Source organism: Variovorax sp. P4_B11, assembly GCF_056402355.1.
Genome location: NZ_JBFUHO010000032.1, coordinates 1 through 55,606, shown reverse-complemented (window position 1 = coordinate 55,606; position 55,606 = coordinate 1). Strand labels below are relative to the sequence as shown.

The following is a 55,606-nucleotide window of genomic DNA, read 5'->3' as shown; positions in this document are numbered from 1 at the left end:
AAGTAGTCCTGAAAGTCCATCTCAAGCCTCCATGACCTTGCGCCAGTAGGCGTACATGCCCCGAATCAGGGTCTCGGTGACCATGTGGTCCGTGTCGCCGACTTCGCGCCCGCCCAGTTCGGCGAGCGTGCGGTGGAACGGCTTCTGCTCGAAGCCCTTCTGAGACAGCTCGATGACTTCCCCGTCATCGGCCGACACGAAGCCCGCCGGACCGAAGAGGTTGGCCTGGCGCAGCCGCCGCTGCGTCATCGCGTCGTCGTCGTCCTCGAAGCCGAAGTGCGTCCAGACGAAATCGAAAGCCCCAGGCCCGCTGGGTTGAATGTGCCGCGTCGAGACGCTGTTGACCTGCTGCTGCAGGATCACGCTGGGGAACAGCGTCATCATCACCGCCGTCGGGCCGCCCCACCAGGGCTCGGGAACGATGTCGAGGAATCGGTCGTCGTGGAGCTGCATGCTCTCCTTGAAGCTCGAGACCTGGGTGACCTGATCGGCCTTGCCGCTCGAGCCCCGGGTCGAGATCATGGCGGCGTGCCGATGGTGCCGGTCCATCTTCAGTGCCGACTTGTTGTCGGCGCGCCAGAGCCCGAAGGTCACGAACCAGGTGTGCAGCAGGCCCGGGTGGTACGGGTCCTTGATGTTCTCCTGCATCAGCTTCCAGTTGCCGGGGATGCGCTGGCGGTTGTAGCCGAGGATCTTCAGCTTGCGGCCGTTGAACAGCCGATCGAAGCAGGCCCCGATTTCCGGGCCCATGAAGTCCTCCAGCGACTCGACATCGGGATCGAAGGACGCGAACACCACGCCACCGCGCGTCGCGACCTTCAGCGTGTTGAGGCCGTGGTCCGCCGGCTTGAAGTCGGCCGGCATCCCGCCGTTGATCTTGCCGTCCTGCTTGACGCCGCGGCGGAAGGGCACGCCCTGCAGATCGCCCTTGAGCGTGTAGTTCCACTGGTGGTAGGGGCAGGTGAATCCGCCGTCCTTCCGATTGCCGTGCCGCTCGCGGCAGAACTGCATGCCGCGGTGCGCGCACACGTTCTCGACGACGTTGATCGCGCCCTCGGCATCGCGGACCATGATGACGGAGCGCTCGCCGACCACCGTGCGCTTGAAGTCGCCGGCGTTCGGGATCTCGGCTTCCAGTCCCACGTAGCACCAGTGCCCGCGATAGAAGAAGCGTTCGAGTTCCCGGCGATGCTGATCGGCCTCCGTGTAGGCCATGAAGGGTATGCGGCTCGTGCCTTGGTCTTCCCAATGGATCTGCCGGGGAAAGACTGCTGTTGCGTCATCCATTCTTGTCTCCTGAGTCGTGGTGCCGGACGACCTGCGTCGTGCGGTTCCGGGATGATCGCCGCTGCGACGCCATGGTTCAATAGAATATGAAAAATAGTGCCTATTGATTTCACGAATGTGAGGCGAACATGGAACTCAAGGACATCGACCTCAATCTCCTGGTCGTCTTCCATCAATTGCTGGTCGATCGGCGGGTGTCGAAGGTTGCGACCAGCCTCGGGCTTTCGCAGCCGGGCGTCAGCAATGCCCTGGCGCGCCTGCGCAAGCTCACCGGCGACCCGCTGTTCTTCCGAACCCCCAAGGGCATGGAGCCGACCCCTTTCGCAGCGCAGCTCGCCGAGCCGACGGCGCGCGCGCTGCAGGTCATCCATGCGGCGATCAACCAGCGGGCCACGTTCGACCCCGCGACCTCGAAGCGCGCCTTCACGGTCGGGATGACCGACATCGGGGAGATCTATTTCCTGCCCAAGCTGATGAAGGAACTGGCACGCGTCGCGCCCGGCGTTTCGCTCAGCACCGTTCGCAACACGGCCGTCAACCTGCAGGACGAGATGGAAGCCGGCCATGTCAGCCTGGCGATCGGGTTGTTGCCGCAGCTCAAGGCCGGCTACTTCCAGCGCCGGCTGTTCAGGCAGCACTACGTCTGCATGTTCAGGCGCGGCCATGCGCTCGACAAGAAGCAGATTTCCTTGAACGAATTCTCGGCGGCCGATCACGTGGTGGTGGTCTCGGCGGGGACCGGCCATGGCCAGGCGGATGAACTGCTCGATCGCAGGAAGATCGTGCGCAAGATCGTCCTGACCGTTCCGCACTACGTGGCCGTCGGACATATCCTGCATGACTCGGACCTCGTGGCGACCGTTCCCGAGCGGCTGGCGCAAGCCTTGGCCGGGCCTTTCGGCTTGTCCTATGTGCGTCACCCCGCCAAGCTGCCCGAGATTGCGATCAACCTGTTCTGGCATGGCCGCTATCAGAAAGACCCGGCCATCGCATGGCTGCGCGCCTTGATCATCCGGCTGCATGGGGAAGCCGCGGCCGCGCGCGACAGGCTGCCGGCCTCGAGCACGGCGATGAAGTAGCGAAGGGCGCGCAGGTCCATGGGGGTTCATGCTGCTGCGCCGGACGCCGGCCCGTCAGTAAACTCGCCCGATGATCCAAGCGGCCCACCCCCTCCTGCTCGGTTGCATCGCCGACGACTTCACCGGCGCCACCGACCTGGCCAACAACCTGGTGCGCGCGGGCATGCGCGTGGTCCAGACCATCGGCGTGCCCGAGGGGCCGCTGGGCGCCGAGGTCGACGCGGTGGTGGTGGCGCTGAAGTCGCGCACCATCCCGCCGGCCGAAGCGGTGGCGCAATCGCTGGCGGCGCTGCATTGGCTGCAGGCGCAGGGTGCAAGGCAGATCTACTTCAAGTACTGCTCCACCTTCGACAGCACGCCTGCAGGCAACATCGGCCCGGTGACCGAGGCGCTGATGGACGCATTGCACTGCGACTTCACCATCGCCACGCCGGCCTTCCCCGACAACAAGCGCACCGTGTTCAAGGGCTACCTGTTCGTGGGCGAGGTGCTGCTCAACGAAAGCGGCATGCAGAACCATCCGCTGACGCCGATGACCGATGCCAACCTGGTGCGGGTGCTGCAGTCGCAGAGCCGGCGCAAGGTGGGCCTGATCGACCACGTGGCGGTGGCGCAGGGCGCCCAGGCGATCCGCGACCGCATCGTGCAGTTGCGCGGTGAAGGCGTGGGCATCGCGATCGTCGACGCGGTCTCCAACGACGACCTGCTGCGCCTCGGCCCGGCCTTGGCCGGCATGCCGCTGCTGACCGCCGGCTCGGGCGTCGCCATCGGCCTGCCGGCGAATTTCGGCATCGCGCCGTCGTCGACCGCCAGCGCACTGCCGGCGGCGGGCGGCCTGCGGGCCGTGGTGTCCGGCAGCTGCTCGCTGGCGACCAACGGCCAGGTGGCGGCGTTCATCGCTTCCGGCCGGCCGGCGCTGGCGCTCGATCCGCTGCGGCTCGCGGCCGGCGGCGATGTCGTCGGGCAGGCGCTGGCCTGGGCCGAGCCCCTGTTGCGCGACGGGCCGGTGCTGGTCTATTCCACGGCCGAGCCGTCGGCCGTGAAGGCGGTGCAGGGCCGGCTCGGCGTCGAGGAGGCCGGCGCGATGGTCGAGCGCGCGATCGCCGCGATTGCGCGTGGCCTGGTGGAGCGCGGCGTGCGCCAGCTGGTGGTCGCGGGCGGCGAGACCTCCGGCGCCTGCGTGCAGGCGCTCGGCATCGCGCAGCTGCAGATCGGCGGACAGATCGACCCCGGCGTGCCGTGGTGCCATGCGGCCAGCGTGGCGGCCGGCGGCGCGGGCCTGCACATTGCCCTGAAGTCCGGCAATTTCGGCGGCGACGACTTCTTCACCAAGGCCTTCGGGCAGCTGCAATGAACGAGCATCGCGCCCGCGAGGAAATCTGCCGCGTCGGCCGCAGCCTGTTCGAGCGCGGCTACGTGCACGCCACGGCCGGCAACATCAGCGTGCGGCTCGACGACGGCTTCCTGATCACGCCCACCGATGCCTGTCTCGGCCTCCTCGATCCGGCGAAGCTGGCACGGCTCGACAGCGGCCTGCGCCAGATCCAGGGCGACCGCGCCAGCAAGACCATCGCGCTGCATGCCCGCATCTATGGCGCGGCGAGCAGCTTCGATGCCGGCACGCGCTGCGTGATCCACACCCACAGCACCCACTGCGTGGCGCTCACGCTGCGCGAGACCGGCGCCGAACTGCTGCCGGCCTTGACCCCGTATTTCGTGATGAAGGTGGGGCGGGTGCCGGTGATCCGCTATCACCGCCCGGGCGCGCCCGAAGCGGCGGCGCAGGTGGCCGAGGTCATCGGGCGCTATGGCGCCGCCGGCACGCCGATCCGCGCGGTGATGCTCGAGCGCCTGGGGCCCAACGTCTGGCACGACTCGCCGGCCGCGGCAATGGCGGTGCTGGAGGAACTGGAAGAAACGGCCAGGCTCTGGCTGCTTGCGAACGGGCGCGCGGATCCGCCCGATGTGCTCGGCGAGGCCGAGATCAACGAGCTGCGACGCAACTTCGGCGCTCGTTGGTAGCCGCACCTCAGCGTCGCGCATGGGAGCGCCGCCGACGCCGACGAGGCAGCAGACGACTTGCGGCTGCGGCTTGAGCAGGGCGGTGCCGTGACAGCGCAATGCGAACGGCGCGAGGCAGGTGAGTTACCGCTCGCATCTTGCTGTGGAAAAGATCGCAGGCGACGCACCAACATGGCGTGCTGCAGTGCATGGCCCAACGCTCGCCAAGCGTGCCGCTACCAATGAGGAAAGGACATTGTGCACTGCACCAAAATACGAAAGTCAAGTCGCTGTTGTCCCCTTGGCCGGTGCATGACTCTGTGGATAACCGACTGAGCAACTCGTCGGAGCCGCGTCCTGCTTGGCTTTCATTGCGGTGCTCACGGAACGAGCAGTCCCGCCCGCGGTTCAAGTTTTTGTAGTCGCCGCCATCTGCTTGCGACGCCTTCGATGCTTCGACGACCAGGGCGTGGTTGTGAAGCGCCTCGCGGGCAGCTTCAGCGCTGGGCCAGGAACTCCTGTATCGCCTTGATCGTCGGTGCGGGAGCTTCCTCCATCAACCAGTGGCCGGAGCCCGGCACGACCAGCTCGGTCACGTTGCTTGCCGCATTGCGCATCACCGCCGCTTCATTTCCGCCGAAGGACTTCTCGCCCCCGATGGCCAGCACAGGCATCGTGAGCTTGGTCTTCACAGATTCGGTGTTGTCCTCGACATCCTTGCGGATGGACTGGAACTGGGCGAACGCGGCGCGCATCGCGCCCGGGCGAGCGTAGAGCTTGGCGTAGTACACCCGCGTACCTTCGTCCACCTTGCCGGGGTCGGCCGCAAAATCGTTCCAGAAGCGGTCCAGGTAGGTTCTCTCGCGGCCTTGCACCAGTCGCAGCATGTCCTTGCCGCCGAGGTCGAAGTGCCACAGCGCCGGCAGACGAACAATCTGGTCCCAGGGCGCAACGCCGGGCACGGGCGCGTCCATCACCACCAGCCTGGTGGTCTTGTCGGGATAGCGCGCTGCGTAGGCGTAGGCCACCATGGTGCCGATGTCATGGCCGACGATGTCGGCCTTGTCGATGCCCAGCTTGTCCAGCACGGCGCGGATGTCGGCCGCCTGGGTCCGCTTGTCGTAGCCGCTTTCGGGCTTGGAGGACAGGCCCATGCCCCGCAGGTCCGGCACCACCACGCGATGGTCCTTGGCCAGCGCTATGGCCAGCGGCGTCCACATGTCGCCGGTATCCCCGAAACCATGGATGAGCACCACGGCCGGACCGCTGCCACCCACGCGCACATGCAGACTGGCGCCGTCGGTCTGGATCTGCTGGGCCCTGAAGCCGGGCGGGTAGGGCTTGGGCTGGGCCTGCGCGGGCAGCACGGCAGCCAAGGCGATCAGGCCGGCACCGATCGCGCTCTTGAGAGGGTTGAACAACACAGGCTCCTTGGCGATCAGGTGCGGGTGATGGAGGCACCGCCATCGACCAGCGATGCCGTGCCGGTGACAAAGGACGAGTCGTCCGAGGCGAGGTACAGGACCGAGCGTGCCAGCTCCTCGGGCTTGGCGACCCGCTTGAGCGCATGCAACTGGGTCACGAAGGCCTGCGACTCGAGCGTGTTGTTCATCCCGCGGTACATGTCGGTGTCGACCGCGCCGGGCAGCACCGCGTTGACGCGCACGCCCTGCGGACCGAACTCGGCGGCCAGGGCTTGGGTCAGGCCGATCAGGCCGGACTTGCTCGCGGCATAGGCGGCGACGCCGGGAAAGGCGAAGGTGTGTCCGACGAAGGTGGAGGTGAAGATCACCGAGCCGCCGCCATTCTTGAGCATCTGGCCGATCTGGTGCTTGGCACCAAGGAAGGCTCCGGTCAGGTTGATGGCCAGGGCGTCGGTCCAGCCGGCCTCGGACACGCCGGTGCTGGGGCCTCCTTCGCCCAGGGTGCCGGCGTTGTTGAATGCGATGTCCAGGCGGCCGAAGCGATTCACGGCCAGCGCGACGAATGTCTTGGCGTAATCCTCCGAGCGCACGTCGCCGGCCAAGGCGACGGCTTGACCGTCCGCCGCGAGAATCTGGGCGACCAACTGGTCGAGTTCGGCCTGGCGGCGAGCCCCGACGACGACCTTGGCACCTTCGGCGGCGAACAGAAGCGCGGTGGCGTGGCCGATGCCCGAGCTGGCCCCGGTGATCAGGGCAACCTTGCCTTCGAGTCGCTTATTCATGATGGGATCTCCTTTGAAACCTTGAACGTTGGGTTGAATGAATCGGATCGTCCCAGTTTGGCGGTCGGGGAGCCGTTCTAGAAGAGGGCAGTTGACGGAACTGCCCTCCGGGATTGGCGAACAATCGGGCCTTGCCGGCATACTCGGGCAGCTTGCGCCCAGGACCGGCCCGGCAAGTTCAGTGGTCCGCCCCTGCCTATCGGCCCATCAGGGAGAGGAGAAACCGACGTGCTCAAACTGGACGGCATCGCGACCTTCGTCGCCGTGGCGGAGGCCGGCTCCCTCGTCGCCGCCGCGCGCCGACTGCACCTCTCGAAGTCCGTCGTCAGCGAGCGTCTGGCGGATCTGGAACAAGGCCTGGGTGCGACGCTCTTTCACCGCACGACCCGCAAACTCAGCCTCACCGAAGATGGTTCGGCCTTTCTGGAGAAGGCGGCGCGCATCGTGCGCGAGGTCGACGAGGCCGCGGCGGAAATGGCCGAGCGACGCGGGAAGCTGACCGGGCCCATGCGCATCTCGGCACCGGTCACCTTCGGGCGCATGCACCTCGGGCCGGCGCTCTACCCTTTCCTCTCCCAGCATCCGGCGATCTCGCTCACGCTGGAACTGGACGACCGCCGAGTCGATGCGTTCGCCGACGGTTTCGACGCCGTGGTTCGGCATGGGGTGATCGAAGACTCCCGGCTGGTGGCCTGGCAGTTGGCGCGCAGCCAGCGCGTGGTGGTGGCATCGCCCGCCTACCTCGCCAGTCACGGTAGCCCGCGCTCGCTGGACGACCTGGCCGGGCATCACGCCATCTACTACCTGAACCGAGGCATTGCGGACTGGCGCTTCCTGGACGCCGAGGACAGTGGCGCGGTGCGGCCCGTGGCTGCCCTTCGAGTGAACAACGGAGACATCATGCGGGACGCCGCACTGGCCGGCCTTGGGCTGGCCCTTTTGCCGACCTTCATTGTCTGGCAGGCATTGCAGTCGGGCCAGTTGGTCGAAGTGGACGTGGGCCGCGTGGTGGGGCCTGAATCCATCTACGTGGCACACCCCGAAGGACGCAGGGCCTCGGCAAAGCTGCGAGCCCTGGTCGAGTGGCTACGCAAGCGCTTCGGCGATCCTCCGTATTGGGAGCGGGCGGCCTGACAGCTGATTGCGGGCGAGATGGGCATGGCCGGGACTCAAGCCTGCTGCGTGCGCGCTCGCCGCGACATTGATGCAAGTCAAACTTCGGCGCGGTCTCCTTCTGGACAATAGATTCATTTAATATGCACCTTTAAACAGGCAACGGAAGCGACCATGACCCAGACCTCCAACGGCGGCAAGATCGACGTCCGCGGCACTTCAAGGAGAACACCCATGAAATCCACCGGAAGGCTGTGGCGCTGGCTCGGTCTCATCTTCGTCCTGTCGTTCGGGGCGCTTGGCTACCTCGGATGGCAAATCTATCTGACGGCACCGCCCATCCCCATGGCCGTCACCACCGTCGACGGAGAAGTGCTCTTCACCGGCGAGCAGATTCAATACGGCCAGCAGGCCTGGATGTCTGCCGGTGGCCAGCAACTGGGCACGGTCTGGGGCCATGGCAGCTACGTGGCACCGGACTGGTCGGCCGATTGGCTGCACCGCGAAGCAACGGCGTTGCTGGACATCCGCAACGCCGAGCAGAGCAAGGCGACGCCCGTGCTGACGGACGCCGACAAGGCAACCGTCGCTGTCCGTGTGCGCGACGAGATGCGTCGCAACACGTACGACGACTCTACCCGCGTGGTCAAGGTCAGCAACGAGCGCGCGAAGGCCGTCCGCGAGGTTGCGAGACACTTCGACGACCTCTTCGGCACCGAGCCGTCGCTCGCCAAGCTGCGCGACCAGTACGCGATGACCGACGGCACGCTGCCCGAGAAGGCCGACCGTCAGGCGCTGACCGCGTTCTTCTTCTGGACTTCCTGGGCGGCTGCCACCAACCGCCCGGGAGAAACCGAGCTCTCGTACACCAGCAACTGGCCGCACGAGCCGCTCGTGGGCAACACGCTGTCGACGTCGGCCGCAATGTGGTCGATGGTCAGCATCATCCTGCTCCTGGCCGGCATCGCCGCGATGCTGTGGCTGCACCGGGGCGAGGCCCCTGAAAACGATGCCAGGGTGCCTGCGGCCGACCCGCTGCTGGGCGCCAAGGCCACACCATCGATGAAGGCGACGCGCAAGTACTTCTTCACCGTCATCGGTCTCATGCTGCTGCAAATCGGCATGGGTGCCGTCACCGCGCACTACGCGGTCGAGGGGCAGTCGTTCTTCGGCCTGCCGCTGGCTCACATCCTGCCGTACACCATCAGCCGCACCATCCATACGCAGATCGGCGTGTTCTGGATTGCGACGGCGTGGCTGGCCACTGGCCTGTACGTGGCCCCGTTGCTGTCCGGGCGCGAGCCGAAGTTCCAGAAGCTCGGCGTCGACGCGCTGTTTTACGCGCTGCTCGTCGTGGTTCTGGGCTCGACCCTCACCGGCTGGCTCGGCACCCTGCAGCACCGCGGCGTCGACTTCAGCTTCTGGCTGGGCAACCAGGGCCTCGAGTTCACGAGCATGGGCCGCGTCTGGCAGATTCTGTTGTTCGTCGGCCTGCTGTTCTGGGTCTTCCTGCTCGGGCGGGCGCTGTGGCCGGCACTGAAGAAGCCTTCGGAGATCCGTGGCCTCATCGTCATGGTGTTCCTGTCGGCGACCTGCATCGGCGGCTTCTACGCCACGTCCTTGACGTGGGGACAGCACACGCACTACTCGATGATCGAGTACTGGCGCTGGTGGCTCGTGCACCTGTGGGTCGAAGGCTTCTTCGAAGTGTTCGCCACCGCGGTCGTCGCGCTCATCTTCACGAAACTGGGCCTGGTCCGGGCGGCTTCGGCCAACCGCGCCATCATCGCCGAGACCATCGTGTTCCTGTTCGGGGGCATCCTGGGTACGCTGCACCACCTGTACTGGACCGGTACACCGACCTCGGTCATCGCTGTCGGCTCGGTGTTCTCGGCGCTCGAGGTCGTGCCGCTGACGCTGATCGGCCTGGAAGCGCTCCAGACCTACCGCAGGGCGAAGAACGTCGCTTGGCTGGGTGCCTACAAGTGGGTCATCATGTCCTTCGTCGCCGTGGGCTTCTGGAACACGGTCGGCGCCGGCCTGCTGGGCTTTGCAATCAACCCGCCGGCTTCGCTGTACTACGTCCAGGGCCTGAACATGACTGCGGCTCACGGCCACGCAGCCCTGTTCGGCGTCTACGGGATGCTGGGCATCGGCCTGATGCTGTTCTGCCTGCGCGGCCTTTACGACCGGGCGCTCCATGCCGACAAGTTCCTGAAGCCTGCCTTCTGGAGCCTGAACATCGGCCTGGCGATGATGGTGTTCCTGTCGCTGTTGCCCGCCGGCATCTACCAGGCCTGGGCCAGCATCTCCAAGGGTCTGTGGTTCGCCCGCTCGGCGGCAATCATCCACTCGCCGGTGATGGAGACGCTCGTGTGGCTGCGTGTGCCCGGCGACATCGTGTTCGCCGCCGGTAGCGTGTTTCTCGCCCTCTATGCATGGCGCCTGCTGAAGCCTGCGGCTTCTGTCAAGGTGCCTGCGGGAGCCATGCCCGCCGCGGCCAAGCCATGAACGAAGAACCGACCCCGGGCGCCGATGCGCCGTATCCCTATTCCGGACCTCCCGAGCTGAGAGCGCCCATCGAGGCGGCTTTGCGGCAAGTGGTCGACCCGGAGGTCGCCCTGACCATCGTGGATGTCGGCCTGGTCTATGGCGTCGCGGTGACGGCCAAGCAGGTGCACGTCCTGATGACGATGACCTCGGCGGCATGTCCAGTCACGGATGTCATCCTGACCGACGTCGAAAATGAGCTGGATCGCGTGGTGCCTCCAGACTTCAAGATTCTGGTCGAGCTCGTTTGGGAACCGCCCTGGAACACCGACCGCATGAGCTTGCGGGCGAAGGCCTTCATGGGCTGGTAAGCCCATCCAGCTGGCCATGCGCAATCCATCGGACGTTCGAACGCCAGTGTGGGTGCTGGGTCTGCGCGTGGTGTTCCTGCTTGGCGTGGCGGCGTCGCTGGTGACGAGCATCATCGGCGGTCTGCTGCGCGCCGGCGTTGCCGTGCCGGTCCCCGGCGACAGTGCATGGCCAGGGCAAGCAGTTCTTGCACACGCATTCCTGATGGTTTGCGGTTTCATGGGAACAGTCATCGGGATCGAACGGGCAGTTGCCGTCAAGGAGCGCTTCGCGTTCGTCGCGCCGGGCGCCTCCGCATTGGCCGGACTCGCCATGCTGGCCGGCCTGCCCAGTTCGGCTGCCTGGCTTGCCGTTGTCGCGGCCATCGTGTTCGTTGTCGTGAATGTCGTTGTCGTCGAACGCCAACGCGGACCGCACACGGCGCTTTTGCTGACCGGCGCAGTCGCCTGGTTGGTGGGCAATCTGCTCCAGGCACTCGGCAGCCAGTCGGCCGCGGTCATCCCCTGGTGGTTCTCGTTCCTTGTGCTGACAGTTGCGGCCGAACGGCTCGAGATGACTCGCCTCATGCGTCGCCGCCGCGGTGCCGCGCCGGCGCTCCACGCCTGCCTTGGCGTCATGTTGCTCGGTGCGGCGACCTTCCCGCTGTCGCCAGTCTGGGGTGGCGTCGCGTACGGGCTGTCGCTCCTATGCCTTGCCCTTTGGTTGATTGCCTTCGACATTGCCCGTCGTACCGTCGCAGCCCATGGATTGAGCCGCTACATGGCTGTCTGCTTGCTGCTGGGCTACGTGTGGCTGGGCGTTGCCGGTGCCGCTTGGGTCGCGACATCGTTCGGACTGCCGGTCAGGGATGTGGCGCTTCACGCGCTCGGGCTTGGTTTCATCTTCTCGATGATGCTGGGGCATGCGCCCGTCATCCTGCCCGCGCTGGCTCGCGTCAAGCTTCTCTTCGGCTGGTTCTTCTACATCCCCCTGTTCTTTCTTCACGCGTCGCTTGCCGTTCGACTCTGTCTCGGGCCGGTGGCCTTCAGCATGCTGAGCTGGGGCGCCGCCGGCAACGCAGGGGCCATCGCGCTGTTCGCACTCACGATGGTGGGCTCGGCGCGTGCCTGGCGCATGAAGCACCCATCCAAGAAATAGAATGCAGTCCCTGCAGTCATCGAAGAGCCCCGGTGCCGCAGCCGCGACGCTTCGCGCTGTGGGCGCTTGGGAGAAGGCGCCCGTCGCTCCCGCAGTCAGCCTTATTACACTGGTACGGATGAACCGCCCCCCTCCATCGCACCACGGGCGAGACCTCCTCACTTCCTATTTCTGGCGTGGCGATGCCCTCCGCAGTCGCAGCGTGAGCGATGTGGTGCTGTCCGGCACGGTCGACGTGCCCGTGCCCCCCGCACGCCTGATCGCGGATTGGGACAGGGAGATATCGTCGCGCCTGGTCCTGGAACCTGGAGACGTCGAGGCCTTGCCGTTGGCACGGGCGCGAGCGCGCTGGCCGGACTACCGGCACTGCGTGCAGGCGGTGTCCGACTGGACGCGCGAGCTCGGCCTGCATGAGGTGCTTGCCTCCTCCGATGTCGCCCTCATGGCCTGCCGCGGCGCGCGGTACCACCACGACGGTGCGCAATACGGCGGTGCGGCGTTCTGCAATCTCTTCCTGAGCGAGGACAGGGGCCTGGATTTGCATTTTCCGTCCACGGATCAGCGAATCCCGCTGGCCCGCGGGACGGTCGTGATATTCGATACGGGCCAGCCGCACGCCGTCATTCGACACCGCAGCAGCGGCTTCGATGCGGCCGATTTCTCGCCCGGCCAGGATTGCACTCAACTGTTCCTGACCTGGGAGCTTCCCATCGAAGACGCCCATGTCGGGCGCGCACTTCGGGTCGCCTTCGACATCGACCCTTCGACCGCGTCGCAGCTGGACGAAGAGCAAGTCCGGCTGAACGGCGAGCCGGCCATTGTCTGTCCGCAATCCGGCCGCTGGTGCCGGGCCCCAGGCACAGATCAGGACTTCGCCGGCAGCGCGCCGGCGCCCCCCAGCGCCTTCGACACCGCCACCAGGCCCAGTGCCAGGCGGCTCGTGCTCTCGGTGTAGTCGCGCTGCGCCTGCAGCCAGGTGCGCTGGGCATCGAGCTGCACGAGGAAGTCGGTCAGGCCGTGGTCGTAGCGCACCCGGGCCAGCTGCAGTGCGTCGCGGCTGCTGCGCTCGCGCTCGGCCAGCTGCACGTTGCGCAGCCGCTCGGCCGAATAGGCGCTCAATGCATCGTCGATCTCGTGCCAGGCCTTCAGCACGGTCTGCTGGTAGGCGACGGCGGCCTCCTGCTGCTGCAGCTCGCGCAGGGTCACGGTGGCGCGCCGGCGCCCGCCATCGAAGACCGGCAGTTGCAGGCTGGGCCCGACGAACCATTGGCGGCTGCCCCAGTCGCCGAAGGTGCTGGCGTTGACGGACTCGAAGCCGAAGCTGGCGCCGATCGTGATGCGCGGGTAGAGGTCCGCCACGGCGACGCCGATGTTCGCAGTGGCTGCATGCAGCTGCGCCTGGGCGAGCTGGATGTCGGGGCGGCGCAGCGCCAGCTCGGAGGGCAGGCCCAGCGAGAGGTCGGGCAATGCGCGTTCGGCCGCATCGGGCCGGTCCGCAAGCTGCGCCTGCAGCGCGCCGGGCCGCTCGCCGAGCAGCAGCGTGATCTGATTCACGGCCGCCGCCTCCTGTGCCAGCAGCTGGGGCAGGCGGGCGCGCAGATCGGCCGCCTGGGCCCGCTGCCGCGTGACGTCGAGATCGGTCGTGAGGCCGCCGTCGGCGCGCGCCTTGACCAGCTCCAGCGTTTCTTCCGCAGCGGCGATGTCGGCGCGTGCGATGCGGATCTGGCGCTGCACCGCCCGCAGCGCGAAGTAATGGCGCGCCAGCTCGGCCTGCACGCTGAGCTGCACCTGCGCCAGCAGTGCCTGCGAGGCCGCGACGTTGGCGTCGGCGGCCTCGATCGAGCGCCGCACGCGGCCCCACAGGTCGATCTCCCAGGTGGCGTCGAAGCCGGCCTCGTACAGATCGTGCGGATCGCTCAGCGTCTGGATCAGCTGCCTGCGGTTCAGCGGGTTCAGGGCATCGATCAGCCGCGTGGGATCGCCGTCCTCGCTCTGCCGCGCGCGCCGCGCGCCGGCCCGGGCGCCGACCTGCGGAAGCTGATGCGACTGCTCGACCCGCAGTTGCGTGCGGCTCTGCGCGAAGCGCAGTGCCGCGGTCTGCAGGTCGGGGCTGGCGGCCAGCGCCTGCGCCTCCAGCGCGTCGAGCACCGGGTCGCCGAACACGCTCCAGTCGGCCGGCGCCGCTGCGCTTGAACGCTCGCGTTCCTGCGGCGGGATCAGCGCCGGCGAGCCGCCGTGCCAGTCCGAGAAGCTCGCCGGCGCCGCCGGCGTTTCGGGCTTGAAGTCGGGTCCCACCGCGCAGCCGGCCAGCGCCAGCGCGGCCAGCCAGGCCAGGCGATGCAGGGGGCGAAGGGTGGATTTCATGTCGGTGTCCTTTCCAGTCAGTTGAGGACGGAGCAAAAACTGCTGCGCAGTTTGTGGGTCTGATCCGCAAGTTTTCACGAGAGCCGATGACGGAACAGCCAGGCGGCCAGCGGCAGCGTGATGGCCGCGATGATGAAGAGCGGAATGAGGTTGTGCCAGACCGTGAGCAGCCCCACGCCTTCGAGGTACACACGCTGCACCAGGTCGATCGCAAAGCGCAGCGGGTTGGCCAGCGTCGCGATCTGCAGCACGCGCGGCATGTTGCTCACCGGCGTGGTCAGGCCCGACAGCAGCATCATCGGCATGATCAGCACGAAGGTGTAGAGCATGGCCTGCTGCATGTTGGCCGACACCGCCGAGATCGACAGCCCGACGCCGACGCTCGCGATGGTGAAGAACGACAGCCCGATATAGAGCGTGACGAAGGAGCCCGCCATCGGCACCCGGAACCACAGCAGCGTGATGAGCAGCACGAGGGTGGACTGCACGAGCCCGATCATCACCGGCGGAATGGCCTTGCCGATCATGATCTCGGTGGGGGACAGCGGCGTGACGAGCAACTGATCGAAGGTGCCTTGCTCGCGCTCGCGCGCCACGGAGAGTGCGGTCAGCAGCAGGGTCTGGATCATGCTGAGCGCGGCGATCATGCCGGGCATGAAGTTCCAGCGGGTTTCGAGGTTGGGGTTGAACCAGGCGCGCGATTCGATCGCGACCGGCGCCTGGCGCCCGCCGTGCCGCCGGCGCCATTCGTCGTTGAAGCTGGCCACGACCGAAGCGACGAAGCCCGCCGCCGAGCCCGCGGTGTTGGAGTTGCGCGCATCGATGACGACCTGGATCGGCGCGGCCTCGCCCGCGTTGAGCTGCTGCGCGAACCGCGGTCCGATCTGAATCACGACCAGCGCATCCTGCGCGTTGACGATGGGCGCGATCTGGTCGGGCGATGTGAGCGTCGCCGCGCGGCGGAAGACGCCGGTGCCGTCGAGCCTGGCGATCAGCGCGGTCGAGGCGCCGCTGTGGCTCTGGTCGAGCAGCGCGTAGTCGACGCGGCTCAGGTCGTAGGTGGCGGCATAGCCGAACAGCAGGCTCTGCATCAGCGCCGGCACGACCAGGATGACGCGGCTGGACGGGTCCTTGAGGATCGCCAGCAGCTCCTTGCGGCAGAGGTGGGCGACGCGCCGCACGAAGTCGATGAATGAACCGTTCATGATCCTCAATCCAGCTTCTTGCGCGTGACGAAGCGTGCGACGCCGAGCAGCACCACCGCGTAGGCGATCAGGATCGCGCAGTTCCTGAAGATCAGCGACCACACGTTGCCCGCGAGGAACAGCGTACGGACCAGCTCCATGAAGTAGGTCGCCGGCAGCGCGTGGCCCACGATCCGGATGACGGTCGGCACGTTGCGCAGGTCGAAGAGAAAGCCCGACAGCATCAGCGACGGCAGGAAGCTCGAGATCAGCGCCACCTGGCTGGCGAGGAACTGGTTGCGCGTGACGGAGGAAATGACCAGGCCGACGGCCACCGCGACCAGCTGATAGAGCATCGCGCTGACGACGATCGCGATCAGCGAACCGTGCATCGGCACCTCGAACAGGAAGCGCGCGGCGACCAGGCACAGCAGCAGGCCGACCATGCCGATGCCGAAGTAGGGAATGATCTTCGCCAGCAGGATTTCCACCGGCCGCACGGGCGTGACGAACAGCGCCTCCAGCGTGCCGCGCTCCCATTCGCGCGCCATCACGAGCGCGGTGAGGAAGGCGCCGACCAGCGTCATGATGAGGACGATCAGCCCCGGCACGAGGTACCAGGTGCTGGTGTTGGCGGCGTTGAACCACAGCCGCTGCTCGATGGTGACGGCGCCGACGCCGGGCGCCGCGACAGCGCCGCGGTCGGCCAGCCGCAGCGCGTTCTGCGCCAGGGCGCCGCTCGCATAGCGCAGCACGATGCCGGCCTTGTTCGCATCGGCGCCGTGCACGATCACCTGGATGCTGGCGTCGCCGGCCGCGAGCCGGCGGGAGAAGTCGCCGGGCACGCGCACGATGCCGTCGACCTTGCGCTGCTGCATCAGCGCCTCGGCTTCATGCATCGAGCCCAGCATGACCGGCGAGATGTACGGCGTGAGCTGGAGCCCGGAGACGGCCTGCACGGCGGTGGGCGAGCTGTCTTCGAGCACGACGGCCATCGGCGCGTTCCTGACGTCGAGCGAGAGCCCATAGCCGAAGATCAGGATCAGGATGATCGGCAGCAGGATGCCGATCGCGAGGCTGCTCGGGTCGCGCACCAGCTGCCGCGTCTCCTTGCGCGTGAGCGCGATCAGCCGTTGCCAGAAGCGGCCGTGGCCGGCGGAAGGCCGGGCGGGCGCGGTCATGGGGAAGCCCTCGCGGCGTCGCGGGCCTGCGTCACGATGTCGATGAAGGCCTCCTCCATGCTGAGCCGGCTGTCCGGCGCGCTGCCCGCCTGCACGCGCACCTGCTGCGGGGTGCCGATGGCCAGCAGCTTGCCGGCGTCCTGGATCACGATGCGGTCGCAATACTCCGCCTCTTCCATGAAGTGCGTGGTGATGATCACCGTCACGCCGGCCTCGGCCAGCGCCGTGATGCGGCGCCAGAATTCGCGCCGCGCCAGCGGATCGGTGCCGCTCGTGGGTTCGTCGAGAAAAAGGATCTCCGGCTCGTGCAGCAGGCCGGTCGCCATCGCGAGGCGCTGCTTGAAGCCGCCGGGCAGCTGGCCGCTGGTCGCATGCGCCTGGCCGAGCAGGTCGAACTGCTGCAGCACCGTCTGCATGCGATCGCGAAGCCGCTGTCCGCGCAGGCCGTAGGCCCCGCCGAAGAACTGGAGGTTCTCGGCGACGGTGAGGTTGCCGTAGAGCGCGAACTTCTGCGAGACGTAGCCGATCCGCCCGCGTGCCTGGGCGCGCGCGGTGCGCAGGTTCATGCCGGCCACCTGCAGGAAGCCGCTGCTGGCTGGAAGCAGCCCGCACAGCATGCGAAAGGTGGTGGTCTTGCCGGCGCCGTTGGGGCCGAGCAAGCCGAAGATCTCTCCACGCCGCACATCGAAGCTGGTGCTCGCGACGGCGGTGAAGTCGCCGAACCGGCGCACCAGGTCCTTCACCTGGATGACGATCTCCTGCGTGCCGGCGGCGGGCGGAGGCGCCCGCGCGGGCGTGTGTACGGTCGACGCGGTTGCGGTCTTTTGCCGTGCACGCAGCAGCACCATGAAGCCGTCCTCCAGGCGTGCGGGCACCGGCTCTGCCGGCGCACCGTCGAGCAGGGCCCCCACGGCGGCGGCATCGGCGTCGGGCCGGCGGATGAAGCGCACTTCACCACCTTGCGGCACGGCATCGATGATCGATGCGGGCGCATCGATCAGGCGGGCCTGCAAGGTGCGCGGCGCCGTGCCGCGAGGCGGTGTCGTCACGAAGCAGAGGCCCTTCGCATGGTCGCGCAGCTGTGCCGGTGCGCCTTGTGCGATCAGCTTGCCGCCGTGCAGCACGAAGACCTGCGCGCAGCGTTCGGCCTCGTCGAGGTAGGCGGTGCTGACGATCACGGACAAGTGCTCCTCGTCGACCAGCTGCCGCACGATCTCCCAGAGCTCGCGCCGCGACAGCGGGTCGACGCCGACCGTGGGCTCGTCGAGCAGCAGCAGTTCGGGCGAGCGCACCAGCGTGCAGGCCAGCCCCAGCTTCTGCTTCATGCCGCCCGAGAGCTTGCCGGCCAGCCGCGAGGTGAAGCGGCCCAGGTCGGTCATGGCCATCAGCCGCGCATAGCGTTGGCGCCGGGTCGCCTTGTCGACGCCATGCAGGTCGGCGTAGAGGTCGAGGTTCTCCTGCACGCTGAGGTCCTCGTAGAGGCCGAAGCGCTGCGGCATGTAGCTGATGCGGTCCTGCACCGCCTGCGGACGGCTCGCCACGTCGATGCCGAGCACCTCGAGATGCCCCTGGTCGGCGTGCATCAGGCCGGCCGCGAGCCGCAGCAGCGTGGTCTTGCCCGAGCCGTCCGGCCCGACCAGCGCCGCCAGCGTGCCGGCCGGAATCTCGAGGGACACATCGTCGAGCGCGAGCGTGCCCTCGGCGGAGCCTTTCGGGGCGAAGCGCTTGTGCAGGCCTCGTCCGACCAGCGCCGGCGCCGAGGAAGACATCAGCGTGCGCTCCCGGGGTCGCCCGCGTCGCCATCGAGCGCCAGCCGAACCGTCACCGGCATGCCGAGCCGCAGCCGGTCGCCGGGGTCGTCGGCCAGTACGCGGATCTCGTAGACCAGGCTGCTGCGCAGCTGCTCGGTCTGCACGGTCTTGGGCGTGAACTCGGCCACCGAGGAGATGTAGCCGACCTTGCCCGCGAGCGGCTCGCCCGGGTGGCTGTCGGTCGAGAGCGTGGCGGCCATGCCGGGCCTGACGCGGCCGAGGTCGGATTCGGCGACATAGGCCCGCACCCACTTGGGATCGGTGATCGCCAGCGTGAACACCGGGCGCTGCGGCGAAGCCATGTCGCCAGGCTCCAGCAGCCGCGCCCGGACCACCGCGTCGATCGGCGCGATGAGCCGGGCTTCCTGCAGCTGGTGGCGGAGCACGGCGAGCGCCGCCGTCGCGACGTCGAGCTGCGCCTGGGCCTGGGCGATGTCTTCCTTGCGCGGACCGGCGACCACCAGCTGCTGAGCCTTGCGGGCGTTGTCGAGCTGGGCCTCGGCCACTTTGCGGCGCGCCTGTGCGGCGTCGAGGTCTTGCTGGCTCACCGCGCGGCCGGCGGTGGTCTGGCGGATCCCCTGCAGCCGCTCGAGCTGCTGGCGGGCCAGCTCGGCATCGGCCTGGGCGGCGGCGACCTGGGCCCGCGACTGCGCCACTTCCTCGGGCCGGCTGCCGGCCTTGAGCCGCTGCAGCGCCTGTGCCTGGCCGGCGATCTGGGCCTCGGCCTGTGCCGCCTGCAGCTGCAGGGCGCGGGTGTCGAGTTCGCCGAGCACCTGGCCGGTCTTCACCCGGTTGCCTTCCTGGACCTCGAGCCTGGCGATGCGATCGTTGCCGTTGAAGGCCAGCGACACCTGGCGCAGGTCGACATTGCCGTAGAGCACCAGCTGGTGCGCATCGGCGGGCTGGCGGTTCAGGTACCAGGCCGCGAAGGCAGCCGCCGCGGCGAGGACGATGGCGCCGGCAAGGAGGGGCTTCTTGTTCATGGGTTGCTCTCGCGCGCCGATGACGGCGCAGGATTGTGCGGGTGAGTGGTGGAATGATATCAAATTGAAATTCAAATTCAAACTATGGCCGGAGGGATATCGGAGGCATTCTCGTGGCGTCGGTGGTTTGCGCTTGCCGGCCGTCCTGGCAGGCCTGCGCGACCCTGGAGAGGGGGGCCTGGCGCTCAGCCTTCCACGGGGGCAGGCACCGGGACGCTCGAGAACGTGCCGTCCAGCATGTCCAGGCTGCAATCCAGCATCGTGGGCGAGACCTCGCGCTCGAGCACGTCGAACATGCCCTCGACGAAATCCATGAGCCGGTCGGAGGCGGCGATCGCGCTGTCGACCTGGCCTTCGGCCACGGCCTCGATGACCGCGACATGGCCGTCCACGGTGTCGTCGAGGTTGACGCCTCGCCCCGTCTGGGTGTGATAGATCCAGCCCAGCCGTCGAAAAATGGTGTGCAGCGGCCGCAGCGTGCTCTCGACGAAGGGCTCGCCGGCGGCGGCAAGAAAGAGCTGATCGATCCGCCGGTCGACCCGATTGAACTGATCCAGATTGATCTGGTCCCGGTGCTCGAGCAGATGGCGTTTCAGGTGGAGCATCTGATTGCGCTGCGATGCGCCCGATCGCTCGGTCGCCAGGCGGATCACGAACCGCTCCATGTCGCGGCGCAGCCGCAGCAGCACCCGGTCACGCGTCAGGTCGACCGGCGCGATCCTGAGGCCGTGCCGCGGCGCAACGACGACCAGCGTGTCGGCGGCCAGCCGGTTGACGGCCTGCAACACCGGCGTGCGTCCGAAGCCGACCAGCTTTTGAAGGTCGTGGGTGGCGAGGAAGCGCCCCGGGCGCAACTCGCAGCAGACCAACAGTTCCTCGATGCGCTCATAGGCCTGATCGGACAGATTCACCGGACTGCGCGGGCGCTGCGCATCCGTTGCCAGGGCGTCGGATGCGACCACGCGCGGTCGGGGGCGGAGAGACGATGCCATGCTGAACCTTCAAATGCAGTGGGACGAGGGCGCCTGGCCGGCGATTGTCACTGAACACACTCAGATATTTGAGTGCCATCTCAGGCATTTTGCTCCGTTATCCAGGGAACGAGTCCTGGTTCATGGCGCGCTCGGCCGAAAAATGTACTAGGGGAAAACCTGCAGAACTTTGGTGAAATATCACGATATTCTTCCGCATCGCTTTCATTTCCGGCGCACAGTTCATGACGCATCCATTGTTCGATCTCTCCGGTCGCACCGCCCTGGTCACCGGCTCGTCGCGCGGTCTGGGCCTCGCCATCGCCGAGGCGCTGGCACAAGCTGGCGCCAGGCTGGTTCTCAACGGCGTGGATCGGGATCGCCTGCAGCGCAGCGCCGATGCACTGCGCGCCAAGGGTCATGACGTCGTCGCGGTGGCGTTCGATGTCACCGACGAAGCGGCGGTCTGCGAGGCCTTCGCCCGGCTCGATGCGGCGGACACCGCGGTCGACATCCTGGTCAACAACGCCGGCATCCAGCTGCGCAAGCCGCTGGTCGACCTGACGCTCGCCGAGTGGGACAGCGTGTTGCGGACCAACCTGACGAGCGCCTTCCTGGTCGGGCGCGAAGCGGCCCGCCGGATGATCGCGCGCAAGCGCGGCGGCAAGATCATCAATATCGGCTCCCTGACGAGCGAGGCGGCGCGCGCCACCGTGGCGCCCTACACCGCAGCCAAGGGCGGCATCAAGATGCTGACCCGCGCCATGGCCGCCGAGTGGGCCGAGCACGGCATCCAGGCCAATGCGATCGGACCCGGCTACATGGCGACCGAGATGAATACCGCGCTGATCGAGAACCCGAGTTTCGATGCCTGGGTCAAGGGGCGCACGCCGGCCCGGCGCTGGGGCCGGCCCGACGAACTGGGCGGCACCGCGGTGTACCTCGCCTCGGCCGCGTCCGACTACGTGAACGGACAGATCGTCTACGTCGACGGCGGCATGTTGGCCGTGCTCTGACACCTCTCACCTCCAGGAGACAAACCATGCAGCAGCTCCGCGCGGCACTGACCGCCTCCCTTCTCGCGCTCGCCGCATCGCATGCCGGATGGGCGGCCGCCGCGGCCGACTATCCGAACCATCCGATCGAAATGGTCGTGCCCTCTTCGGCCGGCGGCGGCACAGACGTCATGGCGCGGCTCTTCGCCGAGACGGCCAAGAAGTACATGGCCCAGCCGATCGTCGTGAGCAACAAGCCCGGGGCGAGCGGCGGCATCGGCATGACGGAAGTGCAGCGTTCGGCGCCCGACGGCTACAAGGTGGGCGTGCTGATCTCCGAGCTGGCGATCATTCCCCATCTCGGGATGACCAAGGTCACGACGAACGACTTCATTGCGCTGGGTCGCCTCAACGGCGACCCGGGCCTGATCGCCGTGCGCACCGAATCGCCGTACCAGTCGATCGACGACCTGCTGGCCGCCGCGCGAAAGGCGCCGGGCAGTGTGACCATGGGCAATGCGGGCAGCGGCACCATCTGGCACCTGGCGGCCGCCGCGGTCGAGGAAAAGACGGGCACGAAGTTCAATCACGTGCCCTACCAGGGCGCGGCGCCCAGCGTGATGGCCCTGGTCGGCGGGCACGTCGACGCGATCGCCGTGAGCCCGGCCGAGATCGGCTCCTTCGTTGCGGCCGGCAAGGTCCGCGTGCTGATCTCGATGGCAGACCGCCGCCTCCCGCCACCCTACGACAAGGTGCCGACCTTCACCGAAAAAGGCACCGACCTGGTGGTCGGTACCTGGCGCGGCCTGGGCGTGCCGCTCGACACGCCGCCCGACGTGGTCCAGACGCTGCGCGAGGTCACGCGCAAGACCGCCGAGGACCCGGCTTTCCGCGATGCGCTCGTGAAGGCCAACCTCCAGCCCGCCTACATGGACGGCGAGCAGTTCAAGGCCTTCATGGCCAGCCAGTCGAGCTACTTCAAGAAGCTGCTGGCCGGTCTCAACATCCAGAAGTGAGAAGGCGCTCGGCATGGCAACCCTCATCACCGACGTCAAGGTCATCCTGACCGCCCCCGAGGGCATCAACCTCGTGGTGGTGAAGATCGATACCAACCAGCCCGGCCTGCACGGCCTCGGCTGCGCCACCTTCGCCTATCGCCACCTGGCGGTGCAGTGCCTGGTCGAGCAGTACCTGCGGCCGCTGCTCATCGGCCGCGATGCCACGGCGATCGAGGAGCTGTGGCAGCTGATGCACCAGAACGCCTACTGGCGCAACGGGCCGATCGAGAACAACGCCATCTCCGGCGTCGACATGGCGCTGTGGGACATCAAGGGCAAGATGGCCGGGATGCCGCTCTACCAGCTGTTCGGCGGCAAGGTCCGCGAGGGTGTGCCGATCTACCGCCATGCCGACGGCCGCGACCTCGGCGAGCTGTGCGACAACATCCTCAAGTACCAGGCGCAGGGCATCACCCACGTGCGCTGCCAGAGCGGCGGCTACGGCGGCGGCGCCTTCGGGGCCGCGCCCGGGAGCGCGCCCGGCGGGGCACCGCTGGGCGTGTACCTCGACAGCCGGAAATACATGCGCGACACGCTCAAGCTGTTCGAAGGCATTCGCGGCAAGCTCGGCTTCGACATCTCGCTGTGCCACGACGTGCACGAGCGCCTGCAGCCGGTCGACGCGATCCGCTTCGCGCGCGACATGGAGCAGTTCGACCTGTTCTTCCTCGAGGACGCGATCCCGCTCGAAGACGGCAAGTGGCTGCGCCAGCTGCGCGGCAAGACCACCATCCCCTTGGCGCAGGGCGAGCTCTTCAACAATCCCTTCGAGTGGAAGTTCCTGATTGCAGAGCGGCTGATCGACTTCATCCGGGTGCACCTGAGCCAGATCGGCGGCATCACGCCGGGCCGCAAGCTGCAGATCTTCGCCGAGCAGTTCGGCGTCCGCACGGCGTGGCACGGGCCTGGCGACATGTCACCGCTCGCGCACGCGGCCAACATCCATATCGACCTCGCGGCGCGCAATTTCGGCGTCCAGGAGTGGTCCGGGACCGAGCCGCCCAACTTCGTGATCCAGGCGCTGAAAGGACCCCGTGAGGCGCTGCTCGACGTGTTCCCGGGCCTGCCGGAGTTCCGGCAGGGCTATGTGTATGCGAACGACAAGCCCGGCCTGGGCGTCGACATCGACGAGGAGGCCGCACGCCGATTTCCCTGCGAGAACAGCGTGACGACCTGGACCCAGACGCGGCGGGTCGACGGCACCCTGCAGACCCCTTGAGACCTGCCCCATGAAGATCACACGCCTCACGACCTACCGCGTTGCACCGCGCTGGATGTTCCTGAAGATCGAGACCGACGAAGGCATCAGCGGCTGGGGCGAGCCGGTGATCGAGGGCCGCGCGCTCACCGTGGAAGCCGCGGTACGCGAATTCGGCGAGACCCTGATCGGCCGCGATCCCGCGCGCATCAACGACCTGTGGCAGACCATGTACCGCGGCAACTTCTACCGCGGCGGACCGATCCTCATGAGCGCGATCGCCGGCATCGACCAGGCGCTGTGGGACATCAAGGGCAAGGCGCTCGGCGTGCCGGTCTACGATCTTCTCGGCGGCAAGGTGCGCGACCGCATGAAGGTCTACAGCTGGGTCGGCGGCGACCGGCCGGCGCAGATCGTCGAGGACATGGAGCGCCTGCTCGAAGGCGGCATCGACACCTTCAAGCTCAACGGCTGCGAGGAGATGGCGCTGCTCGACACGCCACGCGCCATCGACGCCGCGGTGGCCAAGGTGGCCGGCGTGCACGAGGCGCTCGGCACCCGCGTGAGCTTCGGCCTCGACTTCCACGGCCGCGTGTCGGCGCCGATGGCCAAGCCGCTGCTGCGCGCACTCGAGCCCTTCCGGCCGTTGTTCGTCGAGGAGCCGGTGCTGGCCGAGCAGGCCGAGCACTACGCGCGGCTGGCCGCGAGCACCTCGATCCCGCTGGCCGCGGGCGAGCGCATGTACTCGCGCTTCGAGTTCAAGCGGGTGCTCGAGGCGGGCGGCATCTCGATCCTGCAGCCCGACCTGTCGCACGCCGGCGGCATCACCGAATGCCACAAGATCGCATCGATGGCCGAGGCCTACGACGTCGGCTTCGCGCCGCACTGCCCGCTCGGGCCGGTGGCATTGGCCGCCTGCCTGCAGGTCGATTTCGTCGCCTACAACGCGGTGCTGCAGGAGCAGAGCATGGGCATCCACTACAACCGCGGCGCCGAGCTGCTGGACTACGTGCTCAACAAGGACGACTTCCGCATCGACGCCGGCTACATCCATGCGCTGCCCAAGCCCGGCCTCGGCGTCGAGGTCGACGAAGAGCGCGTGATCCACATGAGCCGCAACCCGCCCGACTGGCACAACCCGGTGTGGCGGCATGCGGACGGCAGCGTGGCCGAGTGGTAGCCGCTTCGGCGCCCCACAGACATCGAATCACCCCAAGACGGAGACATCCCATGAACACCCAGCACACGTCCCTTCGCACATCGCTTCGCGGCAGCCGGCGCATCGCCCTGGTGGCCCTGGCCGCCCTCGCCGTGGCCTCCGGCTGCGCCGTCGCCGAGGTCAAGGCCAAGCTCGGGCAGGCCATGCCCGACAGCCACCCGCAGTCGGTGGCGATGAAGAAGTTCGCCGAACTGGCGAACACCTACACCAAGGGCAACGTCAAGATCCAGACCTACTCGAGCGGCGTGCTCGGCAGCGACGAGAAGGAACTGCAGGCGGTGCAGGCCGGCACCCAGGAGTTCTACATCGGCACCCTGGCGCCGCTGTCCACCCGCGTGAAGGAAGTGCAGATCTGGGACCTGCCCTTCATGTTCCAGAACGAGCGCGAGGTCTATGCGCTGCTCGACGGCCCGTCGTCGAAGAAGATCTTCGAGAAGATCGAGCCCTCGGGCCTGGTCGGCCTGACCTGGACCGGCATGGGCTTTCGCAATCTCTCCAACAGCAAGCACAGCGTCACCAAGCTGGAGGACGTGAGCGGTCTCAAGGTCCGCGTCATGGCCAACCCGGTGGCGCTCGACACCTGGAAGACGATCGGCGCCAACGCGGTGCCGATGGCTTTCGCCGAAGTATTCCCGGCGCTCGAGATCAAGGCGCTCGACGGCCAGGAGAACCCGCTGCTGCACATGTACGCGAACAAGATGCAGGAAGTGCAGAAGTACATCTCCGTCACCAACCACGTCTACACCCCGTCGGCGCTGGTGGTGTCCAGGAAGTTCTGGGACACCCTCACTCCCGCCGACAAGGCCGGCATCCAGCAGGCCGCCGTCGAGGCCGGCCTCTACCAGCGCAAGCTGCTCGACGAGGGCAACGCCGACGTGATCGCCAAGTTCAAGGCCGACGGCGTCACGGTCAACACCATGAGCCCGGCCGAGCTGGCGCGCATCCAGGACAAGGTCAAGCCCGTGGTGACCAAGTTCTCGCCCCTCATCGGCGACGACTTCGTGAAGGGCTTCTACGACGAGATCGCCAAGGTGCGTTCGGCCGGCAAGTGAGCCGGCAAGGTGGCGGGCGGCCCGGGCGAGGCCGGCCGCCGCCGCCGATTCGTTCAACCTGGAGGCCGTTGTGGCAACAATGTTCAAGCGTCTGGCCGACGCGCTCACGCGCGCGCTCGAAATCGTGATGGTCGCCTGCATGGTGGTCATGCTGGTGATGGTGTTCGGCAACGTGTTGCTGCGGCTGTTCTTCAACACCGGCATCGACCTGTCGGAAGAAATACCGCGCTACGCCTTTGTCTGGATGACCTTCCTCGGCGCCATCGTCGGCATGCGCCGGCGCGCGCACCTGGGGGTCGACATGCTGGTGCAGGCGCTGCCTGCGCTCGGACGACGGGTCTGCTGGGGCATCAGCCAGGCGATCATGCTGGTGTGCTGCGTCTACATCGTCTACGGCACCTGGCTGCAGCACGACATCCTGGCCGGCACCTCGTCGCCGGTGGCGCAGCTCAGCACGCTGTGGGTGTTCGGCGTGAGCTACCTCACGGGCGGCGCGATCGGCCTCATCTGCCTGGTGAACCTGCTGCGCCTGGTCGCCGGCAAGGTCGGCGACGACGAACTGATCGACGTCCATGAGGAGGGGATGGCCGAGGCCCTCGAGGCCGAGCACGAGATGGAACAGCAACAAGCACGCGGAGGCGCCCGGCCATGACCATCTTCGTCTTCATCTCCTCGCTGCTCGGCCTCATGGCGCTGGGCATGCCGGTGGCCTTCGCGCTGATCGGCTGCGGCCTCAGCATGATGTTCTACCTGGGTGTCACCGACCCGCAGATCGTGGTCCAGAACATGTGGGACGGCGCCAACAGCTTCCCGCTGCTGGCGGTGCCCTTCTTCATGCTGGCCGGCGAGTTCATGAACGCGGGCGGCATGACACGGCGGATCATCATGATGGCCATGTCCTGGGTGGGGCACATCCGGGGCGGCCTCGGCTACGTGGCGGTGGTCGCCGCGGTCATCATGGCTTCGCTCTCGGGTTCGGCGGTGGCCGACACGGCGGCGCTGGCCTCGGTGCTGATCCCCATGATGCGCAACGCCGGCTACGACGTGAACCGCTCCTGCGGACTGATCGCCTGCGGCGGCATCATCGCGCCGGTGATCCCGCCGTCGATCGGCATGATCCTCTTCGGCGTGACCGGCGGGGTCTCGATCACCAAGCTGTTCATCGCCGGCATCGTGCCGGGCGTGCTGATGGGCCTGGCGATCATGCTGGCCTGGCGCTGGTCGATCGGCCGCGACAAGGTCAAGGTCGAGCCGAAGCGAACGATGGCCGAGCGCAGGCTCGCGACCCGCGAGGCGCTGTGGGCGTTGGTGCTGCCGGTGGTCATCGTCGGCGGCCTCAAGATCGGCATCTTCACGCCCACGGAGGCCGCGGTGATCGCGGCGGTCTATTCGCTCTTCGTCGGGCTGGTGGTGTACCGCGAGATCAAGCCTTCGGATCTCTTTCGCCTCTTCTACCGCGCGGCCGAGACCACCGCGGTGATCATGTTCCTGGTGTCGGCCGCGGGCGTGTCGGCCTGGCTCATCACGACCGCGGACATCCCGCAGCAGCTGGCCGCGCTGGTCGAGCCGCTGATGGGCAACAAGATGCTGCTGACCTTTGCGCTGATGATGCTGGTCCTCGTGGTCGGCACCGCGCTGGACTTCACGCCGACGGTGCTGATCATGACGCCGGTGCTGATGCCGGTGCTCAAGCAGGCCGGCATCGATCCCGTGTACTTCGGCGTGCTGTTCATCATGAACAACGCCATCGGGCTGGTCACGCCGCCCGTGGGCACGGTGCTCAACGTGGTCTGCGGCGTCGCCAGGATTCCGATGAGCGGCGCCATCCGCGGCGTGATGCCTTTCATGATCGCGCAGACCCTGGTGATGCTGCTGCTGGTGGTCTTCCCGGAGATCGTGATGTGGCCGCTTCGCATGATGACGCGTTGAATTCAATCCAAGGAGGAAGTGAAATGGAAGCTCTCGTGATCCACGCACCCGGAGACCTGCGCGTCGAGGAAGTGCCGACACCGGCGCTCGGAGCGGGCCAGCTGCTCGTGCGCGTGCGCTGCGGCGGCATCTGCGGCTCGGACCTGCACTACTACCAGCACGGCGGCTTCGGCGCCGTGCGCATCCAGGAGCCGATGGTGCTGGGCCACGAGGTGGCGGGCGTGATCGAGGCCATCGGGAGCGAGGTGACCGGCTTCGCGGCCGGCCAGCGCATTGCCGTCAGTCCGAGCCGGCCCTGCGGGCTGTGCCGCTTCTGCCAGGAGGGCCTGCAGAACCACTGCCTGGACATGCGCTACTACGGCAGCGCGATGCGCACGCCGCATGTGCAGGGGGCGTTTCGCCAGCAGATCGTGGTGGAGCCTCGCCAGGCGCATCTGCTGTCGGATCGGTTGAGCGACGGCGAGGGCGCAATGGCGGAACCGCTGTCGGTCGCGCTGCACGGCGTGCAACGGGCGGGGTCGCTGCTGGGCAAGAAGGTGCTCGTCACGGGATGCGGACCGATCGGCGCTCTCGCCATCATCGCGGCGCGGCGCGCGGGAGCGACCCATATCGTGGCCACCGACGTGGGTGCCCACCCCTTGAGCAAGGCGCTCAAGGTCGGGGCCGACGAGGTGGTCAATGTCGCCGACGATCCGGAAGGGCTGCGTCGTTTCGGCGCAGAAAAAGGTCAGTTCGACGTGCTCTTCGAGGCCAGCGGCAACGAACGCGCGCTGCGCGCTGCCTTCGACGTCCTGTGGCCTCGCGGCATCATCGTGCAGCTCGGGCTGAGCGGTGGCGAAATGAGCCTGCCGATCAACACGATCGTCGCGAAGGAATTCGACCTGCGCGGCGTCTTTCGCTTCCACCAGGAATTCGCCACGGCCGTCGAACTGCTCAACAAGGGCCTGGTGGACGTCAAGCCGCTGATCTCTGCCACCTTGTCGTATCGCGATTCGGCGCGCGCATTCGCGCTGGCCGCGGATCGTTCGCAGGCCATGAAGGTGCTGCTGAACTTCGACTGAACGCCACGCCCCGCGCGACGCGGGCGAGTTCTTCGGCCAGGTCATTGCGCTGCAGCGCCATGGCACGCCGGGCGAGGTCGCGCAGTCGGTGCTCTGCCTCGCATCGACGCCGAGCGGCTTCGTGACCGGGCGCCTGCTCATGCTCAGTTCGCCAGGCGCGCGATCAGCAGGTCGAGCAGCACGTGCAGTCGTTCCTGGCGTCGCATGTCGCGGTGATAGCCCAGCCAGGTGTCGCGGTTCGGTGGCTCGTCGCCGAGATCGACCCGCTCCAGCTGGGCCATCGAATCGCCGAGTGGGCGAGGCAGCACGGCCAGGCCTGCGCCCAGTGCGCACATCCTCGCCTGAACGTCGCGATTGTTGCTTCGTGCAGTCACCGTGGCGTTCGGAAGGATTCCTTTCAGCCAGACCGCATCGGGCGTGGCGCCGAGGGTCATGTCCATCGTGACGAGGGCCGTCCCGGTGCCGTCGCCTGCGCTCGGGTGTCTGGTGCCTGCCCTGATGTAGGCCGCGTAGGGGATGGTCATCAGTCGACGGGACACGACCTCCGCATCGTCGAACGGGTAGACCCGAAATACCAGGTCCGCCTCGCGTCGCTGGAGGCTGTAGGCCCTCGCGCTCGTGATCAGTTCGACCACCACGCCGTGTTGAAGCGCCGCATATTCGGTCAGCACCGGCGTGAGAATGTGCTCGCCGAACCAGTGAGAGGACGAGAGGCGGATCACGCCCTCGAGTTCCGGATCCTTGCCCGAGAGTTCACGCTGGAGTGCGAAAGTCTCCGCCTCGATTCGCTCGGCCCGGGGCAGCACCGAGGCGCCTTCGTCGGTCAGAACGAAGCCATCGTCCGTTCGCTGAAACAGCGGCTGTCCAATGGCCTCCTCGAGCGCACGGAGCCTTCGTCCCACAGTGGGTTGGCTCTGCCCGAGCTTGCGCGCAGCGGCGCCCAGCGAGCCTTCCTTCGCAATGGCCAGAAAGATCCGCAGGTCGCTCCATTCCATGCGCATCGTGCCATTGTGAATGCACTTTCGACGGATGCGCGCGTCGTTGCCGGGCAACCCGGAAAGTGCCCCGGAGGCTAGGGCCTGTTCACACTATTTCCGCGATCCCCGGAAATAGTGTGAACAGGCCCTAACCCGGCCGGATTGCTTCCCAATAGCGTGAACTATGTCAAGTTCGTCGCGATAACTTCCCGGGCCTGCAACGATCGGTTCCCCGGCGCTCTTAAAGTCGGAGCGAAAGGCAACAGCGTCCGGACGCGCCGGGGAATAGGCCTCGGGCGCGACCGGCGAAGTCCTTCATGACTTTCAAGAAACTCCGGATCACCGGGCCCGGAGCTGCGCCCTACCAGCTCGGTCAGCCCATGCATGTCTACGATGCCAACGTTCTGCTCGGAACGCTGGACCCCGTGCCGGTTTCCGGCGCCGGCACGGAAATCCACATCGAGCACTTCGAACCGACCCGGGTCGTACGCGAGGAGCAGCGGCACATCGGGCGGCTGGTGTTCCTCGAGATCTGCGCCTTCATCTCGGAGCACTTCCACCAGGTGCAGGCCATCAGCTTTGCCTTCGCGCGGGAGGTGAGCCTCCTGGGCGGCGGCGTCCAGCAAGCGGCCGCGCGCGTGGAGACGATGGACCGCATCGGCGCCGTCAACGTCCAGATCCGGCCCAAGGCCGACGCGCTGCCGTGGCAGTTCGTGGTCTCGGGCGTCTGGGTCTACAGCGAATCCAGCATGGCGGCGCTGCGCATCGTGCTCGAGGAACAGCGCGCGCTCTATCGCGCGCGGCCGATCACCGTCGGCGTGGCGGACAGGCCCGGGGTGCGCGCCGCGCTGCGGCGGCTGGTCTCCCGGCGCAGGGGCGAATAGCGGCCTCTCCCGTCGGCGGCTGCCGCGGCGATCCCTCGAGCGGGCGCCGGCGAGACCGCAGGCCCGATCCTCGGCATGGCGGCGGACGCCAAGCCGCCGCACCTGCTGTTCGAGCTGATCCAGAGCGCCCAGCACCTGATCCCGCCCAATCACACCTTCGTCGCCTTCGGGGTGCTGCTGGTCGGAATGATCACCGGCATCGACGGCTCCGGCTTCGCGGGACTGCCGCTCACCGGTACCTTGTCCGGGGCGTTGGCGCCGGCCGCCGCCGGCATGGACCCGGCGACGCTGGCCGCGGTCGGCCAGATGGGCGCCGTGTGGACCGGCGGCGGCACGCTGATCGCGTGGTCCTCGCTGATGCGGTGGCCGGCTTCGCGCGGGTGCCGGTGCTTGCCGCCGTGCGAGCCTTGCTGTTTCCGGTCCTCACCGGTCTGGTCGTGTCCACGGTCTGCGCGGTGATGCTGTGGCCATGACCGGTAACGCTGCGGCGCACGCCGACCGCGATGGCGCGGCATCCGGGTTGTACCAGCATCCGGAACGCCGGGAAATCAGCTTCCTGCCGGTCCTGGCGCCAGGGGTTCGAGCGTTCGTCCAAGCGATCCGCAGCGGCCGGACGCGTCTGCTTCCCTTTCGGGAAGCTGCATGGGCGGGAGATTGCGCCTATTCTCACGCTCTCGCTTGCTCGATCGGTTCCGAATTGCCGTCCATCGCTTCGCCGGGTGGCGTGCCGGGGCCGCGGGGCTGACGAGGCGCCCATGTATCAGTATCAATCTCGAGGAGAGGTCCAGTGAACATCCATCGCGTCCGCGCGTCCCTTATCGCCTGCGCCAGCCTGTCCGTCGTCGCCTGTGCCCCCCGCACGCCGCCGGCCACCATCGATGGCTACAAGCCGCCGGCCATCTTCGGCGGCTTCATGTCGCCGCAGGTATCGCGCACCGGCTGCATCGATGCGGTCTCGCGCTACCTCAAGGTGCCGCGCGACAGCGTCACGCCGATCAGCGACCAGCAGACCATGAAGGACGGCTACTACATCGTGACGCTGAGCGTGGCCGGTCAGGCGCGGCCGTTCAATTGCACGGTCGACGAGAACGGCATCACCTCCGATGTGATCCGCGCGCCTTGATGCTGCAAAGCATCACAGACCACCTCCCTCATCGAACTGCTGGAACCCGTCCTTGAACGCGTCGCGCAGAAACTGCACGAACGCGGTGACGGCCAGCGGTACATGGCTCGCATAGGGGCGGATCGCGTAGAGATGCTCGGCGAAGGTCCCGACCGGCGTCCATCGCGGCAGCACCCTGACCAGGCGGCCGGTCTTCAGGGCCGACTGGGCGCTGAAGTCGGGCAGCAGCGCGATGCCCAGCCCCGTCATCGCGGCGTCGCGCAGCGCCTCGCTGTTGTTGGCCGCCAGGGGCCCGGCGATCGGCACCGTGACGCGCTCTGAAGCGCCGCGCCGTTCAGACTGGAAGGTCCAGGTCGGGACGTCATGGGCACGCGGGTAGTAGAGGCAGTCGTGCGCGCCCAGGTCGGCGGGCTCGGCTGGCGCGCTGCGGTGCCGCAGGTAGGCCCGGCTGGCGACGAGCACCGATCTCGTCTCGCAGAGCTTCCAGGCGACATGGGTGTCGGGCACCGCCGCGGCATGCCGGATCGCAAGGTCGAAGCCTTCCATGGCCAGCGAGCTGAGCCGATCGGAGAGGTCGAGCTCCAGCCGCACTTGCGGATTCGCGCGCAGGAAGCCCGCGATGCGCGGCACGAGCTGCTGGCGCGCCAGCGCGACCGGCGCCGTCACGCGCAGCAGCCCGCGCGGCGACCCCGCCAGGTCGCGCACGCTGGCGAAGGTGTGGGCGATGCGCTCATAGGGCTCGCGGGTCTCGTCGGCGAGGCGCTGCCCGGCTTCGGTGAGTCGCACACTGCGCGTCGTCCGGCGCACCAGTGCCACCCCGGCGGAGCGTTCGAGTTCGGCGATGTTGTGGCTCACGGAGGCCTTGCTCACGCCCAGGCGGGCCGCCGCGGCGGTATAGCTGCCTTGCTGGCCGAGCACGACGAGCCAGTGCACGTGGGTCCAGAGCGATTCGACATTTCGGTCTTCCATGCATCCATTGTTCATCAAATTGAACAATGAATTCAGGCGGCGAGCCTTGGCAGACGCATCCGGCGTTCCTAGACTGTGGCGTTCGCTTCCGTTTCCCACAATCAACGCCACCGGCAGACCATGACAGTCCAATCCCGCGCTCCCGCCGCCATCGCCCACTTCATCGCAGGCCGTCCTGCCGCCGGCGGTTCGTCCCGGTCGCAGGATGTCTTCAATCCCGCGACAGGGCGGGTGACCGGCAGCGTGGCCCTGGCCAACCGCGCCGACGTGGATGCCGCGGTGGCGGCCGCGCAGGCCGCCTTCCCGGCCTGGGCCGACACGCCGCCGATCCGGCGCGCCCGCGTGATGTTCAAGTTCCTCGAGCTGCTGAACAAGCACAAGGACGAGCTGGCCCACCTGATCACCGCCGAGCACGGCAAGGTCTTCACCGACGCCCAGGGCGAGGTCACGCGCGGCATCGACATCGTCGAATTCGCCTGCGGCATCCCGCAGCTGCTCAAGGGCGACTTCACCGACCAGGTCTCCACCGGCATCGACAACTGGACCCTGCGCCAGCCGCTGGGCGTGGTGGCCGGCATCACGCCCTTCAACTTTCCGGTGATGGTGCCGATGTGGATGTTCCCGGTGGCCATCGCCGCGGGCAACACCTTCGTGCTCAAGCCCAGCCCGACCGACCCGAGCGCGTCGCTGCGCATGGCCGAACTGCTCAAGGAGGCCGGCCTGCCCGACGGCGTCTTCAACGTCGTGCAGGGCGACAAGGAGGCGGTCGACGCGCTGATCGAGCACCCCGACGTGAAGGCGATCAGCTTCGTCGGCTCGACCCCGATCGCCAACTACATCTATGAAACCGGAGCGCGCCATGGCAAGCGCGTGCAGGCGCTCGGCGGCGCCAAGAACCACATGGTGGTGATGCCCGATGCCGACATCGAGCAGACCGTGGACGCGCTGATCGGCTCGGGCTACGGCTCGGCCGGCGAGCGTTGCATGGCGATCTCGGTGGCGGTGCTGGTGGGCGACGTGGCCGACAAGGTGATGCCGCTGCTGACCGAGCGGGCCAGGACGCTGAAGGTGCTCAACGGCACCAACCTGGCCGCCGAGATGGGTCCGATCGTCACGCGTGCGGCGCACGAGCGCATCACGGGCTACATCGCCCAGGGCGAAAAGGAAGGCGCCAAGCTCGTCGTCGACGGCCGCGGCTTCGACGGCAATGCCGCGGGCGAAGGCTGCGGCGACGGCTTCTGGATGGGCGGCACGCTGTTCGACCACGTGACCCCCGAGATGCGCATCTACAAGGAAGAGATCTTCGGGCCGGTGCTGTCCTGCGTGCGGGTGCACGACCTGAAGGAGGCGGTGGACCTGATCAACGCGCACGAGTTCGGCAACGGCGTTTCCTGCTTCACGCGCGACGGCAACGTGGCGCGCGAGTTCAGCCGGCGCATCCAGGTCGGGATGGTGGGCATCAACGTGCCGATCCCGGTGCCGATGGCCTGGCACGGCTTCGGCGGCTGGAAGAAGAGCCTGTTCGGCGACATGCACGCCTACGGCGAGGAAGGCGTGCGCTTCTACACCAAGCAGAAGTCGATCATGCAGCGCTGGCCCGAGAGCATCGGCAAGGGCGCCGAGTTCGTCATGCCAACGGCCATGTAGCGGACGTCCTCCGGCCGGCGGTGGCGCGCACCCGCCGGCACCCTACTTCTTGCGACGGACCATCTCGCCCGCGACGGCCGTGAACTGCTCCTCGATCTCGTGCTTGAGAAAGTCCCGACCACCGCTCTTGATGTGCGTCAAACTTCCGGGATGTCCGGATGTGCTTCACTGTCACATTCTTGAGGTTCAAGAAGAATTGGAGTTCGCCGCGCCGGGACCGGCGCTCTCCAGGAGCAGTCGATGACCCCTGATGCCTTTGTCCATGTTCCCCGCCTGCGTGGGCGGATCACGCCACCCGAGCGATCCGAGCTGCGCGCCACGCCGGCGGTCATGGCAGCCTGGGATGCGCGCGCGCGCGGTCTTGGCCGAACGGCCAACTGGCGCTGGACCGACGAGGCGCTGGAAGCATCGCGGCGCGAGGTCATCGGCGCAACGGTCGGCGCCCGCGACCTCTGGGTCTACGGCTACGGATCGCTGATGTGGGATCCGGCGTTCCGATTCGCCGAGATCCGGCTGGCGACGCTGGCCGGTCATCGGCGGCGCTTCAGCATCCGGGCGACGATCGGCCGCGGCTCGCCCGAGTACCCCGGACTGATGCTGTCGCTGGAGCCCGGCGATGGCGACTGCCAAGGCCTGGCCTTCCGCATCGACGCGGCATGCGCCGACGCCGAGTCGGCGATCCTGTGGCGGCGCGAGATGATTCGCGGCGGCTACGCGCCGGCGCTGCTGCCGGTGCAGACGCCGCAGGGCACGGTCACGGCGCTGGTGTTCGCGGCGAACGACCGGCACCCCGACCACGTCGGCGAATGCCCGCTGGAGCAGACCGCTGCATGCATCGCCCGGGGTACAGGCGTGCTGGGCACCAATCGCGACTACCTGGAACAACTGGCGGCGCAGCTGCAGGCGCTGGCGATCGAGGACCCGTACGTCGGGACGCTGCTGCAACAGGTGCGCGCGGCCGTCGAGAGTTGAGCCGCCGGCTCCGATGCCGAGCGTTCCCGCCTACGTCGGCCACTGGAAGCGCATCGACTCGATGAAGCGCTTCAGCTTCGGCGGCTGGAGCCGCGCTTGCGGATAGACCAAATGCACCGGCAGGGCGGCAGCCTGCCATTCGGGTGCCAGCTGGACCAGGCGGCCTTGCGCCAGGTCCTCGGCCAGCAGCCAGGTCGACCCCACGCACACGCCCATGCCCATCACGGCGGCGCTGCGCAAGGCGTAGAGGCTGTCGGTGCTCAGGCGCGGGCGCAGGGCCACGCGGCAGCTCTCGCCGCTGCGCACGTGCGACAGCAGGATCTCGGTGCGGTAGAAGGTGCGCAGCGCGAGCCAGGGCAGCCCCGCGAGCTCGCGGGCATGCGTCGGCGCGGCTGAGCCCTGCAGCACCGAGGGCGCGGCGACCACGATGCGGGGCACTTCGCTGAGCTTGATGGCGACGACACCCAGGTCGTTCACTTCGCCGACCTGGATCGCGCAGTCGACGCCCTCGGCAATGAAGTCGGGCCGCCGGTCGTGCAGCAGCCATTCGACGCTGACCCGCGGATAGCGGCGGATGTAGTCGGCCAGCGGCCCGACCAGCAACTGCTGGCCGAAGGCGTGCGGCGCCACCACGCGCAGCATGCCTTCGGGATCGTCCTCGTCGCCCCGCAGGTCCGACTCGAACGCCTGCCAGCTCTCGATCAGCTCCCTGGCGCGCTCGACACAGCGCTCGCCGTCCTCGGTCAGCTTCATCGCGTGCGTGGAGCGGCGCAGCAGCCGCACCCCGAGCAGGCGCTCGAGTGCCTGCAACCGGCGACTGACCGTGGGCTGCGTGGTCCGCATCTGCGCCGCCGCGGCCGACAGGCTCCCTGCCTCGACGATCTGCACGAAGGTCTTCATCAGCTCGATGCGGTCGGATGGCGCGGCGATGGACGTGGGGCGTGCGGGCGGTGGCATGGCTGGAGACGTATTGTTGTATGCGTGAATCGTATAACTGTTGTGCGCTCTCGGCGGCTACCAAAGGAATTCGATGGCGTTCAAACTCCAGTTCATCCAAGAAATCAAGGGTTTTCACCATGTCTTCCATTCAAGCAGTGCATGCCAACGCGGCCCGCGACGTCCTTCAGGCGCCCCGGCAAGTGCCGGCTTCGCTGGTCCTGCTGCTGGCCACCGGCGCCGGACTCGCGGTGGCGTCGATCTACTACAGCCAGCCGATGCTCGGCGTGCTGGGCGCCGACATCGGCGCCTCGACCCGCACGGTCGGCTTCGTGCCGACGCTGACGCAGCTGGGCTATGCGCTCGGCATCCTGCTGCTGGCGCCGCTCGGCGACCGCTTCGACCGCCGCCGCATCATCCTCGCGAAGGCGGCGGCGCTGTGCGCGGCCCTGCTGCTGGCCGGTGCCGCGCCGGGCATCGGGCTGTTGCTGGTGGCCAGCCTGGCGATCGGCCTCGCCGCCACCCTGGCACAGGACATCGTTCCCGCCGCCGCCACGCTGGCACCCGAGTCGCATCGCGGCAAGGTGGTCGGCATGGTGATGACGGGGCTGCTGCTGGGCATCCTGCTGTCGCGCGTGGTGAGCGGCTTCGTGGCCGAGCACTTCGGCTGGCGCGCGATGTTCGTGGTGGCGGCGGCCAGCATCGCGCTGATCGGCGCTGCGGCCTGGCGCGGTCTGCCCCGCTTCCGGCCCACCACGCAACTGGCCTATGGCGCGTTGCTGGGCTCGCTGGCCGCGCTGTGGCGGCGCCATGGCGCGCTGCGTCGGGCGACGCTGGCGCAGGGCCTGCTGGCGATCGGCTTCAGCGCCTTCTGGTCGACCCTGGCCGTGATGCTGCACGGCGCGCCCTTCCATCTCGGCAGTGCCGCGGCCGGTGCCTTCGGGCTGGCCGGCGCCGCCGGTGCGCTGGCCGCGCCGCTGGCCGGTCGATTGGCCGACAGCCGCGGGCCCGAACGCGTGACCCGCCTCGGCGCCGGGCTGGTCGTGCTGTCGTTCGCGGCCATGGCGCTGATGCCGGTCCTGTCGTCCTCCGCCCAGTTGTGGCTGCTGGCCGCCAGCGCGATCGGCTTCGACCTCGGCGTGCAGGCCACGCTGATCGCGCACCAGACCATCGTCTACGGTATCGAGCCCGCGGCGCGCAGCCGGCTCAACGCGGTGCTGTTCACGGGCATGTTCATCGGCATGGCCGCGGGCTCCGCCCTGGCGGCGCTGCTGCTGCCGTCCTGGGGCTGGATGGGTGTGACCGCGCTGGCGACGGCATCGGGCGTGGGCGCGCTGGCGGTGCGCCTGTTTCCCCGGCGGCTGCGCTAGCTTGCTAACATCGTCGGCCATGCCAAACACCACGCCCGCACTGGCCCCGCTTCGAGATTTCGTGTCGGCACTGACGGCACTGCTCGAACAGCAGCCCGAGGAGCCTCGCATCCTGCGCGAGGGCGGCTTGCTGCTCGCTCGTCTCGTCGCCACCGACGACTGGCTGCCGCCCGAATATGCATGCCCCCATCCGCAGTACTACCAGCAGTACCTGTTGCACCTGGACGCGGCCGAACGCTTCTCGGTGGTGTCCTTCGTCTGGGGTCCAGGCCAGGCGACGCCGGTGCACGACCACACGGTTTGGGGGCTCGTGGGCATGCTGCGAGGTGCGGAGAATGCGCAGTCCTACGCGATGCAGGACGGAGTTCCGGCGCCGCAGGGCGAGCCTGTTCGGCTCGTGCCGGGCCAGGTGGAAGCCGTCTCGCCCACGGTCGGCGACATCCATCGCGTGAGCAACGCCTTCGATGACCGGGTGTCGGTCAGCGTGCACGTCTATGGCGGCAACATCGGCACCGTCCAGCGCAGCGTGTTCACCGGCGACGGGCAGCGCAAGCCCTTCGTCTCCGGCTACGCGAATGCCGGCGTTGCCAACCTGCTGGATCGCTGAAGCGGCAGGCCGGTGGCCGGCCGGCCGGATCAGGCCCCGGTCGCGAAGCCGGTGTCGAAGGTCGGGCGCACATCCAGCGGCTGCCTGATCAGGCCCACCTGGTGATAGAAGTCCGCGGTGCGCTGCTGGTCGGCGATCACCTGCGCGTCGATGGGCACCCACCGCTGCTGGCGGCGCTCGAACTGGCGCTTCGCGGCCTCGGGCGGGATGCCGATGATCTTCGCGAGCGTGGCCGAGAAGGCGTCGACATGACGGTACGACCAGGCCTGGGCCTTCACCACGCGCTGCAGGAAGTCCTGCAGCACCGGCCGCTTGGCGGCGATCGCTGCGTCGGTTGCGGCCAGGTAGCTGAGTCCCGGCAGCAGGCCCCGTCCGCTCACCAGCACGCGCGCATGCCGGCTCGTTTCCGCCAGCGCGGTGTACGGCTCCCAGGTGGCCCAGGCATCGACCGAGCCCTGCGTCAATGCCAGCTTGGCATCGGCGGGTGCGAGGAAGCGCAGGGTCACGTCTTCCGGGCGGAGGCCGGCGGCGATGATGGCCTTGAGCGTGACGAAGTGGCCGATCGAGCCGCGGTTGGTGGCGATGCTCCCGCCCTTGAGATCGGCCGCCGTCTTCAGCGGCGAATCGGGCCGCACCAGCACGGCCGTGCCGTAGGCGTCGGAGCGGTTGGCACCGATGGCCTTGACGCGCGTGCCCGCCGCGAGGGCGAAGACGAGCGGCGCATCGCCGATCGGGCCCGAGTCGACGGCCCCGGCATTGAGCGCCTCGGCCAACGGTGCCGCGGCGGGGAACTCCGACCATTGGATGTCGTAGCCCAGGGCTTCCAGTTCACCCGCGGCTTCGAGCAGCGCACGCAGTCCGCCCTTCTGGTCGCCGGCCTTGAGAACGGGGCGCGTTTGCGCATGCAGGAAAGGGGTCGGCCAGGCGATCGCCGCGGCGCCGGCGAGCGTGTGGGCCACGAATTGGCGGCGCGAGGGGTGTGTCATGAGGGAAATCCTCGAGAGTTGTAAATAGCGAGCGGCTTCAGTGAACGAAGCCGCCCTTGAGGAAGCGCACCGGCTCGGCATCCATGCGCGCGATCAGCGCGCCGAGGCCGTCGGCGCGCGGCGTGTCGCCCTTTGTGCGTTGCGCGCCGGTGTCGGTGCGGCACAGAAGGTCGTCTTCCGACCAGCCGGCTTCGCCCGGCGTGCTGCGCGCGCGCAGCCAGCCATCGCGGTCCGCGAGCAGTTGCGTGCCGTCCATCGGGTCGGTGCCGGCGATCAGTGCGAACGCATCCCACGCGGAGGATGATTCGACGATGCACCCGGTCATGGGCGTCGGCACGCCGTCGCCAGCCGGGCGGAGACGAATGGTGACCAGGCGGGGGTCCTCTAGCGGCTCCGACGCCGCGCCGGCCGCGACGATGCGCACCCGCTGTCCGCGCCAGCTCGCGAGCCGGCGCGGTTCGCGGCCCTCGCATCGGACGACGGCGTCGGGAAGGCCGATCGGCTGGCGCCAGGCACCGGTGGCACGCAGGCTCTGGCCCGCGCCCTGGGCCTTCATGAAGTCGATCAGCGCCCAGGCATCGCCGTCCGTCAACTGCGCGAAGGCCGGCATGGTCGTGCGGCCGTGCCGATCGGTCGTGCCATGGCGCACGTGCCACAGCAGGTCGCCGTCGGCGCGCTGCCACAGCAGGGGCCCGGCGAGGTCCGGGGGCCACACCGGCTGCGTGGCGGCGAGGGCACCCTGGCCTCGCCCGTCGAGGCCGTGGCAGCCCGCGCAATGCGCCGCGTAGAGCGTGCGCCCGCGCGCGATGGACTCGGCGCTGAAGCCCGTGGGCGAGCGATGAAAGCTCGTCGGATAGGCGGGCACCAGCACCACCTGCGCGGCCGGCCACGGCGCGAGGACCAGCAGCAGCGGCACCACCGCAACCAGAATCCAGCGCCGGCGCCGCCAGAAGCACGCGATCGCGACGATCGGCACGGCCAGCGCGAGCACCGCCAGTGTCAACGCCAGCCGCCGCGCCTGCCCGAGGTCGATCAGCAGGTTCTCGCCCGACAGGCGCAGCGCCCACGGCCAGGCCGGCTGGCCGTGGCTGGCGCCGGCGACACCGAGCCCGTGCAGCAGGCGCAGCAGCCCCGATTGCGCCCCCTCTAGCAGTCCGATCAGCGGATTCAGCCATTCGACACCCGCTGCGCTCATCGCTCGATCCGGGCGCGAGCCCCACCTACCATGTGGCGTCGAGTCCGAGATGGCGCAGCGCCTCGTGCCGGAGTTCCGCCAGTCGTGGATGGCCGCGATGCCGGGGGTAGGGCAGGTCGACCACCAGTTCGGCGCTGATGCGTGCCGGCCGGTCGCTCAGCACGACCACGCGGTGGGCCAGGAACAGGGCCTCCTCGACGTCGTGCGTGACCAGCAGCGCCGAGAAGCCGGCGCGCTGCCAGAGGTTCACCAGTTCGCTCTGCATGGCGATCCGCGTCAGCGAATCGAGCTTGCCCAGCGGCTCGTCGAGCACCAGCAGCCGCGGGTCGTTGACCAGCGCCCGGGCCAGCGCGACGCGCTGCGCCATGCCGCCAGACAGCTGATGCGGGAAGCTCTTCGCGAAGTCGCCGAGGCCGACCCGCCGGAGCGCGTCGTCGACGCGCGAGCGCTGCGTCTTCAGCAGCCCGCGCGCCTGCAGGCCCAGCGCGACGTTGTCCCAGACGCTGCGCCAGGGATAGAGCGTCGGGTCCTGGAAGACGACGATGCGCGAAGGGTCGGGCCGCGTGATGGGCTCGCCGTCCTGCGAGATCGTGCCGGCGGTCGCGGGCTCGAGCCCGGCCACCAGCCGCAGCAGGGTCGACTTGCCGCAGCCGCTCGGCCCCAGCAGCGCGACGAACTCGCCCGGGCGCACATCGAGGTCGATGCCGTCGAGCACCTGCAGCACGCCGGTCGGCAGCTTGAACCAGTGGCTGACGCTCCGGATGGCGATCCCGGCGCCGGCGTTCGCGGTCGCGGTCGGCGGGGCTGCCGCGGCGCTCGTCGTTGCTACCATTTGACCGTCCCCTTCTGCCACGAGAGCGCACGGTCGCGCACCGCGAAGAGCAGCGTGATCAGCCCCGAGCACAGCACGGCCATCACCAGCAGCGCCGCGTACATGTTGGCGTAGGCGGCCCAGCCCTGGGCCCATTGCAGGTACCAGCCGAGGCCGGCCTTGACGCCCATCATCTCGGCCGTGACCAGCACCGAGAACGATGCGCCCAGCCCCATGAAGAGGCCGACGAAGACCGAAGGCAATGCCGCCGGAACCGCGACGCGCAGAACCAGGAACCATTCCGGCGCACCGAGCGTGCGCGCCACGTCGTAGTAGTTCTTGTTGACCGATGCCACGCCCGACCAGCTCAGCACCGCCACCGGGAAGAAGGTCGCGAGTGCGACCAGGAACACCGCGGCGGCGTAGCTCGAGGGCGCGAAGAAGAAGGCCAGCGGGAGCAGCGCCGACGCCGGCACCGGCCCGAGGAAGCGCAGCAGCGGATGCACCCAGTAGCCCGCGATGCGCGACCAGCCGATCCACACGCCGGTGGCGAAGCCGACCAGCGCGCCGAGCACGAAGCCGTGCGCCAACAGCCGCAGCGAATGCGCGGTCGACAGGCCGAGCCGGCGCCAGTCCTCGATGGCGACGTCGAGCAGGCTTTGCGGCGGCGCGAAGAAGGGCGGCGGCAGCAGGCCGAGCTTGGCCGTGAGCACCTCCCACAGCGCGAGCAAGACGGGTGCGGCGACGAGCCACTGGCCGGCCGGGCGCAGCTTGCGGCCGATCCGCCCGGCGCGGACGCCGAGCAGCGCCACCGCCAGCAGCCCCGCCGCGACCCCGATGGCGGCGAGCCCGAACTCGCGCGTGAAATTCCAGTCGCTGAAGCCGACTTCGCGATTGGGCCAATAGACGGTCAGCACCCCGAGTGCCAGCCAGGCGGCTGCCGCGACGATGCCGGTGCGCCAGACGCCGGAGACGGCGGGCTCGGGCAGCACGGCCGGCGTGGCGTCGGTTCGCGCGCCCCGTCGGGCGTGCACGCGTGACGGCGCAGACGGAGGCCGCGGTGCGTCGAGCATGTTTGCGGCCGTCGTCATGCCAGCACGTCCACCGACACGTGGTTGGCGAGCCGCGCCGGATCGGTGCTCTGCTTCAGCACGCCGACCGAGCGGAAATCGCGGGCATAGAACTCGACCTCGTCGCGCAGGTTCCTGCCGACCGGGTGATGGGCGTGCGTCAGCGTGCCGAGCAGCGCCTGCAAGTCCTCGACCGGCACCTTGGGCGAGTACTTCGCAAACAGCCTGGCCGATTCGTTGGGGTTCTCGGCCACGAAGTCCGAGGCCTGCACGATAGCGCGCACCAGCGCCGCCACCACCGGCTTCTCCTTGCGCACCAGTTCGCCGCGCGCGCCGACGATGCAGCAGACCTTGTCCTTGTATTCGCCCGAGAGGTTCGAGGCCAGTTCCTGGTAGCGCCCCTTGTTGCGCTTCTCGATCAGGTAGAGCGTCGGGTCGCCATCCGCGATCGCCTGGATCTCGCCCTTGTTGACCGCGATGTCGAGCAGGTCGGCCGGGTACTGGCGCCAGCTGACGTCCTTGTCGGCGTCGATGCCGTTCTTCTTGAGCAGGATCGAGAAGAAGTTCTTGCCCGGGCTCGCGATGTCCGACACGCCGATGGTCTTGCCCCTGAGCTTCTGCAGGTCGGTCACGCCGGCTTCCTTGACGCCGACCAGCCGCACGCAGCCGCCGTGCGAGCTGCCGACGATCTTGACGTCGAAGCCCGATTCGAGCGGCTTGAGCCAGCGGTGGATCATGCCCACCGCCGCGTCGGCCTTTTCCGTCGCGAGCGACTCGAGCAGCTGGTCGGTCGATCCGGTGTAGTTGATCAGCTCGACCTGCAGGCCGTTCTTCTCGAAGATGCCGCGCTCTTGCGCCACCACCACCGGCGAGAGGCAGAAGGCGGATGCGTTCCATGCAAAGCTGAGCTTGCGCTGCTGCGACCAGGCGCGCGTGGCGATCAGGCCGCTGGAGGCGATGACCGCGGCGGCGCCGCCGGCACGCAGCACGCCGCGGCGCGAAAGGGAGGTGTGTTTCATGGCGGGGAGGGACTCTCTGGTTCAGTCAAGCAGTTCGGGCTCGGCCTCGACCAGCCCTTCGTAGAGGCTCTCGAAGGCATGCAGCGCGCCTTCGGGCCCGCCGATCTGCCCGTGCGTGTGGCGTGCGACAGCCTCGGCGATCGGCTGCGGCTTGCCGGCGGCTTCGGCCAGCAGCTGGGTGTGGCAGGCGTTGTCGAGCGCGATGTACCACCAGGCCGCGGCCTCCACGCTGGGGCCCGCGCTCAGGATGCCGTGGTTCTTGAGGATCGCGCCCTTGCGGTCGCCCAGCGCCCTGGCGATGCGCAGGCCCTCGCTTTCGTCCACCACCATGCCGGTGAAGTCGTCGAACAGCGCATGGTCGTCGTGGAACACGCAGGCGTCCTGCGTGAGCGTGTCGAGCTTTCGGCCCAGCGTCGACCAGGCCTTGCCGTAGGTCGAGTGCGTGTGCGCGGCGGCGACGATCTTCGGGTTGTGCTCGTGGATCGCGGCATGGATCGCGAAGGCCGCCTTGTTGAGCGGACGCTCGCCGATCACGGTCTCGCCCCGGGCGTTGACCAGCAGCAGGTCCGACACCTTGATGCGCGAGAAATGCACGCCCAGCGGATTGACCCAGAAGTGATCGGGCAGCTCCGGGTCGCGCGCCGTGATGTGGCCGGCCAGGCCCTGCGCGAAGCCGAGGCGCGCGAACAGGCGGAAGGCGCCGGCCAGCCGCTCCTGCCGATGCCGGCGCTCGGCCTCGACGCCGGCGCGCGGTGCGGGTGGGTCGAACCAGTACTTCTGCTGCGGGTTCGGGTTGAGGGCGAGGCGGGTGCGGGGGCGCTCTGCGCCGCGGGCGATGTCGAGTACGGCGCTCATTCTGATCCTTCGGGCACGGGGATGCATCGAGCGCTCAGGCCGCCTTGCGCTGCGCGGACAGGCGCTGCGCCACCCGTTCGCGCGTGCGCGGGATCAACTCGCGCCCGTAGTCGATGGCGTCCTCGAGCGGATCGAAGCCGCGGATCAGGAAGGTCGTCACGCCGAGCGCGTGGTAGTCGAGCAAGGCGTCGGCCACCTGCTCGGGCGTGCCGACCAGCGCGGTGCTGTTCGAGCGGCCGCCGATCTCCTGGGCCACGGCGGTCCAGAGGCGCTTGTCGAGCCGCGGGCCTTTCTCGGCCGCCGCCAGCAGGCGCTTCGCGCCCTCGCTCTGCAGCGGACCGCCGCGGCCGAAGCCCTGCACCACGCGCAGGCGCCGGGTCTCGGCCAGGATGTGGTCGGCCCGTTCCCAGGCCTTCGCCTCGGTGTCGGCGAGGATCGGACGGAACGAGACCGAGAAGCGCAGGCTGCGCCCGTGCTTCGCGGCTTCGGCGCGCACGCGCCCGGTGAGTTCGCGCGCCTGGGCCAGCGACTCGCCCCACAGCGCATAGACGTCCGCATGCTTTCCGGCGACCGGGATCGCCGCTTCGGAAGCGCCGCCGAAGTAGACCGGCACATGCGGCCGGCCGTTCAGCGACTGCAGCGGCTTCACCTCCGAGAAGGCATCCTTGAACCGGTAGTGGGCGCCTTCGTGGTCGAAGGGCTTGTCCAGGGTCCACACCTTGCGCAGCACGTCGAGGTACTCGTCGGTGCGGGCGTAGCGCTGGTCGTGGTCGAGCCAGTCGCCGTCGCGCTTCTGTTCCTCGTCGGAGCCGCCGGAGATGTAGTGCACGCCGAGCCGGCCGCCGCTGAACTGGTCGAGCGAGGCGAACTGCCGCGCGGCCAGCGTCGGCGCGACGAAGCCGGGCCGGTGCGCCAGCATGAAGTGGATGCGCTCGGTGACCGACGCGGCGTAGGCCACGGTCAGCGTGGCATCGGGGCTGGTCGAATGGTGAGGCACCAGCACGCGGTCGAAGCCGGCCTGTTCGTGGGCCTGCGCGAAGGCGCGCACGTAGTCGCGGTCGATCGCGGGGCCGCGCGCGGGATGGATCTCCGAGACCTTCCGGGCCTGGATCATGCCGATGAATTCGATGTCGCTCATGAGGGTGTCCTTGCTTGCAATGAAGAGGTGAAAGTGAAAAGGAAGGGGATCAGGCCGGGGTGCCGCGCGACAGCGCGGCGCCGAAGCTGCGGTCCCACAGCGGGGCGACGTCGGCCGGGCCGTCGAGCACGCCGAGCTTCAGGAAGGTGTCGGCCACTTCCTGGTGGCTGCGCAGCACGCCCTGGGTGACGGGGCCGAGCGCGTAGTCGTTGCTGCGGCCGTTGAACAGTTCGATCAGGTCGCCCACCGGCACCCGCGTTTCGGCCGATTGCGCCTTGGCGTAGTCCAGGTAGTTGTCGTTGGCCCATGCGTAGGCGCGCTGCAGCCGCAGCAGGAAGTCCGTGATGGCGGCGTGGCGCAACGGGTCGTCCACCGCGCGCGGATTGGCATAGACCGGGAAGTTGCCCGAGAGATAGCCCTGGCCGGTCTTGATCGTTCGCGCGCCGTACTGCGTGCGCGCGAGCTGGCCGTTGTAGCCGTAGATCGCCCAGGCATCGAGATCGCCGCGTGCGAAGGCCGAGAGGCCATCGGCCGGGCTCAGGTTGATGGGCTGGATGTCGTTGAACGAGAGCCCGACTTCCGCGAGCTGCTTGCTCAGGTAGTAGTGGGCGGTGGTAGCCCGCACGTAGCCCACGCGCTTGCCCTTCAAGTCGGCGATGGAGCGGATCGGCGCGTCCTTGCGCGCCAGCGTGGCCTGGTTGTTCAGGTCCTCGTGGATCACGGCGATGAATCGCACCTTGGCCTTCTGTCGCGCCGCGAAGGTGGCTGGGATCTCGCTGCCCGAGCCCAGGTCCAGCGCGTCGCCCTGGATGGCCTCGATGTGCAGCACGCCGTTGTTCAGTTCGCGCCAGTCGACCTTGTAGGGCGTTCGGCCCTGGCCCGAGGCCTCGATCAGCGGCCGCCAGAGGCCCTTGTAGGTGCCGATGCGCAGCGTCAGGCCGGACAGGTCGGCGGCTGTGGGCGCCGCGGCGCCGGCTCTCGGGCCCAGGGCGCCGAAGCCGGCGGCCGCTGCGGCCGACTGCAGCCAGCGGCGGCGCGACCAGACGGTCGGAAGAGCGTTGCTGGAACGAGATGTCATGGGCTGGCGTCTTTCGTGTGGAACTGGAGATGCCCGACCGTACTGCGCATGCCGGTTGGGGCGAACGCAGGATTTCGAGTTTGCATATGCGGCTTGCGTTGTTTCGCGCACGCCGGGTGGCGGCTAAGGTTCGGCCCCATGAGTTCCCAAGTCCTGCGCCGCCTGCCGGTGCCCCCCCACGAAGACGATGCGCTGCTCGAGCGCCTGTCGGCCCGCTTTGCCGAGACCGCGGCCGACCATGACCGAAGCGGCGCCTTCCCGCGCGGCAATTTCATGGCGCTGCACGATCACGGGCTGATCGCGCTGGTCGCGCCGCGGGCCTGCGGCGGCGGCGGCGCATCGCTCGAGGCGGCGCGCCGCGTGCTCGCCGCGGTGGCCTACGGCGAGCCGGCGACCGCGCTGATCCTCGCCATGACCTGGCTCCAGCACCACGCGATCGGCCGCACCGACAGCCGCTGGCCCGCCCGCTTGCGCGAGCGCGTGCTGGGCGACGCGGTGCGCGACGGCGCCCTGATCAACGCGTTGCGCGTGGAGCCGGCGCTCGGATCGCCGGCCCGCGGCGGCCTGCCGGCCACGACCGCGCGCCGCGACGGCGAGCGCTGGACGCTCCGCGGCCACAAGCTCTACACGACCGGCATCGAGGGGCTGCGCTGGCTGTCGGTGTGGGGCCGCACCGACGAGCCCGAGCCGCGCGTCGGCGTCTTCCTGGTTCCGCGCAACGCGGCCGGCGTTCGCGTGGTGGCGAGCTGGGACCACCTGGGCCTGCGCGCCTCCGGCAGCCACGAGGTGATCTTCGAGGACGTCGCCCTTGCGCTCGACCATGCGGTCGACTTGCGCGCCCCGGCCGATTGGGCACCCGACGCCGGCAGCCAGACCGACGTCGATGCCCATGCGACGCAGCAGGCCTGGATGGTGGTGCTGCTGGGCACGCTCTACGACGCGGTCGCGCGGGCGGCGCGCGACTGGCTGCTCGGCTTCCTCCACCGGCGCGCGCCGAGCGGCCTTGGCGCGGCGCTCGCCAGCCTGCCGCGCGTCCAGGAGACGGTCGGCGAGATCGAGGCCCTGCTGCGCAGCAACCGCGTGTCGCTCGACCATGCGGTGGCGCGGGTCGATGCCGGCCAGGCGCCTTCGTCGACCGAGAGCGGGCTGCTGAAGTACAGCGTCACGAACCAGGCGATCCGCGCCGTCGAACTGGCGCTGCAACTGAGCGGCAACCATGGCCTCGCGCGCCAGAACCCCCTGGAGCGCCACTATCGCGACGTGCTGTGCAGCCGCATCCACACGCCGCAGAACGATGCGGTGCTGGTGGCTGCGGGCCGGGAGGCACTGGCCGCCGCGTTGGCGCGATACTCCGGGGCCGATTCGACGACCCTTGAACGACCATGACCGCCACCCTTGCCGAGACTCGCAGCCCGCGTGGGGAAGACGCCGGCTTTCCGATCCTTTCCGCCGCCTCGGTGCGCGCGAAGCTCATCGCCCGCGAGGAGATCGCGCTGCTCGACGTGCGCGAGGAAGATCCTTTCGCGCAGGCCCACCCGCTGTGGGCCGCGAACCTTCCGCTGTCGCGGATCGAGCTCGACGCCTGGCGCCGCATTCCGCGCCGCGACACGCGGGTCGTGGTCTACGGTGCGCACGATGGCGTCGACCTCGCGCCGCGCGCCGCGCGCCGGCTGGCCGCGCTGGGCTACACCCGCGTGCACCTGCTCGAGGGCGGACTCGAGGGCTGGCGCAGCGCCGGCGGCGAGCTGTTCCGGGACGTCAACGTGCCGAGCAAGGCTTTCGGCGAACTGGTCGAGCACGAGCGGCACACGCCCTCGCTGTCCGCCCAGGAGGTCAAGGCATTGATCGACGCCCGCGCCGATGTGGTGGTGGTCGACGCGCGCCGCTTCGACGAGTACCAGACGATGAGCATCCCGACCGCGACCAGCGTGCCCGGCGCGGAGCTGGTCTTGCGCGTGCGCGAACTCGCCCCCGACCCCGCCACGCAGGTGATCGTCAACTGCGCGGGCCGCACGCGCAGCATCATCGGCACCCAGTCGCTCGTGAATGCAGGCCTGCCCAATCCGGTCGCGGCGCTGCGCAACGGGACCATCGGCTGGAAGCTCGCCGGGCAGGTGCTGGACCACGGTGCGTCGCGCGTGGCGCCCGCACCGGGCGAAGCCCATCGCGCCATGGCGCAGGCGCGCGCAGCCGAAGTCGCCCGGCGTGCCGGCGTGCGGTGGATCGCCTTCGATGCGCTGGCGACCCTCGAAGCGCCGGACCGCACTGTCTACCGCTTCGATGTCCGGACGCCGGAAGAGTACGAGGCCGGGCACCTGCCGGGCTTCGCCAGTGCGCCCGGCGGCCAGCTGGTGCAGGAGACCGACCACCATGTGCCGGTGCGAGGCGCGCGCATCGTGCTGGCCGACGCCGATGGCGTGCGGGCGCCGATGACCGCCTCCTGGCTGGCGCAGATGGGCTGGGAGGTCTATGTGCTCGAGGCGCAGGCCGAGCCGGCGCGCAGCGTCCGCGGCATCGCGCCGCCGCTGCATCCGGAGCCGCCTCCGGTGGCCGAAATCCCGGCGGACGAACTCGCGAAGGCGCTCGGCGCCGCGCCGGAACAGACCGTGGTCATCGACGTCACGACCGGCGTCAACCATGCAAAGCGGCATATTCCTGGCGCCTGGTTCGCCATTCGGGCGCAGCTCGCGCAGGCGCTCGATGCCATCCCGTCCGCGCGGCGCTATGTGCTGACCTGTGGCAGCAGCCTGCTCGCGCGCTTCGCCGCCGCCGACCTGCGCGCGCTGCTCGACGCCCGCCGCAGCGTTGCCGAGGTGCTGGTGCTCACGGGCGGCAATGCCGCATGGTTTGCCGCCGGCCTGCCGGCCGAGACCGGCTGGCACCATGTCGCGACCCCGCCGACCGACCGCTACCGCCGACCCTACGAAGGCACCGATGCGCCGGCCGAGGCGATGCAGGGCTACCTCGATTGGGAGTTCGGCCTGGTGGCGCAGCTGGCGGCCGACGGGACGCACGGCTTCCGGGTGATCTGAATCGGGCGGCCGGGCATTCGAATTGCATGGCCGGGCGGAGTCACCGAAGATGGCGCCACCATGACCGATTCACCACCTGCCTCCCTGGATACGCCCGTCAAGGAAGGCGTGGCGAGCCAGCGCCACGCGATGACCGACGATGTCATCGCGATCGCCTCCGCGACGCTCATGATTTCGCTGGCACTGACGCTCTACCAGAGCGCGGGCTTGCTGACGGGCGGGGTGTCCGGGATGGCCTTCCTGGTCCACTACGCGAGCGGTGTCGATTTCGGCAGCGCCTTTTTCCTCCTCAACCTGCCTTTCTACTGGCTGGCCGTGCGCCGGCTGGGCTGGGCGTTTGCCGGCAAGACCTTTGCCGCCGTCGCCGTGCTCTCGCTGCTCACCAACCTGGCGCCGTCCATGCTCGCGGTCCAGTCCGTGCATCCCGCCTATGCGGGCGTGGTGGGAGGGGTGCTGCTCGGCACGGGTTTCCTGGTGCTGTTCCGCCACAAGGCGAGCCTCGGAGGCATCGGTATTCTTGCGGCCTACCTGCAGGAGCGACACGGCTGGCGGGCCGGCTATGTGCAGATGGCGACCGACTGCGTCATCGTGGCGACCGCCTTGCTGTTCGTCGAGCCGTCGCGCATCGCCTGGTCGATCCTGAGCGCGGTGGTGGTCAACCTGATCCTTGCGCTGAACCACAAGCCGGGTCGCTACAACGGTTTCTGAATCCGGCGTGGGGCAGGGCCGTCCTCCGGTCGAGACGGCCATCCAACCTGGCGAACACCGTCCTCTTCCTTTTCCTGAACCCCTGGCATCGACGACATGAGCAACATCACGATCTATCACAACCCCGCGTGCGGCACCTCGAGAAACGTGCTGGCGCTGATCCGCAACACGGGCGAGGAGCCCACGGTCATCGAGTACCTGAAGAACCCGCCCGATCGCGCCACGCTCGAGCGGCTGATCGCCGCCATGGGCATCCCGGTGCGCGAACTGCTGCGCCGGAAGGGCACGCCCTACGAAGAGCTCGGGCTGGGCGACCCGAAGTGGTCCGACGCGCAATTGATCGACTTCATGCTGGCGCACCCGATCCTGATCAACCGGCCGATCGTGGCGACGCCGCTGGCCACACGGCTGTGCCGGCCCTCCGAAGCGGTGCTCGACATCCTGCCGCGCCCGCAACAGGGCGCCTTCGCCAAGGAGGACGGGGAAGCCGTCGTCGATGCGAAGGGCGGGCGTATCGTCAAGCCCTGATGTGCCCGAGCGCGACTGCGCCTGCGGACGCGGCCGTCGCACCGGACCGACGAAACGATAATTCACCGTCGAAGTTCCGCACCGAACGAGGATGAAACCCGCCGCGATCGTGCTTTGGCTCGCCACCGCCTGCGTGATCGCGATGGCAGCGCCCGCCATGTTTCAGGACCGCCTTCTCTACTACCCGGCCCGGGCGCAAGGCGCCGAGATGGTGTCCCCCGGGCTCACCGCCTGGCCGGCCGATGACGACTTTCGGGGCCTGGTGGCGCAGCCTGCGGGACTGGCGCGGGGCACGGTCATCGTGTTCCACGGCAATGCGGGCCATGCCGGGCATCGCGGCTACTACGCCACGGCGCTGACCCGCCTCGGGCTGCGCGTGATCCTGGCCGAATACCCGGCCTACGGACCGCGCGACGGTGCGTTGGGCGAGGCCAGCCTGGTCCGGGATGCCGAGCGGACCATCGCGCTGGCGCATCGGCTGTACGGCCCGCCCTTGCTGCTGGTCGGCGAATCGCTGGGCGCCGGCGTGGCATCCGCGGCTGCCGTGAGTCAGCGCGAGGAGGTCACGGCCCTCATGCTCATCACGCCGTGGGACACCCTCGAACACGTCGCGGCCCACCACTATCCGTGGCTGCCGGTGAGCTGGTTGTTGCGCGATCGCTACGACAGCGCCGCCCACCTCGCGTCGATCGGCCGCCCCGTGCTGGTGGCCGTTGCCCAGCGCGACCGCATCGTGCCCGCCCGCTTCGGCACGGCGCTGTACGAAGCGCTACCCGGGCCCAAGCGGCTCGAGGTGGTTCGGGCCGCCGACCACAACGACTGGATCCTGTACGTGGACGATGCCTGGTGGCGCAGCGCCATCGGGTTCCTGCTCGGCGAGACCGATCCTCCTACCCGAAGGTGAATGCGTAGGCTTGCGCGCCCGGGTCGAGGAACTCGATCTCGAACAAGCGGCTCTTGCCGCTGGCCGCCTGGCGCACCAATTGGTAGAGGTGCTCGCGGTCGTGGTTTCGCTCAGCTGCACTCGGTCGCGAAATAGGCGTGGCCATCCGAGCCGCGCGAGCCGACTTTCGCGAGAACCTGCCGTAGCGCTCGCCCGCCGCCGTCAGTCGAAGCTGACGCTGTCCGCCGTCAGCGTGCCGTCGACCACCTGCGAGCCCGACACGGTCACCTTGGCGCCATTGGCGAGATTGGCCGCGGTGCCGCCGGTGAACACCACCGTGGGGGCACTGGCATCGACGCGTTGTCCTTTGACCAGGAAATTGGCGGCCGAGACATAGCTGCCCACGGTACCGACCACAACGAACGATGCGGGTCCGCCGGTGCCCGGAACGTAGCGGATCCGGAGCTTCGTCGCGACCAGCGTTCCGTTGACCAGGATGCCCGCCACATCGACCTTCACCCCGTTGCCGATCGATCCGGCCGGGCCGCCCGTGATCTGGGCGGCCGAGGCGTCGACCGTCGTGCCCAGCAGCTTGAATGAGCCCAGGGCCGCATAGTCCGTGATGACGCCGGCCAGCTGGGCGACGGAGCCGTTGGTTTGCGGCACCGCGTTCCAGCGTTGCACGCTCGACGCATCGAGCACGCCCGATGCACCTGATCCGGCGGCGGCGCGGACCCGCACGAAAACACCGTCCGCCAGGGTGCCGGCGTCGAGTCCGGGCAGGAATGCTGCGCTTCCGTACCGGACCGTGAGGCCGCCCAGCTTGAAGGATGCCGTGCTGGCGTCGAGATTCCGCACCACGCCGGTGACGATGGGCGAGGCCGCCGCCGCCTGCCGTGCGACGCGGGTGGCGCGCAGCACGCCCGCGGTGTCGGGCAGGCCCCAGACCTGGACCGCGATGCCCGGCACCAGGTCGGCGAGCCCGCCCAGGCCCGACCACACGGTGGCGGTGTCGACGGTGACCAGCGTGCCCAGCACGAAGAAGCTTCCGGCCGCCGAATCGACCGACGACACGGTGCCGCGAAGCTCCGCCGCGGAGGCGACGGTCTTGGCGACGCCACTGCTGAAATCGGCGTTGACGGGGCCGGTGACCTTGACCGTCATGCCGAACTGCAGCGTGTCGGCGTCCTCGAGGCTCAGCGCCGCGCTGTCCGTGTCGTAGCGCAGGCCGTTGACGAAGATGCTGCCGAAGCCGTCGACCGAGCCGATGCCGGTGGCGTCCGCCGTGCTGACGCCGGTGCCGCCGGATCCGACACCCGAGTCGTCGCCGCTGGAAGCCGTCGTCGTGCTCCCGCCGGCCGACGACGACGATGCGCCGCTGGCGTCGCCGCCGACGTCGCTGCCCGACGCCGCGGTGCTGCTGCCATTGGCGGCGCCCGCCTGCCCCAGGCCGGCCACACCGCTGCTGCCGCCCCCCCCGCACGAGAGCAGCAATGCCGTCGACCACGAAAGCAGCAGGACCTGGATGAATCTCGATTTCACGATTTGCCTTGATCTGGTTTGGCGGGGTGCAGTTGCGGCTTGTCCGTATCCTGGCCTTCATAGTAGGCGTAGATGCCGACCCGAACGCGGCCCCTTTCCTGGTCGCCGGCCCGGTCGACGGCGCGCGTCATTTCGCGCGTGAGCTCATGGTGCAGCGCGCCCCAGCGTTGCTTGGCGAGTTGATTGATCCGTTCGCAGTCTTCCAGTGTCACACCCGTCGCATAGACGGCGCGTTCGAGCAGGGGTTGCTGGCGCCCCAGCGTGTTCGCGACGGCCGCATTGAGGTGGTCCCGCGCATTGTCGCCCAGGAATGCCAGCATCGACTGGAGGTCCTCGGCGGGCACGAAGCCATCGGTCTTGAGTTCGACCTGTCCTTCGTTCTCGACCACCATGCGCAGCCGCAGCAGCTCGTCCAGGATCGTCCGGTGGTGCACGTTGCCGCGGCTGCCCTGCCGCGCGATGGATTCGAAAGTGATGGCGCCGTCGCCGGCGATCGGCAACTGGCGGAAGGCGGGGTCTTCGGCGACCATCTGCAACCAGTAGGTGAAAGTCTTGGCTGCCGCCGACATCTCGGTGGCCGGCAATACGCCGGTCGTGTCCCTGACCTTGGCGGTCACGGCCTTGCGGTTCAGCCCCGTGGTCACCGAGAGCTGGCTGATGTTGGGCTTCTTGACCCCCTTGGCGAGCCACAGGCGGTGCGCTTCGTCGAGCAGGAGGTCGCGCACCATTTCCTCGAGATGAGGGTGCTTCATCCCCATCGCCAGCGCGAGCCTGATCACGGGACGCAGGATCCGCACGCAAGCCGCTTGTGCCCAGGCCAGCTGGTTTTCCATGAATGATGACTGTGCGTTGTTGTCGCCGCGCATTCGGGGTGCGCGAGCTTGAGCTTTTTTCTATCGAAGCCCCAAGGATCGCATGAAAATCGCGGTCTCCATTTGGATCGTGTATTTGACGAAATGGGAAAACATCCCATATTCTGCGCTTCCGACCTCGCTTTGGAAATCGCCGTGAAGTTACTTCGAACCCTGCGCACCGGGCTGGCCTGCGGCCTGCTGGTTTCCCTCTTTGCCTGCGGTGGTGGCGGCGGCGGCGGGGGCGGCATTCCCGTCAGCGCCAGCACCAGTCCCACGAGCACGGACTCCGGCACCGGTACATTGCGGCTGGCGATGACCGACGCGCCCGCCTGTGGCTACGACGAGGTCAACGTCACGGTCCAGAAAGTGCGCGTGCACCAGAGCAGCAGCGCCGCGGACGACAGCGCCGGATGGTCGGAGGTGGTCCTGGACCCCGCCCGGCGCATCGATCTGCTGTCGCTCACGAACGGCGTGCTGTTCGAACTCGGACAGACGCCGCTTCCTGCGGGCAAGTACACCCAGCTGAGACTGGTGCTGGCCGACAACAGCGCGGGCTCGCCACTGGCCAATTCGGTGATACCGACCGGACGCGCCGAGACGGCGCTCAAGACCCCGAGCGGCCAGCAGTCGGGCGTGAAGGCCAATGTCGACTTCGACGTGGCGGCCGGCAAGCTGGCCGATCTCGTGCTCGATTTCGACGCCTGCAAATCGGTGGTCAGGGCCGGCGCCTCCGGCAACTACCTGCTCAAGCCGGTGCTGACCGTGATTCCGCGCTATGTGTCCGGCGTGGTGGGCTTCGTGGATGGCAGCATCGCCTTCGGCACCACGGTCATCTCGCTGCAGCAGGCGGGCGTCGTCGTCAAGGCCACATCGCCGGACAGTGCCGGCAAGTTTCTCCTCCAGCCCGTGGCGCCCGGTACCTACACGCTGGTGGTGACGGCTCCGGGCCGGACCACGGCGGTGGTCAGCAACGTCGTGATCGCCGCCGAAACGGTGAGTTCGCTGAACCTCGCGAGCTCGGCCTTGAATCCCCCCGCTTCGCCCACCGCCACGCTGTCGGGCAGCGTCGCCACGGGGCTGTCGCCGATCGATGCCACGGTGCGTGCCCTTCAGCCGCTGGGCAACGGCACCACCATCGAAGTGGCGGGCGCTGCGGTCGACAGCGTGAGCGGCGACTACAGCTACACCGTACCGGTGAACGCACCCCTGGTGGCGCCCTATGCACCCGGTCCGGGCGCGCTGGTCTTCGTGGCCGACGGCAGCGCAGCCGGCAAGTACCGGCTGGAGGCCGCTGCCGGCGGTGTCACGAAGACCGTGACGCCGCCGACCCTGACACCGGCCATGGTCGTGTCGACCAATTTCACCTTTCCCTGACTTGCGGCAACGTGCCCCCTCCGGGTCGGCGGGGTGAGCGCGAAGCCGGCCCGCGATGGCTTCGTCGCGCAGGGCTCATGGGCGCGGCGCGGCGGACGACTCGATGATCCGGAACTGGTCGAGGTACTCGGTCTTCAGCGTCAGGCCGAGGCCCGGCTTGTCGTCGTCGAGCTGCAGGAAGCCGTTGTCGGCCACCGGCTCGCCGTCGAAGATGTAATAGAACAGCTCGTTGCCGACCTCGACCTCGTGCATCGGGAAGTACTCGCTCATCGGCGAAGCCAGCGTGCTCATCGTCAGGTGGTAGTTGTGCATCTGGCCCGCATGCGGGATCACCGGCACGCTCCAGGCCTCGCACAGCGC

52 protein-coding genes and 2 pseudogenes (1 of these 54 cut by a window edge) are annotated in these 55,606 nt (G+C 68.5%); 29 read left to right on the top strand and 25 right to left on the bottom strand.

What is annotated here, in order from left to right; genetic code table 11:
• On the bottom strand, positions 1–20 hold the beginning of the coding sequence (locus tag AC1DYD_RS24945; RefSeq protein WP_478175441.1) for an aromatic-ring-hydroxylating dioxygenase subunit beta. Its footprint begins 451 nt before the window's first position; the window shows 20 of its 471 coding nt (coding positions 1–20); the start codon lies at positions 18–20; its stop codon lies beyond the left edge, outside the window.
• Position 21: 1 nt separating this feature from the next.
• On the bottom strand, positions 22–1,287 hold the full coding sequence (locus AC1DYD_RS24940) for an aromatic ring-hydroxylating dioxygenase subunit alpha (RefSeq protein ID WP_478175440.1): 1,266 nt from the start codon (positions 1,285–1,287) through the stop codon (positions 22–24).
• 128 nt (positions 1,288–1,415) lie between these two features.
• On the opposite strand from AC1DYD_RS24940, the gene AC1DYD_RS24935 reads away from it, so the two are divergent.
• From AC1DYD_RS24935 to AC1DYD_RS24925, 3 genes are all read left to right on the top strand, one after another.
• Positions 1,416–2,366 (top strand): LysR family transcriptional regulator, encoded by a 951-nt coding sequence (locus tag AC1DYD_RS24935; RefSeq protein ID WP_478175439.1) that lies wholly within the window; start codon positions 1,416–1,418, stop codon positions 2,364–2,366.
• 70 nt (positions 2,367–2,436) lie between these two features.
• The gene (otnK, locus tag AC1DYD_RS24930) at positions 2,437–3,720 is read left to right on the top strand and encodes a 3-oxo-tetronate kinase (protein WP_478175438.1); all 1,284 of its coding nucleotides are present in this window, start codon (positions 2,437–2,439) and stop codon (positions 3,718–3,720) included.
• A complete protein-coding gene (locus AC1DYD_RS24925) occupies positions 3,717–4,388 on the top strand; it encodes a class II aldolase/adducin family protein (protein WP_478175437.1) in 672 nt (223 codons plus the stop codon). The genes otnK and AC1DYD_RS24925 overlap by 4 nt, the downstream gene beginning before the upstream one ends.
• Before the next feature lie 476 nt (positions 4,389–4,864).
• On the opposite strand, the gene AC1DYD_RS24920 is transcribed toward AC1DYD_RS24925, so the two are convergent.
• Positions 4,865–5,788 carry an alpha/beta fold hydrolase gene (locus AC1DYD_RS24920; protein WP_478175436.1) on the bottom strand — a complete coding sequence of 308 codons (924 nt, stop codon included), beginning with the start codon at positions 5,786–5,788 and terminating at the stop codon, positions 4,865–4,867.
• Positions 5,789–5,805: 17 nt separating this feature from the next.
• Complete coding sequence (locus AC1DYD_RS24915) at positions 5,806–6,573, bottom strand: SDR family oxidoreductase (RefSeq protein WP_478175435.1); 768 nt, start codon at positions 6,571–6,573, stop codon at positions 5,806–5,808.
• Between the two features lie 228 nt (positions 6,574–6,801).
• Here AC1DYD_RS24915 and AC1DYD_RS24910 point away from each other — a divergent pair, with 228 nt between their 5' ends.
• The 5 genes from AC1DYD_RS24910 (at position 6,802) to AC1DYD_RS24890 (ending at position 12,637) form a co-directional block, all read left to right on the top strand.
• On the top strand, positions 6,802–7,707 hold the full coding sequence (locus AC1DYD_RS24910) for a LysR family transcriptional regulator (protein ID WP_478175434.1): 906 nt from the start codon (positions 6,802–6,804) through the stop codon (positions 7,705–7,707).
• Positions 7,708–7,920: 213 nt separating this feature from the next.
• Positions 7,921–10,197, top strand: a complete 2,277-nt coding sequence (locus AC1DYD_RS24905) for a nitric-oxide reductase large subunit (protein ID WP_478175476.1) — start codon at positions 7,921–7,923, stop codon at positions 10,195–10,197.
• Positions 10,194–10,547 carry a metal-sulfur cluster assembly factor gene (locus AC1DYD_RS24900; protein WP_478175433.1) on the top strand — a complete coding sequence of 118 codons (354 nt, stop codon included), beginning with the start codon at positions 10,194–10,196 and terminating at the stop codon, positions 10,545–10,547. Before AC1DYD_RS24905 ends, AC1DYD_RS24900 begins: the two co-directional genes overlap by 4 nt.
• Positions 10,548–10,563: 16 nt before the next feature.
• Complete coding sequence (locus AC1DYD_RS24895) at positions 10,564–11,682, top strand: hypothetical protein (RefSeq protein WP_478175432.1); 1,119 nt, start codon at positions 10,564–10,566, stop codon at positions 11,680–11,682.
• 118 nt (positions 11,683–11,800) lie between these two features.
• Entirely contained in the window at positions 11,801–12,637 is an 837-nt protein-coding gene (locus tag AC1DYD_RS24890) for a hypothetical protein (protein WP_478175475.1), read from the top strand.
• Here the strand turns inward: AC1DYD_RS24890 and AC1DYD_RS24885 are convergent.
• The 6 genes from AC1DYD_RS24885 to AC1DYD_RS24860 form a co-directional block, all read right to left on the bottom strand.
• The gene (locus AC1DYD_RS24885) at positions 12,547–14,046 is read right to left on the bottom strand and encodes an efflux transporter outer membrane subunit (protein ID WP_478175431.1); all 1,500 of its coding nucleotides are present in this window, start codon (positions 14,044–14,046) and stop codon (positions 12,547–12,549) included. The genes AC1DYD_RS24890 and AC1DYD_RS24885 overlap by 91 nt on opposite strands.
• Before the next feature lie 74 nt (positions 14,047–14,120).
• Positions 14,121–15,251, bottom strand: coding sequence for an ABC transporter permease (locus AC1DYD_RS24880; RefSeq protein WP_478175430.1), 1,131 nt, complete (start codon positions 15,249–15,251; stop codon positions 14,121–14,123).
• A gap of 5 nt (positions 15,252–15,256) precedes the next feature.
• Positions 15,257–16,411 carry an ABC transporter permease gene (locus tag AC1DYD_RS24875; RefSeq protein WP_478175429.1) on the bottom strand — a complete coding sequence of 385 codons (1,155 nt, stop codon included), beginning with the start codon at positions 16,409–16,411 and terminating at the stop codon, positions 15,257–15,259.
• Positions 16,408–18,180, bottom strand: a complete 1,773-nt coding sequence (locus tag AC1DYD_RS24870; RefSeq protein WP_478175428.1) for an ATP-binding cassette domain-containing protein — start codon at positions 18,178–18,180, stop codon at positions 16,408–16,410. Before AC1DYD_RS24870 ends, AC1DYD_RS24875 begins: the two co-directional genes overlap by 4 nt.
• Entirely contained in the window at positions 18,180–19,205 is a 1,026-nt protein-coding gene (locus tag AC1DYD_RS24865) for an HlyD family secretion protein (protein ID WP_478175427.1), read from the bottom strand. Before AC1DYD_RS24865 ends, AC1DYD_RS24870 begins: the two co-directional genes overlap by 1 nt.
• 185 nt (positions 19,206–19,390) lie before the next feature.
• A complete protein-coding gene (locus AC1DYD_RS24860; RefSeq protein ID WP_478175426.1) occupies positions 19,391–20,197 on the bottom strand; it encodes a GntR family transcriptional regulator in 807 nt (268 codons plus the stop codon).
• A 224-nt stretch (positions 20,198–20,421) separates the two neighbouring features.
• Between AC1DYD_RS24860 and AC1DYD_RS24855 the strand changes: the two genes are divergently transcribed.
• The 8 genes from AC1DYD_RS24855 (at position 20,422) to AC1DYD_RS24820 (ending at position 28,688) form a co-directional block, all read left to right on the top strand.
• Positions 20,422–21,192, top strand: a complete 771-nt coding sequence (locus AC1DYD_RS24855) for an SDR family oxidoreductase (protein ID WP_478175425.1) — start codon at positions 20,422–20,424, stop codon at positions 21,190–21,192.
• A gap of 26 nt (positions 21,193–21,218) precedes the next feature.
• Positions 21,219–22,187, top strand: coding sequence for a tripartite tricarboxylate transporter substrate binding protein (locus AC1DYD_RS24850; RefSeq protein ID WP_478175424.1), 969 nt, complete (start codon positions 21,219–21,221; stop codon positions 22,185–22,187).
• A 13-nt stretch (positions 22,188–22,200) separates the two neighbouring features.
• On the top strand, positions 22,201–23,448 hold the full coding sequence (locus AC1DYD_RS24845) for an enolase C-terminal domain-like protein (RefSeq protein WP_478175423.1): 1,248 nt from the start codon (positions 22,201–22,203) through the stop codon (positions 23,446–23,448).
• A gap of 10 nt (positions 23,449–23,458) precedes the next feature.
• Complete coding sequence (gene dgoD / locus AC1DYD_RS24840; RefSeq protein ID WP_478175422.1) at positions 23,459–24,607, top strand: galactonate dehydratase; 1,149 nt, start codon at positions 23,459–23,461, stop codon at positions 24,605–24,607.
• A 50-nt stretch (positions 24,608–24,657) separates the two neighbouring features.
• A complete protein-coding gene (locus tag AC1DYD_RS24835; RefSeq protein WP_478175421.1) occupies positions 24,658–25,698 on the top strand; it encodes a TRAP transporter substrate-binding protein in 1,041 nt (346 codons plus the stop codon).
• 79 nt (positions 25,699–25,777) lie between these two features.
• Positions 25,778–26,350 (top strand): TRAP transporter small permease, encoded by a 573-nt coding sequence (locus AC1DYD_RS24830; protein ID WP_478175474.1) that lies wholly within the window; start codon positions 25,778–25,780, stop codon positions 26,348–26,350.
• On the top strand, positions 26,347–27,627 hold the full coding sequence (locus AC1DYD_RS24825) for a TRAP transporter large permease (RefSeq protein WP_478175420.1): 1,281 nt from the start codon (positions 26,347–26,349) through the stop codon (positions 27,625–27,627). Before AC1DYD_RS24830 ends, AC1DYD_RS24825 begins: the two co-directional genes overlap by 4 nt.
• A 23-nt stretch (positions 27,628–27,650) precedes the next feature.
• A complete protein-coding gene (locus AC1DYD_RS24820; protein WP_478175419.1) occupies positions 27,651–28,688 on the top strand; it encodes an L-idonate 5-dehydrogenase in 1,038 nt (345 codons plus the stop codon).
• A 143-nt stretch (positions 28,689–28,831) separates the two neighbouring features.
• Here the strand turns inward: AC1DYD_RS24820 and AC1DYD_RS24815 are convergent, their stop codons facing one another.
• On the bottom strand, positions 28,832–29,683 hold the full coding sequence (locus AC1DYD_RS24815; protein WP_478175418.1) for a LysR family transcriptional regulator: 852 nt from the start codon (positions 29,681–29,683) through the stop codon (positions 28,832–28,834).
• A gap of 299 nt (positions 29,684–29,982) precedes the next feature.
• Between AC1DYD_RS24815 and AC1DYD_RS24810 the strand changes: the two genes are divergently transcribed.
• The 3 genes and pseudogenes from AC1DYD_RS24810 to AC1DYD_RS24800 all read left to right on the top strand — a co-directional run bounded on the left by AC1DYD_RS24810 (position 29,983) and on the right by AC1DYD_RS24800 (position 31,672).
• The gene (locus AC1DYD_RS24810; RefSeq protein ID WP_478175417.1) at positions 29,983–30,549 is read left to right on the top strand and encodes a hypothetical protein; all 567 of its coding nucleotides are present in this window, start codon (positions 29,983–29,985) and stop codon (positions 30,547–30,549) included.
• A gap of 42 nt (positions 30,550–30,591) precedes the next feature.
• A pseudogene (locus AC1DYD_RS24805) lies at positions 30,592–31,022 on the top strand (hypothetical protein); the annotation flags it as partial.
• Between the two features lie 314 nt (positions 31,023–31,336).
• Positions 31,337–31,672, top strand: coding sequence for a hypothetical protein (locus tag AC1DYD_RS24800; protein ID WP_478175416.1), 336 nt, complete (start codon positions 31,337–31,339; stop codon positions 31,670–31,672).
• A gap of 12 nt (positions 31,673–31,684) precedes the next feature.
• Here AC1DYD_RS24800 and AC1DYD_RS24795 read toward each other — a convergent pair whose 3' ends face one another.
• The gene (locus tag AC1DYD_RS24795) at positions 31,685–32,641 is read right to left on the bottom strand and encodes a LysR family transcriptional regulator (RefSeq protein WP_478175415.1); all 957 of its coding nucleotides are present in this window, start codon (positions 32,639–32,641) and stop codon (positions 31,685–31,687) included.
• A gap of 120 nt (positions 32,642–32,761) precedes the next feature.
• Between AC1DYD_RS24795 and AC1DYD_RS24790 the strand changes: the two genes are divergently transcribed.
• A complete protein-coding gene (locus AC1DYD_RS24790) occupies positions 32,762–34,288 on the top strand; it encodes a CoA-acylating methylmalonate-semialdehyde dehydrogenase (RefSeq protein ID WP_478175414.1) in 1,527 nt (508 codons plus the stop codon).
• A gap of 240 nt (positions 34,289–34,528) precedes the next feature.
• Entirely contained in the window at positions 34,529–35,260 is a 732-nt protein-coding gene (locus tag AC1DYD_RS24785) for a gamma-glutamylcyclotransferase (RefSeq protein WP_478175413.1), read from the top strand.
• A 30-nt stretch (positions 35,261–35,290) separates the two neighbouring features.
• Here AC1DYD_RS24785 and AC1DYD_RS24780 read toward each other — a convergent pair whose 3' ends face one another.
• On the bottom strand, positions 35,291–36,217 hold the full coding sequence (locus AC1DYD_RS24780) for a LysR family transcriptional regulator (protein ID WP_478175412.1): 927 nt from the start codon (positions 36,215–36,217) through the stop codon (positions 35,291–35,293).
• Positions 36,218–36,336: 119 nt separating this feature from the next.
• Here AC1DYD_RS24780 and AC1DYD_RS24775 point away from each other — a divergent pair, with 119 nt between their 5' ends.
• Both AC1DYD_RS24775 and AC1DYD_RS24770 read left to right on the top strand, forming a co-directional pair.
• Positions 36,337–37,566, top strand: coding sequence for an MFS transporter (locus AC1DYD_RS24775; RefSeq protein ID WP_478175411.1), 1,230 nt, complete (start codon positions 36,337–36,339; stop codon positions 37,564–37,566).
• 19 nt (positions 37,567–37,585) lie between these two features.
• A complete protein-coding gene (locus AC1DYD_RS24770; protein WP_478175410.1) occupies positions 37,586–38,173 on the top strand; it encodes a cysteine dioxygenase family protein in 588 nt (195 codons plus the stop codon).
• 29 nt (positions 38,174–38,202) lie between these two features.
• Here AC1DYD_RS24770 and AC1DYD_RS24765 read toward each other — a convergent pair whose 3' ends face one another.
• Genes AC1DYD_RS24765 through AC1DYD_RS24730 form a run of 8 tightly spaced genes read right to left on the bottom strand, consistent with a single transcriptional unit; the run spans position 38,203 to position 46,325 of the window.
• Positions 38,203–39,159, bottom strand: coding sequence for an ABC transporter substrate-binding protein (locus tag AC1DYD_RS24765; protein WP_478175409.1), 957 nt, complete (start codon positions 39,157–39,159; stop codon positions 38,203–38,205).
• 37 nt (positions 39,160–39,196) lie between these two features.
• Entirely contained in the window at positions 39,197–40,354 is a 1,158-nt protein-coding gene (locus tag AC1DYD_RS24760) for a c-type cytochrome (RefSeq protein WP_478175408.1), read from the bottom strand.
• 25 nt (positions 40,355–40,379) lie between these two features.
• The gene (locus tag AC1DYD_RS24755) at positions 40,380–41,186 is read right to left on the bottom strand and encodes an ABC transporter ATP-binding protein (RefSeq protein WP_478175407.1); all 807 of its coding nucleotides are present in this window, start codon (positions 41,184–41,186) and stop codon (positions 40,380–40,382) included.
• Entirely contained in the window at positions 41,180–42,238 is a 1,059-nt protein-coding gene (locus AC1DYD_RS24750) for an ABC transporter permease (RefSeq protein WP_478175473.1), read from the bottom strand. Before AC1DYD_RS24750 ends, AC1DYD_RS24755 begins: the two co-directional genes overlap by 7 nt.
• A 14-nt stretch (positions 42,239–42,252) precedes the next feature.
• Positions 42,253–43,254 carry an ABC transporter substrate-binding protein gene (locus AC1DYD_RS24745; protein ID WP_478175406.1) on the bottom strand — a complete coding sequence of 334 codons (1,002 nt, stop codon included), beginning with the start codon at positions 43,252–43,254 and terminating at the stop codon, positions 42,253–42,255.
• A 21-nt stretch (positions 43,255–43,275) separates the two neighbouring features.
• Positions 43,276–44,109, bottom strand: coding sequence for a class II aldolase/adducin family protein (locus AC1DYD_RS24740; protein ID WP_478175405.1), 834 nt, complete (start codon positions 44,107–44,109; stop codon positions 43,276–43,278).
• A 34-nt stretch (positions 44,110–44,143) separates the two neighbouring features.
• Positions 44,144–45,247 (bottom strand): LLM class flavin-dependent oxidoreductase, encoded by a 1,104-nt coding sequence (locus tag AC1DYD_RS24735; RefSeq protein ID WP_478175404.1) that lies wholly within the window; start codon positions 45,245–45,247, stop codon positions 44,144–44,146.
• Between the two features lie 49 nt (positions 45,248–45,296).
• Complete coding sequence (locus AC1DYD_RS24730; RefSeq protein WP_478175403.1) at positions 45,297–46,325, bottom strand: ABC transporter substrate-binding protein; 1,029 nt, start codon at positions 46,323–46,325, stop codon at positions 45,297–45,299.
• Between the two features lie 138 nt (positions 46,326–46,463).
• Here AC1DYD_RS24730 and AC1DYD_RS24725 point away from each other — a divergent pair, with 138 nt between their 5' ends.
• From AC1DYD_RS24725 to AC1DYD_RS24705, 5 genes are all read left to right on the top strand, one after another.
• A complete protein-coding gene (locus AC1DYD_RS24725; RefSeq protein WP_478175402.1) occupies positions 46,464–47,711 on the top strand; it encodes an acyl-CoA dehydrogenase family protein in 1,248 nt (415 codons plus the stop codon).
• Positions 47,708–49,357: a rhodanese homology domain-containing protein gene (locus AC1DYD_RS24720; protein ID WP_478175401.1), complete on the top strand. Its 1,650-nt coding sequence runs from the start codon at positions 47,708–47,710 to the stop codon at positions 49,355–49,357. Before AC1DYD_RS24725 ends, AC1DYD_RS24720 begins: the two co-directional genes overlap by 4 nt.
• A gap of 60 nt (positions 49,358–49,417) precedes the next feature.
• Positions 49,418–50,065 (top strand): YitT family protein, encoded by a 648-nt coding sequence (locus AC1DYD_RS24715; RefSeq protein ID WP_478175400.1) that lies wholly within the window; start codon positions 49,418–49,420, stop codon positions 50,063–50,065.
• A gap of 96 nt (positions 50,066–50,161) precedes the next feature.
• Positions 50,162–50,593, top strand: coding sequence for an arsenate reductase (glutaredoxin) (gene arsC, locus AC1DYD_RS24710; RefSeq protein WP_478175399.1), 432 nt, complete (start codon positions 50,162–50,164; stop codon positions 50,591–50,593).
• 91 nt (positions 50,594–50,684) lie between these two features.
• On the top strand, positions 50,685–51,497 hold the full coding sequence (locus tag AC1DYD_RS24705) for an alpha/beta hydrolase (protein WP_478175398.1): 813 nt from the start codon (positions 50,685–50,687) through the stop codon (positions 51,495–51,497).
• Here AC1DYD_RS24705 and AC1DYD_RS24700 read toward each other — a convergent pair.
• From AC1DYD_RS24700 to AC1DYD_RS24690, 3 genes and pseudogenes are all read right to left on the bottom strand, one after another.
• Positions 51,484–51,597, bottom strand: a pseudogene (locus tag AC1DYD_RS24700) (hypothetical protein); the annotation flags it as partial. The gene AC1DYD_RS24705 and the pseudogene AC1DYD_RS24700 sit on opposite strands and share 14 nt — an antisense overlap.
• Before the next feature lie 101 nt (positions 51,598–51,698).
• A complete protein-coding gene (locus AC1DYD_RS24695) occupies positions 51,699–53,018 on the bottom strand; it encodes a DUF5666 domain-containing protein (protein WP_478175397.1) in 1,320 nt (439 codons plus the stop codon).
• Entirely contained in the window at positions 53,015–53,851 is an 837-nt protein-coding gene (locus tag AC1DYD_RS24690) for a DUF6502 family protein (protein ID WP_478175396.1), read from the bottom strand. The genes AC1DYD_RS24695 and AC1DYD_RS24690 overlap by 4 nt, the downstream gene beginning before the upstream one ends.
• Positions 53,852–54,025: 174 nt before the next feature.
• Between AC1DYD_RS24690 and AC1DYD_RS24685 the strand changes: the two genes are divergently transcribed.
• Positions 54,026–55,246 (top strand): DUF4382 domain-containing protein, encoded by a 1,221-nt coding sequence (locus tag AC1DYD_RS24685; protein WP_478175395.1) that lies wholly within the window; start codon positions 54,026–54,028, stop codon positions 55,244–55,246.
• 75 nt (positions 55,247–55,321) lie between these two features.
• Here AC1DYD_RS24685 and AC1DYD_RS24680 read toward each other — a convergent pair.
• The coding region (locus AC1DYD_RS24680; RefSeq protein ID WP_478175394.1) for an enolase C-terminal domain-like protein at positions 55,322–55,606 on the bottom strand (285 nt) is incomplete at its 5' end.

Bases quoted from the DNA above. Each gene is read 5' to 3' on its own strand.
- AC1DYD_RS24940 (WP_478175440.1), bottom strand. From the start codon at position 1,287: ATGGATGACGCAACAGCAGTCTTTCCCCGGCAGATCCATTGGGAAGAC.
- AC1DYD_RS24935 (WP_478175439.1), top strand. From the start codon at position 1,416: ATGGAACTCAAGGACATCGACCTCAATCTCCTGGTCGTCTTCCATCAA.
- otnK (WP_478175438.1), top strand. From the start codon at position 2,437: ATGATCCAAGCGGCCCACCCCCTCCTGCTCGGTTGCATCGCCGACGAC.
- AC1DYD_RS24925 (WP_478175437.1), top strand. From the start codon at position 3,717: ATGAACGAGCATCGCGCCCGCGAGGAAATCTGCCGCGTCGGCCGCAGC.
- AC1DYD_RS24915 (WP_478175435.1), bottom strand. From the start codon at position 6,573: ATGAATAAGCGACTCGAAGGCAAGGTTGCCCTGATCACCGGGGCCAGC.
- AC1DYD_RS24905 (WP_478175476.1), top strand. From the start codon at position 7,921: ATGAAATCCACCGGAAGGCTGTGGCGCTGGCTCGGTCTCATCTTCGTC.
- AC1DYD_RS24900 (WP_478175433.1), top strand. From the start codon at position 10,194: ATGAACGAAGAACCGACCCCGGGCGCCGATGCGCCGTATCCCTATTCC.
- AC1DYD_RS24895 (WP_478175432.1), top strand. From the start codon at position 10,564: ATGCGCAATCCATCGGACGTTCGAACGCCAGTGTGGGTGCTGGGTCTG.
- AC1DYD_RS24890 (WP_478175475.1), top strand. From the start codon at position 11,801: ATGAACCGCCCCCCTCCATCGCACCACGGGCGAGACCTCCTCACTTCC.
- AC1DYD_RS24885 (WP_478175431.1), bottom strand. From the start codon at position 14,046: ATGAAATCCACCCTTCGCCCCCTGCATCGCCTGGCCTGGCTGGCCGCG.
- AC1DYD_RS24880 (WP_478175430.1), bottom strand. From the start codon at position 15,251: ATGAACGGTTCATTCATCGACTTCGTGCGGCGCGTCGCCCACCTCTGC.
- AC1DYD_RS24875 (WP_478175429.1), bottom strand. From the start codon at position 16,411: ATGACCGCGCCCGCCCGGCCTTCCGCCGGCCACGGCCGCTTCTGGCAA.
- AC1DYD_RS24870 (WP_478175428.1), bottom strand. From the start codon at position 18,180: ATGTCTTCCTCGGCGCCGGCGCTGGTCGGACGAGGCCTGCACAAGCGC.
- AC1DYD_RS24865 (WP_478175427.1), bottom strand. From the start codon at position 19,205: ATGAACAAGAAGCCCCTCCTTGCCGGCGCCATCGTCCTCGCCGCGGCG.
- AC1DYD_RS24860 (WP_478175426.1), bottom strand. From the start codon at position 20,197: ATGGCATCGTCTCTCCGCCCCCGACCGCGCGTGGTCGCATCCGACGCC.
- AC1DYD_RS24855 (WP_478175425.1), top strand. From the start codon at position 20,422: ATGACGCATCCATTGTTCGATCTCTCCGGTCGCACCGCCCTGGTCACC.
- AC1DYD_RS24850 (WP_478175424.1), top strand. From the start codon at position 21,219: ATGCAGCAGCTCCGCGCGGCACTGACCGCCTCCCTTCTCGCGCTCGCC.
- AC1DYD_RS24845 (WP_478175423.1), top strand. From the start codon at position 22,201: ATGGCAACCCTCATCACCGACGTCAAGGTCATCCTGACCGCCCCCGAG.
- dgoD (WP_478175422.1), top strand. From the start codon at position 23,459: ATGAAGATCACACGCCTCACGACCTACCGCGTTGCACCGCGCTGGATG.
- AC1DYD_RS24835 (WP_478175421.1), top strand. From the start codon at position 24,658: ATGAACACCCAGCACACGTCCCTTCGCACATCGCTTCGCGGCAGCCGG.
- AC1DYD_RS24830 (WP_478175474.1), top strand. From the start codon at position 25,778: ATGTTCAAGCGTCTGGCCGACGCGCTCACGCGCGCGCTCGAAATCGTG.
- AC1DYD_RS24825 (WP_478175420.1), top strand. From the start codon at position 26,347: ATGACCATCTTCGTCTTCATCTCCTCGCTGCTCGGCCTCATGGCGCTG.
- AC1DYD_RS24820 (WP_478175419.1), top strand. From the start codon at position 27,651: ATGGAAGCTCTCGTGATCCACGCACCCGGAGACCTGCGCGTCGAGGAA.
- AC1DYD_RS24815 (WP_478175418.1), bottom strand. From the start codon at position 29,683: ATGGAATGGAGCGACCTGCGGATCTTTCTGGCCATTGCGAAGGAAGGC.
- AC1DYD_RS24810 (WP_478175417.1), top strand. From the start codon at position 29,983: ATGACTTTCAAGAAACTCCGGATCACCGGGCCCGGAGCTGCGCCCTAC.
- AC1DYD_RS24795 (WP_478175415.1), bottom strand. From the start codon at position 32,641: ATGGAAGACCGAAATGTCGAATCGCTCTGGACCCACGTGCACTGGCTC.
- AC1DYD_RS24790 (WP_478175414.1), top strand. From the start codon at position 32,762: ATGACAGTCCAATCCCGCGCTCCCGCCGCCATCGCCCACTTCATCGCA.
- AC1DYD_RS24785 (WP_478175413.1), top strand. From the start codon at position 34,529: ATGACCCCTGATGCCTTTGTCCATGTTCCCCGCCTGCGTGGGCGGATC.
- AC1DYD_RS24780 (WP_478175412.1), bottom strand. From the start codon at position 36,217: ATGCCACCGCCCGCACGCCCCACGTCCATCGCCGCGCCATCCGACCGC.
- AC1DYD_RS24775 (WP_478175411.1), top strand. From the start codon at position 36,337: ATGTCTTCCATTCAAGCAGTGCATGCCAACGCGGCCCGCGACGTCCTT.
- AC1DYD_RS24770 (WP_478175410.1), top strand. From the start codon at position 37,586: ATGCCAAACACCACGCCCGCACTGGCCCCGCTTCGAGATTTCGTGTCG.
- AC1DYD_RS24765 (WP_478175409.1), bottom strand. From the start codon at position 39,159: ATGACACACCCCTCGCGCCGCCAATTCGTGGCCCACACGCTCGCCGGC.
- AC1DYD_RS24760 (WP_478175408.1), bottom strand. From the start codon at position 40,354: ATGAGCGCAGCGGGTGTCGAATGGCTGAATCCGCTGATCGGACTGCTA.
- AC1DYD_RS24755 (WP_478175407.1), bottom strand. From the start codon at position 41,186: ATGGTAGCAACGACGAGCGCCGCGGCAGCCCCGCCGACCGCGACCGCG.
- AC1DYD_RS24750 (WP_478175473.1), bottom strand. From the start codon at position 42,238: ATGCTCGACGCACCGCGGCCTCCGTCTGCGCCGTCACGCGTGCACGCC.
- AC1DYD_RS24745 (WP_478175406.1), bottom strand. From the start codon at position 43,254: ATGAAACACACCTCCCTTTCGCGCCGCGGCGTGCTGCGTGCCGGCGGC.
- AC1DYD_RS24740 (WP_478175405.1), bottom strand. From the start codon at position 44,109: ATGAGCGCCGTACTCGACATCGCCCGCGGCGCAGAGCGCCCCCGCACC.
- AC1DYD_RS24735 (WP_478175404.1), bottom strand. From the start codon at position 45,247: ATGAGCGACATCGAATTCATCGGCATGATCCAGGCCCGGAAGGTCTCG.
- AC1DYD_RS24730 (WP_478175403.1), bottom strand. From the start codon at position 46,325: ATGACATCTCGTTCCAGCAACGCTCTTCCGACCGTCTGGTCGCGCCGC.
- AC1DYD_RS24725 (WP_478175402.1), top strand. From the start codon at position 46,464: ATGAGTTCCCAAGTCCTGCGCCGCCTGCCGGTGCCCCCCCACGAAGAC.
- AC1DYD_RS24720 (WP_478175401.1), top strand. From the start codon at position 47,708: ATGACCGCCACCCTTGCCGAGACTCGCAGCCCGCGTGGGGAAGACGCC.
- AC1DYD_RS24715 (WP_478175400.1), top strand. From the start codon at position 49,418: ATGACCGATTCACCACCTGCCTCCCTGGATACGCCCGTCAAGGAAGGC.
- arsC (WP_478175399.1), top strand. From the start codon at position 50,162: ATGAGCAACATCACGATCTATCACAACCCCGCGTGCGGCACCTCGAGA.
- AC1DYD_RS24705 (WP_478175398.1), top strand. From the start codon at position 50,685: ATGAAACCCGCCGCGATCGTGCTTTGGCTCGCCACCGCCTGCGTGATC.
- AC1DYD_RS24690 (WP_478175396.1), bottom strand. From the start codon at position 53,851: ATGGAAAACCAGCTGGCCTGGGCACAAGCGGCTTGCGTGCGGATCCTG.